A 57671-nucleotide genomic window follows, 5' to 3' on the forward strand; every position below is an offset into this window, starting at 1 on the left:
GGACTGCCGACAGGTGGACGAACTGCTTCAGGCGGTGTTTGCCGCACTGGATGCCGTCACACCGAGTGATATTCACGGCTGGTTCAAACATGTTCATCCATCAGTGTCTTTATGACAAATGCTCTAATAACGCCTGTCAAAACCTCAGGTTAGGGGCGCAGGGTGAAGCATGTCCACGTCAGTGTTCAGTAACGAGCTGTGGCGGCTGACCCCTACGCTGCTCCCACCTGACGTCCCGAAGATCAAAGGCGGCCGATCCAGGATACTGGAGTGAGGGGCTCTGGACGGCATCCTATACATGCTGACGACGCAAATTGGCTGGGAGTATGGCCGTCATGAGTTGGGATGTGGCAGCGGAATGACCTGCAGGCAACAACGATCCGATGGGCATGAAGAGGGGGTACTCAACCGATTTCACGAGGTGTTCCTCGACTAGATAGCTCGGGTGAATCCACTCGAATCACCCCGCGCATGTGTGGGCCGCCTGCCGGCTGGGCAGACAATGTCATGGAGCGTAGGCGTCCTGGGAAGATCACTGGCAGTGCTAATCTTGCTGGCCAACGGGTAGGACAGCATGCTGTTTGGACCCTGACTGGGTGCCGCACGTTCGCAACGTGCGGCATAGTCGTCCCCGCTGACGCCTGGACCGAAGGTATGCGGACAAGGTGCACGCTATTCCCCAGTACCGCCGGGCGTGTCGTCATCGCGGCATCAAGTGTGGATTGCGCACCGGGGTCAGGAGTCCAGAGAACGATGGGGAAGATACCGCAGGTTGACGGAGCGGACGTGAGGGTGGTTCAGCCGATACCCTCAGCTGCGGGTGCGGCACGAGGTGATGGCAGACATCCAACTGGCGTTCACGCCTGCTGCCTGATCACGTTCAAGCACCAACGCTTTTGTGAGGCGCTCTAAGTAGCAGCAGCGGGTTACATGTCCCAGTGGTAATTTAGGCCGATGGACGCACCAGACTCAAATGACCTGCTGACCGCGCCCACCAACACAACTGCGGAAATCGGCGGCTCGTCCGACCCGTTCAACACTGAGCGCGAACTGGACGCGCACGCTAATGTGAGTGCGGAAGATGCTGCCTGGGCAGATGCTCAGGTTGATCCAGAGTACGAGGCTTACCTGCAGGAAAGAGCTGCTGAGGCAGACGCCCTCCTGCAGGCCGACAGCCATACCAAGCCTTACCTGGCATTCGTGACTGAGCTCTTCACGAACGTCAAGTCGCTTGAGTTCACGCATAGCTCCTATTTGCTCCGACGCAAGCAACTTAGTGACCGAGCCAAGAAGATTGAAGCCCGAATATCTGCATCCCCGCCAGAAGAGGCTTACCTCCACCTCCATGAGCTTGAGTTGGAGCGAGATGCTATCCGAGATCTTGATGGTGCCTTTGTCCACGTAATGCAGTCACAGCGTCAACTGTACTATGCGAATCTGATCAACATCCTGGAAAACTACGTCATTGACGTGTGCAAGCTGATGCTGGTTCTCTACCCTACCGAGGTCAGCAAGAAACTCAACAAAAATTTGGCACACGAGTTTACCTATGGGGACCTATTGCCGCATCTTGGTAATCCTGCTCAGCTGGCTGACCACTTGTTGAACACGCTCATTGAGAGCTCCGAACGAGCGTTCACCCTGGACCATGTCCTTGGCATTTTGCTGAATTGGCACCAATTCACGCTATTAGATGATGAGCGCTTGGCACTCAAGCGAGCCGCGCAGGTCCGGCACAAAATCACGCATCGTTATGGCAAGGTCGACGGCAAGTTCATCAGTGACATAAAGAGCATGCAGCTAAAAAGCGGAAGCGCCACTGCATATTCACTGGTAGGGATGATGCCCATTAAGGCTGGAGACACGTACCGAGTGTCAGTTGATGAATTCACGCAGGCGCGGACGCTCGTGGAGAAGGTTGCTGCTGCGCTTGAGCATACGGTCGTCGGCCATTACCCAAGGCTCATTGCCTACGATCCGTTCGACTGGAACTTTCACATGGAGGACCTTGAACGGGGCATCGCGGACTGGGTGAAGCTGATCTAACCTCCTACCTGGTGGGGCGTGCTTTAGTCACTTCCGCTCTCGGTGACGCTCTCATCGTCGCCGTCCTGAAAGTCATGGTCGTAGTCGGGGATGTAGTCCTTCACAACGTGCGCGAAGGACATGGGTGCGGGGAGCTTCGTCCAGCCGTCGTAGTGCGCGTAGCGGCGGCGCAGCTTGGACAATAGATGCACCACGGCTTCCTCAGGCAAGTGTCCAGGCGCGAGGACGTTCACCTCCAGTGGATCAGGGGTGGCATACGTCTTCACCCACGGTTCGAGGGCGGTGACCTTGTCCTTGCCGTGTTTGTGCACGGCTAGATGGCCGGACATGCCACGAACCGTTTGGTTGTTGTTAGCCCCTACGTTCAGGTAGGTGGGTGCCCCGCCACCGATCAGACGGAAGGTCTCGCTCTCGCTCCAACGCGGCGTAGGGAAGCGCACGCCGAGGACCTCTACCTCCCGCTCCCCAAGGGTGAGCACTTTCGGCGAGCGGTCGGATGCAGCCCGTAGGCGTACGAGGGTCAGGTCGCCCCAGCCGAGCTGCAGGCGGCTGCGGGCGGGTTCGCCCGGCTCAAAGCGCAGGTCGTCGAGCTTTAGGTGCTTGTCGTACAGGCCGGGCCATGCGGGGCACACGGTATCGCCGTCGATCACGACCACTTCGGGCGAACGGCTAGACACTCGGCCGTTTAAATCGTCGAGAACGCTCTGGAAGAAGTCCTGCGTCGCCCGGCGATCTGCGGCGTCCTTGCGGTCGTCAAAGTTCATCTTGCGGGTGTTACCGAGGAGGCGCGTGGTCGCGTCACGTAGATTTAGCCAGCCACTCGAACCGTCAGCAAGCAGCAGATTAGCCTCAGTGCGCTGGGTGGCGAGGTCGAGACGCAACGCGCAAGGCACCGTACTGGACTTGTTTTTGCGCTTCTTGCTTTTGTTAACGCTCACCACCGTCAGGGCCGTGACGAATCCACGGTCGGCGTCTCCGAGCGCAGAGGAGAGCCGGCCACTGTCGTCCTCAACCGGGTCGAGCATGCCGATCGCTTCCCAGGCGAGGTCCTGGAAGGCGCGTGTGGCACGGCGCACGAAGTCGAAGCGGCGCTTACGGTCGCGCTGCGCGCGCTTATCGACTTCGCCGTCCACACGCTCGTCCGCGGCCTCCATGGGGCGTAGGTACTGGGCGTGCACGCCGAGCGCGCGTAGTATGGCCACCTTCGACGCTCGTTTGTTTACCGGGTCATTGGCGGTATCGCCGTCGCCCTTGGGCACCACAAGCATGACGCCGTCGCACGCCGGGCGTGGGCGCCGCAGGAAGTCCGTCCACGCGGCCACACGAAGTTCCGCGCGCGGCGCGGGCATCAACGTATTCCCTGGTAGTTGGGCGCGGGGACCGCTGGTGTGTTCGGGCATCACTTCGCGGTGTACCTCTACGTGGTCTTGCAGGATGGTTTCGAGGATGTGCTGCGCCTCGCGGGCGTCGTTATCATGGCCGGGCGCGTGGAGCAACAGTAAGCGGTAGCGCCCGCCATAGTGCGCATCGATGCGGGCGCGCTCCTGGGCTGCCCACGCCTCTGCCTCTTGACGCTTCTCGACAATCTTCTTTGCACCCGTGCCCGTGGCGAGTTGCTTCCTGGTGGGTTCGAAGTCCGCGAACAGGTATTTGAAGGGTTCTTCGATCTCCTGGCCTTCTTTGCGGCCTGGTTCCTTCACGCGTGCCAGTCCCCGCCATGGCACGAGACCGCGCGCTTCGAGCGCGAGGCTAGCGGTAGCGAACGCAACCAGGCGGTCCACTTCGAGAGCTCCAGTGGCGCCACCCTGCACGCCGCGCCCCTGGCGCACGAGTGCAAGCACCGGGCAGGGGGTGTGACTCACCACGCGTGGGTCGAGGCGCTTGTCTACGAACGGCTGTTCGGGCAGCGTGCGGTACTGCTTGCGCAGGCCGAGATAGTCCCCACCAGCGGTGGCGGTACGCACCGCATGGGGGGTGGCTTCGAGTTGCACCACCGGCGGGCAGGGCCGCGCGGGCGTCGCCTGCGGGAAGGCGTGCAAGGTGACCTTGCCGTGGTAGGTGTTTACGTTGTCGGTCCACTGTCGGCGGGACAGTTCGAGCAGCAGCAGCGGTTGCGGGTGCCCGGGGTAGGTCTTGGTGCGTAGTCGCACGACATACGCTGCCGGCAACTCGCCTTTGCCGAGTGCGACGTAGGGGTCCGTGGTGAGTTCTGCCCGGCCGCTGGTCAGTTCCCGCGACACCACGCGGCGTATTGGGCCACGTCCGGGGAACAGCTCGAGTCCTTCCAGGGCGCGGGCGGCCATGTCGGCGAGATTGCGGTGGCCTTTGTTATCCCCATTCCAGCGCGCCGGGTGGAAGGTGTCGGTAACGGTGCGCAGAGGCATGCGGGACAACCGCTCGTACAGCGTGGTGCGGTCAGCCTCGTCGAGCCCAGGTACCCCCATGATCCAAGCGCCGAGCGCCTGCACGGCGTGGCGTACCGCCACATCTGGTGGTGCGGCGGTGACCAGTAACGGTACGGGCCACTCAGTGTTGGTCACCTTCCATAACTCCACTTCGGCGCGCAGCGCGTCGGCATCCTCCAGTTGCAACAGCAGGCGCAGCATCGCCACCGGTAGCGCGCCTGCGTCGCCAAGTTGCGATTTGCGGCGACCCTCTACCGCCCTCAGCGCGTCGGCGAGACCTCGGTTGAGGTACACCTCGGTGGCAGCGTGCGGCGGGATGCTCGCGTCCGCTTCGCTGAGTGTGAATGCCATGGGGAGACCGTCCGCAAGTCGCACGGCAAGCTCTTGCACGCGTTGGGCCACGCCCGGCGCGAGGGCTGCGTTCGGGTCGAACGGCCTGGTGAGGATAGGCGGGGACATTTTCTTGGGCTTGCGGTCCTTTGTGGCGGGAGTGCTCATGCTCCTCCTTTCGTGGGCGTCACGCCCAGTCCTCTTCATTGCCTTCGCCGTCGTGCCAGGGTTCTTCGCCGGGCTCGCCGTCGTCCGTGAAGGGGGTGAAGTCACTGGCATGATCCTCAAACGCGGCTTTATCGGTGCGCAGGCCTTCTACGCTGCGCAGCGCCTGCACGAGGTTGCCGTACAGTGCCTCGCTTACTTCGCGCGCGGCTGGGTCGTCGGCGCGCAGGTCGCGGTCGAGCAGCAGCTGCATGCCAACGAGCACGCTGGTGCGCGGGCGGTCCACCTTGCCGTCGGCGCTGTTGCCGGCCCAGGCGGCGTCGACGAAGTGGATCTCAGCGTCGGCGCCGCCGCGGATGGTGCGGCCGATGGTCTGCCATACCGGCACCACTAGGTTCGCGGTGAACGCCTCAAGCGCGTCGCCGGGCAGCTGGCTGGCCTGCTGCGGGCGTTCGAGCAGTTCGCGGATGGTGCGGTAGAGGCGTGCGCGTTCACGCCGGTGTTGGGCGCGAGCGTCCGCGAGGGTGACGTTGCCGAGACGATGCTGGTCAAAGCGTTCGGTGGCGCGGTTTACCAGCGAGTGCAGCAGCGTGGTGTCACCAACGGTGGGATGTGGCCGCACAAGAAAGTACATAACGCCGATTGCGGCGAGATCCTTTTCTTCTCCTGAGCCGCCCAGCACCATATTCACGCCGCGTCCGATCGCGCCCATGGGGAATACCAGCACAGACAGGTCGTCACGCTGGGCGGCCGCCTCAATCTCAGCGCGCAGTACCAGGTCGTTACGGCCGGGCACACGCGCACGAGTCAGGCCGACAGCGCGCGCGTGCAGGTTGGGGTTATGCACCTTAAGCGCGTCAAGCACCACCAGCACCTGGTCGTAGGAGTTCACGACTAGGGCGGCCTTGCGGGGGCGTCCGACAGGACTAAGGTTCGCGGCGACGTGCGCGAGGTCACGCTCGAGTTGCGAGCCGAGCGGGTTCACGGGGTTTTGACGGCGGGCCATCTCGCGGATCACCAGGCGCAGGCGCTCGTCGCGCTCGCCGCCGGCGCCGCTCACGCGGATCGCGCGTCCGTCGGTGTGTTCACGCGGCGTAAATCGCAGGGTGAGCTTCGCGTCGCGACCCTCACGCTGCGGCAGCAGCAGGTAGTCGGGCGGGGCGTGCAGGTGGTAGCTGCTGCTGGACGGCAGGTATGAGGTGGCGCTGGTGAGCAGCACGTTCACACCGGCACGCGCGAGACGTTCGGGTAGTAGGCGCGTGGCGCGTCCGAGGATGATCTGCTCAATCTGAATGCGGTCTGTTTTTAGGTAGCTGAGCGCCGCGAAATTTCCGAGCAAACTGGTGGGCGCGAAGTGGCCGAGCCCGCGCGCACCGTCGTCGGGCAGGTAGGTGTGTTTGAACGAGAGGTCTACGCCCACGGCGAGGGTACGCAATTTCTTGAACGACGCCACGACGAGCGAGACCATCACCAGCAGCTTGTGGTCCCATCGGGTGTGGCCGTCGTCAGGCACGCCTAACAGCTCCGCAAGTCCCTGGCGCAGCGGCGCGAGCGCCGCGTCAGAGTCCTCCTGGTCGCGGTAGCGGCGCAGGCCTTCGCGCAAATTGTTCTTCGCGCGCTGCAACTCGGTCTCGCCTAGACCGAGTTGCAGCGCGAGGCGAGGGGCATCTACTGGCAGCGTGTCTCTCCCAAAGATCATGTCGTGCACGGCGGTCTCCCATACCTGCGCGAAGGCGTTGCGCGCCTCGGTGGTGAGGGTGACGTCCGCCTGCCCTGCGAGGTGGTCCACGAAGGCGCGGGTGGTGAGCAGCTTGCCAGCGAGTTCCACGGACTGCGGCGCTCGAATCAGGTCGACGATGCCTTGCACGTGTCCTTCGAGTTCAAGCGCGGCGCCCATATAGCGGGTGGTGGCGCGCGGCGCGTGCACCGCGGGCAGATACACAGCGCTGAGCAGCTGGTTGGCGCGGTGTAGGCCGCCCTTGCCGAACAGCGGCGTCTTCACCATTGCTTGCCGGTCGAGGCTGGCCTGGGCATCGTCGGCCTCGTCAACGATCACAAGATCCACAGCGTCGGGCAGTAGCTCTGCATAGCTAAGGCGGCGTGCGCTAGTGTGCGCGGGCACGCTGGCGGTGCTGCTGATTACGTGCCCCAGCCACACCCTGGCGGTGACGAGCTGCGCGTGGTTGTGCACGCGCCCGCAGCGGGACCACAGTGGGCACAGGTGTACCACGTCGCGCGTGCGGCCACCCTCACTGGTGACCCGTCGCAGCACGTTCTCACAGGGTGGACGCTGCGCAGGGCCCCAGCGCTGCCAAGTAGTCTCTTCGTCGGTGGTGGCATATGCGCGCAGCGCGCAACCGCGTGCGAAGCGGTCCACGCCGGCCACGGTCAATCCGAAACCGCCGAGGTCCGCGTCCTGCGCGGCGACTACCTGTGCGACGCGGTCGGCGTGCTCGGCATGGGTGTCCTGGCCGCGCCCGGCGAGCAGTGCCACGTCCGCTGGGTCGAGGTAGCGTTCGAGTACCTCCAATTGCTGGCGAGCCACCTCAATAGCGGGCACGAACACCGCAACGCGCCGGTCATGCCGTGCGAGGTACACGCACAATACCTGCACTAGGGTGGTCTTGCCGGCGCCGGGCAGGCCGATGAGGTGCCGCAGTCCGCCGAGGTCCAGTACCCGGTCGTCGGTGAAGCCGGCGTCGCCGCGCACCCGTAGCCGCAGCTTGCGGATGGTGCCGGCCCAGTCGCGGTCTGGGCGCCCAGCGTGCGCGTCGGCGACGTCCATACTCGTGCCAGTAGCGACTAAGTCGTCAATCGTAAAGCGCAGCGGGGCGCGCTCACGGCAGAGTTCATGGTGCGCAGGCGGTGGCGGCAGCTCGTTGGCTGGGATGCGTAGGTGTACCTCACCCTGGTCTTCAAAGCGAACGAAGAGCTCTTCGTTCGCAGGCGCTAGGGTAAGGCCGTGCGTTTCCGCTGGCCAGGGGCGCGCGAGCTGCTCAGCGCGGTGCGCGAGGGTCGCCATATGTGTCTCTCTGCGGGCGAAGGTGAGGTCCCCCGCGTTGATCTCGTACGCAAGCTCGTACTCACCGCTCACCTCAGCTCGCAGCGCTTGCTGCACAGCCACCGAGACGCTCTCCCTACTGCGCAGCTTGCGCAGCCGAGGCAGCGAGCGCAGGTTACGCAGCGCAGTCTGCTGCTCCGCGAGTTGCGGTAGGTCATCCACTGCGGCGAAGGCACTCATTACTAGTGGTAGGTGCTCTAGTGAGCGCTCGCCGACCTGCTCCAGTAGCAGGCACGCCCACTGCAGTTCCATAGGGCCGCTCCAGGTGCCGTTCACTGGCGCCCCGTGCGCGCACGGTACCCGAAGGCGTCGACAGCTTGGTGAACCGTCATCACCTCGATGCCGAGCTCGCGTTCATCGAGCAGCTCCTGCAGTTGGCGGCGGCGAGCAAGGCCACGCGCGCGGGTACCGCGGTCGGTCACGACAACTATCTTGCGGCGGTATAGCGCGAGGTCACCGGCGCCTTGGTCGAAACGCCGTGCGAGCTGCGGGATCAGGGTGTAGTCCTTTACGTCGATGCCGACGTCACGGCCCTCGCCGACACTCACATCCACCTCGTCTTGGCGAGGGTAGAGTTCCACGTCGTCACGCTGGGCGCGCAGCGCGTCAAATAGCGCGATCTCCACCTGGCCGGGTTCAGCCCAGAACAGCAGCAGTTCACGCTTCAGCAACCATGCTTCCTCCACGGTTAGGACGTCGCGCACGCTCAGAACCGGGGCACGCTCACGGCAGCGCTCCGAAGCGCAGCGAGGCTCGCCGCCGCGCACCTCAACACGGCTGCCGCAGGCAGCGCAGCGTTCCAGCAGACGGCCGTGCTCACCAGCGTGCGCAGGCGTGTACATCTCGGCGAGCAGTGGCCCCAGGGTTGCCCCAAGGGTGAGGTCGTCGAGCGCGGAGACAGCCGCGTCGAGTTCGGCCTGGCGGGCCAATGCGTGCGTGACGACAAAGCGCCGCAGGGTGCGGTATGCCTCGTCACGCACGCGTTCGAGTGGGATGCGCTTCAGTTCTTCGCGCACCTTCGCGTGCCATACGTTCTCACGTAGGTCGTCGACGTTGCCGCCTTCCTCGGCGAGGCCGCGACACTCCAGGGTGGGCACGCGCAACTCCGGGTCGATAAGTCGCAGGTCGCGCCAGGCGCCATCCACGCCTAACAGAAGCGCTGGGGCCCATTCGCCCAGGGGCAACATGCAGTTCGCTACAAGTCGGTGAAGGCTGTCCGCGCTCGCGAGCTGCCCAGAAGCGATTTGCAGGCGTGAGATGCGCGCCTGCGCCATCAGCAGCGCGAGCGGGGTTAGGGTGCGCTCGTTCGCGCCACGAGCATCTAAGACCTCGGCTTTGACGCACGCGCGGTGCTGCCGGACGAGGCCGGCGGCCAGGAGCTTGAGGGTCTCCTCGCCGTCAATGTGAGTGGAAGCGGCATTCACACCGGCAGCTTACACTACGTTCATAACATTGGTGTGCACATATATTCTTCACTGAACAGATTAATCCGTTTGATGTAATGACGTATGGCTTGTAGTACAAGGTTAGGTGCGATGTGGTTGCGGAAAAATGCCACCACAATCAAGTCACTTACGTGTTCTCGTCCGGAGCGGTGAGCTGCCCTTGAAGTAGGCATCAAAGAGTTGTTGGGTGATGGCCTTGGTCGGGGCTGCCTATTCTCGGCAAGCCGCATCAAGTGCCGTGGTGTGCAGAGAGGTCATGAGGCTACTTGAACGAAAGGGCCGACCACATGCAACCGCAAATACCTGACCACCACCCACTCAAAGATTTTTCGGAAGGTCTCAGTGTAATGCCTGTCTAATGGCCACAGCGTGTGGCGAGGGCTCACGCGTCCATGTTACGAATGTGCCTCAACCAGCTTACCGTAAACGGCATGCCGTTTCGGCCCAGGTGGACATAGACCTGCTCCACGCGTACTTAACGCCAAACCCCTTAGCTCATAAGGTAGAGCAGCTTACGGCATACGGGATCCCGTATGCCGTTGCCCGTTCGTAGATTGTCAAATTTAATGTGTCCACAATGTGCGAAGCAGCGCCGCAGCATCTGAGTGGGTCAATGCCTACCGCTAAAACTCATTGAGGATTCCAGCCTGGGTCCTGTTCGCTCACCTGCAGAACTCCTCGCTCGGCGCGTGTTCTGTACGCATTAACCAGGTATCGAATTCGGCTGACCGAGCCGTAAAACGCGCGTAATCCCGTGCACTGTCATCCGCGTACACCACCCCATCCGTCAGTTCCGCGAGGGCAGAAGCGAGGTAGCCATACAGCACATTCACTATGGCTCGCTGCCCGTTGACCGCCAGAAATACCACTAGCGTCCGCTTAGCCTAGTGGCCGCAAACACGGCTGGGTCATTGAACTGCGCCAGGTTGAATGGGAGACCGTGCGTTCCCGGTTCAACCTCCCATTCTGTGTCCAAGATTTGGCAGTGGGCACTCGTGCCGCCTGGGATGCCATGCACCGTGAACCACATGGAATGGTCATTGGGCTAGGCGAACCGCACACGCAGTACGAGGTGCTGTACCGAGCACTTCAGGAGAAAAGTGCCTAGGCTTAGATCATGTATATGGATGATTGAAAGGCCCTTCTCTGGCAAATGCTGTCCAGCGTGAAGTTCTGCAAGATGGTGGGGAAGGCAGACCTAAAGGTCTGGCTCTTCGCTGTAGGGGCATTGTTTGCCGTTGGGCTCCCAGGAGTCAGCAGAATCACAGCGTATATCTGGCGAATCCAGCGGGTGTGCGCCATGACGGGGATGGTCAAAAAGTAGGTGTGTGGGGATGAGCCATGGGGTTAGCTCCTGGAATGGACCATTGACCATCCCTACGCCCATCATCCCCAGGTTGACCAGTCGCCTGGAACGCGCCATGAATAATCCCCGAGGGTCGGGTGGCTGGTGGGGATAGGGGGTAGGGGATAGGGTGGGAGGCTATCCCCTGGGGATAGATATACGTTTCCTTCAGAGGATGGGGCAGACGCGCGAGTTGGTGAGGTCGAGTTAACGACTGCCAGGTGGTCAGGCTCGCCCGTATGGATCACTACTTGAGGAAAAAGCAACAACAAAGAGCCGCGCGTGATGCCATAAGCTCAGGCCGGTGCCAGCGCGGCGTGCTAAAGCCTCTCCCATTTGGACAAGGCTGCCGTGGGAGAGGTTCGTGGCGAGTTTGGAAAGACGGAGGATATTGAGCAGGTGATCTCCTGTGGTGGCCCCTTCATGGCCGTCATGTGTGGCGGGAGGCGCTGAACCGTTGGGCGGACGAACAGCAAGGCGGGTGAAGGGAACGGCTGGACCCCTCTGCCCGTCCATTCCTGGTGGGCTCCGGGCCCGAGGCGGAACCGGAGCGTGCTTTACCTGAGGCAAGGGCGAACAGACCGGGAGACCCAGCAACGTTGCTCTTTGCAGACAGGTTGGGGCTTGTGGCCCTTGTGTTTGTGCTGGGTCTAGCACTGCGCCTGGTGCTGGCGCGGTGTGCTGCGGCGCTTCCCACAGGTTGCGCGGGATGTTCTGACGCCAGCGACTGCGGGGCAGGCGTCCGAGGCGCATCCGGCCCTCCAGGTACATCTCTGCGGCGTCCAGACGCTGCGCCTGTAATGCCTCACGGGTGTATCGCAGGGCCGCTGATCGATTGGGGCGCGCGGCTCGTTCATCCGCTGGGCGGGACAGGTACCGGGCCAGGTTCTCCAGGTGGCTCACCTTCCGTACAGCCACGGCATGCAGACGGCCGAACGTCCCTGTCGTTGGCAGGGACGTTCTTTCTGGAAGTGCCACCAGGGCATGAATGTGAATCAGCCCGCTGCGCCCGTAGGCCACTTGGGCCAGGGTTGGGGCATGGGGGAACAGGTGCTTTATTTCGGCCCGGCCTGCAGTGTGCGCCTCTGCATAGAAGTCCAGGGTGCCGGGTAGGGGCAGTACGACATGAAACAACTGGTGCCCCGGCAATGTCCATAAGCGAGGCAGGACCCCGGCGCCGTCCCCCAGCAGGGCCGCCGCTTTGCGGGTGCGTTTGGCCGTGGTATCCGTGACCGCGTCTGGTAGCCAGCCATGCACCCGGCGCAGGGGCCGGGCGATCTGGAACCCGTAGGTCCAAGGATGGGTGGCGTATTCAGCCAGCAGGGTCACGGAGCACTCCAAGCGGCAGCACGCCACCTGCCACGCGCCAGAAGGGGCGGGTGGAGCCGTGCGGAAGATGGGTTAAAGAGAAGACCGACGTGGTCGTCGGTCTCTACGGGGCAGGTGGGTTCAGGTCAGGATTGAGGGATGCCTGCCAGGAACTGCTGGACGGCGTCCAGTGGAATCAGGTACCGCCGACCCACACGGACGCTGCGTAGCCGCCCCGAACGCAGTAGGGCGTTGATGGTGTTCTTAGAGAGTTGCAGCATGGGCTCGAGTTCTTTGGGGCTGTAGACGAGCTTCTCCTGGGTGAATTCAGTCATGGCGACGCTCCTTGTGGCCCATAGCGTCCCACATCAGCGTGTAATGGTCACCCATTTCGTAGACCATTACACGGTAGGTTCTGGCCCATGTCAGAGTCCGTGCAGATGTTTTGTCACTGGAGCGCAGAGTTCGCGGTCGAGTACGTGGAGGCCGCGCATGCGAGTGGAAAGGGGCTTCTCCGCTTCGCGCCCGTGCACCGGGAGGAGCGGTTGGTGGCCCGTGAATGGTTCGCCCGGTGGCACCGTCAGGCGCTGACGGGTAAGCCGTTACCGGCCGTCCTGAACACCCTGCTACCCCTGAGCGGTCTTGATCCTCGCTCTGACGGGTTTAAACACACCGTGGTACGGGTGGCAGAGGAACTGGGCCCGTTGTTTACTTCGCTGCCCTGGCACGGGTTGGCATCCAACGCGTTCTACGAGGAGTCCGTAGAGATGTGGCACGCCGCCGCAGTGCAACTGGCTGACCTGGGGCGTGCCATGGGTCGCCTCTCGTCCACATCGCGTGACGGTTCAGAGGAGGCGCAGCTGCAACGGGCTGAGGAAGCTGCTGAAAGTGAGCATGGACGGGAGTTGCTCGACACGGTCCCAGCGCAGCTGCGGGCAGAAATCATTCGCGGCTTTCTGGCTTCGCCCGGTATTTCCCCCATGGACAATCTGGAAACGGCAATCTCGATTCAGATGGACAGGCTCTGGATCGTTCCCATGCGAAATGCTGGTGAAAGTGACGCGACCCTGGCATTGCCGCGGTTGCGGCTGTCACCGGAGGACCACACCCTGCAGCTTAATCTGCCATTCGGAATTCAGGCGCTCCTAGTCATGATGGTTCATGACAAGCGGTTAGGGCGTTCGGTGCTGCTGCGTGATTGCGCTCGGCAGGATTGCCGTGTGGTGCGGTTCATGCAGCCCTCTCAGAGGTTCTGTTCCGAGCAGTGCCAGAAGCTTGATGCAGTTAGGCGGCACCGCGCGAGAGCACGGGAAGCCAGCTCACTTGCCGACATTAGTCATATTGACTAACATAGGTTTATGGACACTGACGAACTCATTCGCCAGCGGATTCGGGTGCGAATGCAAGAGCGCGGCCTGACCCAAGCAGAACTGGCACGGCAGCTGGGCATCAAGCCCCCCTCACTGGCGCAGATCCTGAGTGGTCGTCGCGGGCGGGTGCCCGAAAGTCTACTGAACGTGCTACAGGCTCTCGACCTGCAGCTGGATGCCCTCTCTGCTCAGGAGAAACGGAATGGCTAAGCGGGCTAACGGCGAAGGCACTATAAGCCGTCGTAAAGACAGCAACGGCAAGACCAAAGGGTGGCGCGTCGGAGTCACTATCGGTAAAAAAGAGGACGGCTCACAGAAACGTCGGTGGATCAGTGGGAAGACCCAAGGCGAAATGCAGGAGAAGCTGCGGGCCCTGCAATCAGACCTGCACCAGGGCACCCTCGCGGACACCGACCGGATGACCGTGGCCGACTTCCTGAACCAGTGGGTGGCGCACAAGGAACGCGAGGGCATCAAGCCAAACACGGTGCAGAGCTACCGGGACACGGTGAACCGCTACATCACGCCAAAGATAGGGCGCGTGAAACTGGAAAAACTGCGCCCACTGGATATCGAGCACATGCTGACGAGTTTGCGCGGCGACGATAAGAGCGCGTCGCTGCTGGCGTACACGCTGCGGGTCCTGAAGATGGCGCTGCAGCAGGCGGTGCGTTGGCAGATGCTGCCGCGAAACGTCGCGGATTCCGTGAGGGCACCGAAAATTGAACGCAAGGAGATGGAAGTCTGGGACCGGGTACAGGTGGCGCACTTCCTGAAGGTGACGGAACCTCATCCTCTGCACGCCGCTTTTTACCTGGCGCTGATGACCGGGATGCGGCGCGGTGAACTCGTTGGCCTGAAATGGGAGGACGTGGATCTGGACCGCGCCCGCCTGACAGTAAAGAACAACCTCGTGGAGGTTATCGGTGCGCCGGTTGAGGGCAAGACCCGCCTCAAGAAGGCGACTATGTCGTCGGTTCGCCTAGAGGTCTCCACGCCCAAGAGCAAGGCGTCCCGCCGCACCATCGTGCTGTCCAAGGGGACGGTGCAGAAACTCCGCGAGCAGCAGGCGCGGCAGGAGGCATGGCGCCAGCATGCAGGCGAAGCCTGGACGGAACGGGGATTCGTGTTCACCACGGTCACGGGTGATTTGGTCTGGCCAAGCGCGCTCGCCAAGGCTTACACCAGTCTGGTGAAGGAGGCGGGCGTGCCGCCCATCCGGTTCCACGACATGCGTCACACGGCGGCGTCTCTGATGATCAGCGTGGGCATCCCGCCGAAGACCGTCAGTGAGCGCTTGGGGCACAGTGACGTGGCATTCACATTGAGGACCTACACGCACTTGTACGACGCCCAGCGGGAGGAGGCGGCGTTTGATATCGCAGATCTGGTCTGAGTGGGGCAGAGTGGGGAGCCTTTTTCCCGTAGTGACACGGTAGTGACAATCGATCTTTTGTGCTGCTTTCCGGGCACCACCAGAAATGAAAAAAGCCCGCGCTGGGCGGGTCTTTTCCTTGGAGCCGAGGGTCGGATTCGAACCGACGACCTACTGATTACGAATCAGTTGCTCTACCCCTGAGCTACATCGGCCAACACGGAAGGGGCTTCCGGGGAAGCTCAAAGAGTATAGGAAGGGCGCCTGGGGGTGTCAAGGCGCGGGCCGGGCGGCCTATGCTGGCAGGCGTGAGCCTGCCGCCCGCCCCCTTCCAGACCATTTTTGGCGCCGCGCAGCCGCTGGACTGGCTGTGCCTCGCCCCCCATCCCGACGACGCCGAGATTGGTGCGGGCGGCACCCTGATTCGGCTGGCCCGGCAGGGGCGGGCCGTGGGCATTCTGGAACTTTCGCGCGGGGAGCGCGGCACCCAGGGCACCCCGGAGGCGCGGGTGGCCGAGTGCGTGCAGGCCGCCGCCATCATGGGGCTGGTGTGGCGCGGCCAACTGGGGCTGCCGGACGGCGAACTGCGCGACACGCTGCCCGGCGCCCACGCCCTGGCCGCCGCGCTGCGGGCCGTGCGCCCCCGCGTGCTGGTGGTGCCGCACCACCATGACCGCCACCCGGACCACTTCGGCACCTACCAGCTGGCCAAGCGGGCGGTGCATCTGGCACAGCTGAGAAAAGCCGACCTGAGCGGCGAACCGCACCGGGTCGCGCGCGTGCTGCTGTACCAGGGCAACTCGGACATCCGGCCCACGCTGCTGGTGGATGTGGCAGCGGTGCAGGATACCTGGGCCCAGGCGGTGCTGGCCCACGAGAGCCAGTTCGGGGGCGAGTCTGTGTCCGAAACCGTCACACCCGAAATCGTGGAGCGCCGCCGCGCCCGCCTGACCTACTGGGGCACCCTGGCCCGCGCCCGCTACGCCGAGGCCTTTGAAGCCGAGGACCCCCTGCTGGTGGACCCGCTGGCGCTGTAGGGGCTCAGTTCTCGCTCTGGGTGAGGCTGCTCAGCCACGTGCCAAAGGGGCTGGCGGGGCCCTTCACCTGCCCGCGCAGGCGGTCTTCCAGTTCGTCGGCAAGGTCCAAGCCGTACTTGTAGGCCGCCTGCCCGCCCACCACGTTGCCGCCGTATTTGTCGCGGTAGGTGGCCGCCGGGCGGTCGTGGCTCATGGCTTCCGCCATCGCGTTGGTCTGGGGCAGGCGGGTGTCGAAGATGGGCGGGGTGGGCTCGCCTGTGCCCTCAAAGGCGCGCGCCAGATCGCCGGGCAGCCGCGAGAGGCCCTGGCGGTGCTGGGTGCTGCTGCCCTGATACTTGGTGATTAGCACGCCCAGGCAGGTCAGGCGCAGGCCCCGGGCCCGGCGCAATTCGGCAATGCGCCCGGCAATCTGGCCAATGCCGTAGGTGCTCAGGCGGTCGGGAATGGTGGGAATCAGGTAGTGGTCGCTGACCTCCAGTCCGTTTTGCGTGACAAACCCCAGGTTGGGCGGGCAGTCAATGAGGACGTAGTCGTAGCCGGCAAAGTGCGGCGCCACGTAGCGCTTCACCGCCTCCATGGGATTGACCGCGTAATGGGTGCGCGCGGCAATGTCCTGCATGCGGTCTTGCACGTCAATCAGGCGGATGGAACTGGGCAGCAGGTCCACCCGGCCGTAGCGGCTGCCCTCGGGCAGGTGCGCCATCACCTCGGCGGGCACACGGTTGAGATTGCTGGCCCCGCGCACAATCGCCTGTGCCGGATCAAAGGACTGGGTGCCGCGCAGCAGGTCCAGAAACAGGTGGGCCAGCGTCTGCCCGGCCTCGTCCGCCTGGGCCCAGCGCTCCTCGCCGATCAGGGCCAGGGTGGCGTTCGTCTGGGGGTCCAGGTCCAGCACCAGCACCCGTTTCTGCTTCAAAAAGGCCAGGGTGTCGGCCAGCTGCACGGTGGCGGTGGTCTTGGCCACGCCGCCCTTGAGGTTGATAAACGACAGAACGGTGGGGCTCATGGCTACAGCTCGCGCAGTTTGGCCAGCACCAGCTCGGGGCGCACCGTGTAGGCCCCGGTGGTGTCCTCGACATGCTGGTAGCGCACAGTCCCCGCCCGGTCAATCAGAAAGACCGCCCGCCCGCTGATGCCGCGCTCGTCAATGGCCACGCCGTAGAGCCGCGCCGCCGCCAGGGTCATGTCGGCCAGCAGGGGCACCTCGATGCCGTATTCGGCGGCCCACGCCTTGTGGGCATGCACCGAATCGCGGTTGATACCCAGGACCACGGCGCCAGCATCGGCAAAGTCGTCCTGGCGCCCGGAGTATTCGGGCAGCTGCATGGAGCACACCGGGCTGAAGTCCAGGGGGTAGAACACCAGCACCACATGCTGGTGGCCCCGGTAGCTGCTGAGGGTGATCTGCTCGCCCGTCGAGGCCGGCAGGGTGAAGTCGGGGGCAGGCTGTCCCACAAGGCTCATGCCCGGCAGTCTAGAGCAGGGCTGCGGCGGATGACGTGCAGAAAAGGACGGCTGACGGGGCCCCCCCGGTGGGCTGGACCCGCGTCTGCGGCCAGAGCTGACCGCCGACTGAAGAAACGCTTCAGCTTGAACTGCGTCCCGCTTCACGCCGGCCGGGGCCCAGGGGGCCTACCCTGGGTGGGTACCGTCCCCCGCGTGTGTCTGTTCTGGCCCGCTGTCGGGGCGCGGCCCCCTGAGGAGGAACGCCCATGGCCGATGTGATGCCCCCCAACATGCTGAATGAGCGTCCGCGCACCCCCACCGGACTGCTGAGCAACGCCGAAAAAGACCGCCTGATCGAACGTGGCTTTCTGGGCCTGTACCGCTGGTACACCGCCCGCAGCCAGGAAACCCGCAACTGGAACCCCGACCGCTCCTTCGAGTGGCGCGAGCTGCGCCAGGACATGCCACCCGAACTGATTACCGTGTTGCAGGGCTTTTTTGCCGTGGAGCAGTACGCGCCGGACTTCACCAGCAACCTCGTGCATCTGGTCCGGCGCAGCCACGGCCGCTCGCACTTTCAGCTGCGCTGGGGCAGTGAGGAAGAGAAGCACGCCGACGCCTGGGAAAACGCCGTGCTGTTCAGCGGCCAGCGCAGCCCCAAGTGGATCGAGGAATACAAGGAGCGCCTGAAGTCCCAGACCTGGGAATTGCCCTTCCCCGACGCCATTCATAACCTCGTGTACACCGTGTTTCAGGAGCGCGCCACCCAGCTGAATTACCTGAACATGATGAAAATTGCCCAGGGCAGGAGCGAAAAGCCGCACCTGCAGGGCTTCGCGGACCCGGTGCTGGCCAAGGTGGCCCAGACCATCGCCGTGGACGAGGCCGCGCACTATAACTTCTTCCTGGAAGGCGTGCGCATGTACCTGTACTACTACCCCGAGCGCACCCTGAACGCCATCAAGAACGTGATTGGCCAGTTCTCTATGCCCGCCGCCACCCTGGTGCCGGACTGGGAGCAGTTCTTTGAGACCGTGTACCGCGCCGGCATCTACGGCCCGCGCGACTTCCAGCGCGACGTGATGCAGGTGGCCTTCCGCAATATGGGCATCGAGAGCCGCAAGGCCCTGGAAGAAGGCATCCGCAAGACGCGCGAGGTCCCGGATTTCGACGGCGGCACCTTCAAGACCACCGCCATCTTCGAGACCTTCGACTACGGCGCCGTGGAAGGGGATGTCAAACGCCTGCACGTGAAGATTCAGGACTACGAGAAGGAAATCGGCTTTGACCTGTACGACCCCACCGAGTTCGTGGTGAACCCGGAAGTGCCCGTGCAGGACACGCCGGCGGCCGACGACTGAGACGGAAACCTAAAACGCGCTCTGTTCTGAGTTGAACAGAGCGCGTTTTACTTGGGGTGTTCAGTTCATGGAGGTACGGGCAGCCATACCACTGGGGACAAGCCGCAGATCAGCGCTATTCAGGCGTACCGAGTCCTGAATCTGGGTGCCAGCGTATTGATCGCCCGAGTCTTTCATCAAATTCCAGCCAGCCACAAAGTCAAGGTTGACCTTAACGACAAAGGTGGCCTCATTCACCGCGCACCTCGCATCTACACTGAGTTTCACAGGTCGGTCAGCATAGATCAGCTGCAGGGGGGTTGTGTCGCTCTCCGAGGTCTGGAGGCGGAGATTAATCCGGTTGGAAATCGTGACACCCCGGGCGTCAATTTCGAAGAAATCGGGATCATTGAGATCGGTGATCTGAGCGTTGGGATCGCTTAAGTTGAAGGTGCCGGTGCAGTTGCTGGGCAGGCCCTGGCCCACGTAGGTACTGATGGGCTTCAGAGCCCCAGCAATCTGCGCGGCGCCCGGCAGCATCATGGACCAGTTCAGGTTGTTGTCCACTGTGGTGGGCAGATCCTGCAGAGTTGTGCCGTTCTTATAGAAGAAATGCACGGTCTTGCCTTTGGCGAAGTCATCTGGACCCTGATAGGGGGGGCGGCCCAGCGACATCCGCACCTTGCCGCCCACACTGGTCACGGCAGCGGGCGCGTAGGCCAGGGTCACGCTCTGGTTGCCGGTCACGTTGACGGTCTGGGCCGTAGGCGTCGTATAGCCGGCCACAGCCTGCCCTTCAATCTTGACCAGGGTGTTGGCCTTCAGACCGGCAATCGCCTTGCTGCCAGCCAGGGGCCCTTCGAACAGCACGGTGCCCGTGGCCACCTCGGTGACCTTGACGGGGGCGCTTGTCACACCGCTTACCGCCACCGTGAGGGTGTAGGTGGGCGTGGCCTTGTAGGCCACCGTGACCGTCTTGCTGCTGTCCAGCGTGACGGTTTGCGCAGCCGGCGTGTCGTAGCCGTTGGCCGGCTGGCCTTCGATCTTCAGCACCGAGTTCGCCGCGATGCCGCTGAGCGTTTTGGTGCCAGTGACGCTTTCATTCAGCAGCACAGCGCCCGTCGAGACATTCGTGACCTTCACAGGAGCGGAGGCCAGCCCATCTAGCTGCAGGGTCAGGTCGTAGTTCACCACAGGCGGGGTGGGGTCTGGGCAGGCGGTCAGCAGCGCGGTCAGCGACAGCAGGGGAAGGGCAAGCTTTTTCATCGGAAGACAGAGTATCTCCGTCTCCCTTTCAGCTGTCCTACATGTGCCCGGCTTTGGGCATCTGAGGGACGGCTGGGTCTATGCGGGCTGGCCGTGCCATCCTGAGCAGGTTCCGCTCCCCCTTTCTCTCCCGCGCGTTCAAGGACGGTTCCCATGCTCCCCAATCCGGCACTGCTGAAGCTGGGCCACGCGCCCCAGGACCGGGTGGTGGTGTTTCACGCCGACGACCTGGGCATGTGCGAGGCCACCGTTTCGGGCTGCGCGGACCTGTTCGCGGCGGGCACCCTGCGCTCGGCGGCCATCATGATGCCCTGTGCCTGGGCCCCGGCCGCAGCCCGGCTGGCCCAGGAGTGGCCCGAGGTAGACCTGGGCGTGCACCTGACCCTGACCAGCGAGTGGGCGGCGGCCCGCTGGCGCCCGCTGACCCCGGGCGGCGGCCTGAGTGACGCGCAGGGCTACTTTCATGCCACCTCGGAAGCGGTGTGGGCACAGGCGAAGCCGGCCTCGGCCGGGCGCGAGATGGCCGCGCAGCTGAACCGGGCCCTGGCGTGGGGGCTGAACATCTCGCACGCCGACGGGCATATGGGCACCGCCGCGCACCCGGCGCTGCTGCCGCACGCGGTGGGCGCGGCCCTCAGGCGCGGGGTGCTGCCCATTCTGCCCCGGCTGGACGCGGCGGGCTGGCGCGCGCACGGGCTGGGGCCCGCCCAGGCGCAGGCGGTCACGCTGGCGCTGCGGGCCCTGGAACGCCGGGGGGTGCCGCTGGTGGACCACATCGTGATGCTGCCGCTGGACCGGGGCGGCGATCAGGTGCCGCTGATCGAGGACCTGCTGGCCACTCTGGGCCCCGGGCTCACCCACTTCATCCTGCACCCGGCGCGCGACACGCCCGAACTGCGCGCGGTGGCGGGCGACTGGGCCGGGCGGGTGGCCAACTACGAGGCGTTTCTGGACCCGCGCCTGCCAGGCATCATTGCGCGCAGCGGCGTGAAGGTCACCACCTACCGCCCCCTGCGCGCCCTGCTGGGCCGCCGATGAGCGCCGAAACCTCGTCCGCCGTGCGCTGGCGCTACTCGGTCATGAACTTCGGCCTGACCATTCCGGCGCAGGCAGGCAGCTTCCTGCTGCTGTACTACGTGGACGACCGCAAGCTGGACCCCGGCTGGGCCGCCACCGCCATGACCGTTTTCGCGCTGTACAACGCGGCGAACAATCCGCTGATCGGGTACCTGTCGGACCGCACCCATAGCCGCTGGGGGCGGCGCATTCCCTACGTGCGCTTTGGCTGGCTGCCAGCCCTGATCTGCTTTGCCCTGCTGTTCATGACCCCCTTTAACGGTGTGGACAGCCCCGTGGCCCTGCTGACCTACCTGGTGGTGGTGTGGGCCCTGTGGGAAACCTTCGGCACCGCCGTGGGCACCGGCTACCTGTCGCTGCTGCCGGAAATGTTCCGCACCTACGCCGAGCGTACGGCTGTGGCGTGGCGCATGAATCTGGTGCAGACCCTGGGGCTGCTGTTCGGGCTGGCGCTGCCGCCGCTGCTGGCGGGCTGGCTGGGCTGGGGCGGCATGGGGGTGCTGTTCGCCCTGCTGTCGGCCGGGGCAATTCTGTTCGGGCTGGGCGCACTGTTCGAGCGCCCCGGGCCGGCCCAGTCGCCGCTGGGGTTCGGCGCGGCGCTGCGGGCCACTTTCAGCCACCGCGCGTTTCTGGTGGTCGTGGCGGCCCAGACGCTGCGGTTCTTTGCCACCGGCACCCTGGCTACCGGCATGGGCTTTTTTGTTCGCTACAGCCTGGGCCAGGAGGGCGGCGCGGTGACCACAGGGCTGCTGGCCGCCGCCTTTGTCACAGCGGGGCTGGCCCTGTGGCCGTGGCGCGCCCTGCTGGCGCCGCGCCTGGGCCCACGCGGCACCCTGATGCTGGCGTTTGGCCTGAGCGGCGCGGCCCTGCTGCCGCTGGCGCTGGCGCTGGTGCAGACCGTCGCCGGCGCGCTGCTGTCCACCGTGCTGTTCGGCGCCGCCCTGGCCGGCATGATCCTGATGGGCGACGTGATCCTGGCCGATGTGATTGACGAGGACGAGCTGCGCAGCGGCCAGCGTCGCGAGGGCATGTACTTCGGCATGTCCGGCCTGATCACCACCCTCAGCGGCGCCCTGACCTCGCAGGTGTTTGGCGCCGTCACCCGGGCCAGCGGCTATGACCCCAGGTTGACCACGCAGCCCGACGGCGTGGCCGAGGGCTTCCGCTTCTTCATGACAGTGCCGCCCATTGCGGGCGCGCTGCTGGCAGTGGGGGTGCTGCTGTTCTACCCACTGCACGGCGATCGGCTGGGGGCCATGCGGGCGGCCCTGGCGCAGAGAAGGGAGAGTGAGGGGCCAGTGGGGGGTGGTCAGTGGTGAGTGGTGGGGTGCGGGAGAGGCCCCGGGGTCAGGGGCCACGCCGGGCCAGCACAAAGCGTTCGCGCGCAGCGAGGTCTGGGGCAGTAGCGGCGTGCCAGCCCAGCGCCCTTAACTCGGCGGCAAAGGGGGCGGCGTTGCGGGGGTCGAGTTCCAGCAGCAGCTGACCGCCCGGGGCCAGGGCCGCCCCCGCTTGCTCGGCCAGTCGCCGGGCCACCGCCAGACCATCGGGCCCGGCATACAGCGCCAGGGGCGGATCAAAAGCCACCTCGGGCTGGGCGCCGGTGGCGTCGGCCTCGGGCAGGTAGGGCGGGTTGCTCACAATCACGTCAAAGGGGCCGGGCAGACCCGAGAGCAGGTCGCCCGCCACGAAGGTCACCGCCAGCGTGTTCAGCGCGGCGTTCTCGCGCGCCAAGCCCAGGGCGCCCCCGCTCAGATCGGTGGCCCAGACCTGCGCGTCCGCTCGGGCGGCCTTCAGCCCCAGGGCCAGCGCCCCGGTGCCGGTGCCCACGTCCAGCACACGCGGCGCGCCCTGGCCAGCCAGCGCCTGCAGGGTCAGGTGCAGCAGCCACTCGGTTTCCGGGCGCGGCACCAGGGCGCGGGCGTCGGTGCGCAGCCGCACGCCGCCCCAGTCCACCTCGCCCAGCAGGTGCTGCAGGGGCACGCGGGCGGCGCGCTGGGCCAGCAGCGCCTCGTAGCGGGCCAGCCCTTCTGGCGGCGCGGCCTCGTGGCCCCGGGTCAGCAGCGCGGTGGGCGAGAGGTTCAGGGCCAGCGTCAGCAGCGCGCGGGCGTCCACCTCCGGAGAGGGAACGCCCGCGGCCTGCAGCTGCGCCGCGCCCTGCCGCCACAGGTCGCGCAGCGCGGCCATTAACCGTGCCGGGGTTTGATGATCAGGCGCCGCGCCGCGCCCTCGCCCACCGATTCGCTCATGACGTCGGGGTGCTCCTTGAGGGCAATGTGAATCACGCGCCGCTCGGCGGCGGGCATGGGCTGCAGCTCGTGGGGTTCGCCGCTTTTGGCCACCTGCACGGCGAGGCGCTCGGCCAGCTTGGTCAGCGTGTCGGCCTGGCGCTTGCGGTAACCGCCGATGTCCACCCGCACACGCAGGTGGGTGCGGCCCTCATGCTTGGCCAGCACGGTGTAGGCCAGCACCTCGATGGCCCCCAGGGTGCGGCCGTCGCGCCCGGCCAGCTTGGCCGCGTTCTCGCCGGTGATCTCGGCTTCCAGGGCGTCTTCCACTTCACGCACGCTCACCTGCAGCTCGGGGTCAATGCGGCTCATCAGGCCGCGCAGAAACCGCTCCAGGGTGGCCAGTGGCGCCTCTGGCGCCGCCTCCAGCGCTGGCGGCGCGCTGGGGGCGGCATCGGGCGCGGGCGGCGGCAGCTCGCTCTCGTCCGCGTCGCTGATGCCCAGCCCCGCGAGGTAGTCGTCCAGATTCGTGCGGTTATCCATGCGCCTCAGTCTAGCGCGCCGCTCCTCACCCTTTTCCCACACTCCGCGCGGCAGGCCACACGCCGCCCCGGTCCCCTCCGGGCTGCCACTGGGGGAGAGCAGCTCAACCCGCATCCCGTTTTTCCCTCTGGCCTGCGTGGCCGTAGACCATCCGCCGCACCAGGGCCTCCACCGGGCCCTGGCGGAAGTGCGAGAGCCACCACGCGCTCAGCGGCAGCTGACAGAAGCCCACGATGAGGGCCAGCAGCAGCGCCCCCGCCGCGCCCCAGCTGACGCCCCCACCAGAGACCAGCGCCGGGTCCTGACCCACCCAGCCAAAGCCCTGCGCACCGCCGTAGGGGTAGAAAAACGTGGTCATCAGCAGGCTCTGCGACAGGTAGTTGGTCATGGCCATGCGGCCGCTGGCGGCAAAGTGAAGCAGCGGCCGCAGTCGCCCCGAGGCCGCCAGCAGCCCGATCACGCCCACGTACCCCAGCGCGCCCGCCAGCCCGCCGCCCATGCGCACCGGCACCGCCAGAAAGCCGGCCGCCTGATCGCCGCGCGTGTTCAGGTAGGCCAGGACCGCGCCCAGCACCAGCCCCAGGGGCAGCCCAACCACGGCGAGGCGCCGCAGCAGCGGGCGGTGGTCCTGCGGGCGGGTGAGCAGGCCGGTGCGCTGGGCGGCGGCCCCCAGGCAGAACAGCGCCAGCAGCCACGGCCCGTTGAGCAGGTTCCCGCTGAGCAGCAGCGGCCAGAAATCGCCTGCGCGGTCAGCCACGTTGCCCAGATAGGTGGGGTCCAGCGCAGGCAGGTTGGTGAAACGGGGACCAGTACGCCCGGCGGCGGCCAGGGCCTCAAGGAGCCCTAGCCCCAGCCACCATGCGCTCAGCACGCCCGAGAGGGCCACCAGCGCGCGGGCACTCAGGGCGGCCGTGAGCAGCAGCGCCAGCGCCAGCGTGGCGTAGTTGCTGATGATGTCGCCGTGCCACACCAGCACGTAGTGGGCCCACCCCACCGCCAGCAGCACGAGGTGGCGGCGCATAAACACCCCTGCGCCGTGCCGCGCCAGCAGCCCGGCGGCGCCCCAGCCGAACAGCATGGCGAAGATCGAGATAAAGCGGCCATTGGCCACCACATCGGTCAGCACCTGCGCCGTGCGGTCCAGGCCGCGTTGCTGCCATTCCAGCAGGCCGGCGAACGCCTGCATGTTCACGATCAGGATGCCCAGCAGCGCCACGCCGCGCAGCACGTCGGGCAGCGGGGAGCGCACCTGCACCGGCCCCCGCTGGGGGACGCGTGCGGCGTCGGGGGGCGGCGACTCGGTCATGCCCGGCAGGCTAGCGCGCAGCGGTGAGGAGCACGCGCAGATATGGGGGCCCGCTTGTGTCTGTCTGTCGGCCTTCCCTGCAGGTGTGCGGTGGTCAGTCGCGCACGTACACCTTGACCTGCTTCAGGGCGCCGCTCACGTCATAACTGCTCCACTTCAGGGTCACGCTGCTGGCTTCCACGTTGCCCGGTTCTAGGCCCAGTTTCAGCGGCACCCGGCGGCCATCGGGCGTGGTGGCCACGGCCGTCAGGGTATACACGCCCAGCGGAAGGTCATTGAAATCGAAGCTGTGGTAGGGCCAGCCCTGACCCAGGGTGGTGCGCCCGCCGCCGTTGGGGTCGGTGTAGGGGTAGCCGCCGGGAGGGGCCAGCGGGGCCACCTTGAAGGTCATCACCACCGGTTTGCCGGCCGTGCCGTCAATCAGTTGGCCCTGCGGGGTAAAGGTCAGCGTGACGGTGCTGCCTTCCGGCGCCGCCGTGGGCACCCCGGCGCTGTAGCGCTCGTCGCAGTACGCTTTGGCGGGCAGGCCGCAGTAACTGAAGTCCAGACTGGCACCGTAAAAGTCGTCCCAGTCCCTGCCGCCGCCGGGCTTGGCGCCGCTCAGCCGCCAGCGGAAATTGAGGTTGCCGCCCTCGCTGGAATCGACCTCGGTATTCAGGGAGCCGGATTCGGGGTGCAGGGGCAGCACGAAGGTGGCCCCGCCCAGGTTCCGCTTGACGCTGGCCCGCGCCGAGTAGCGGCCGTCCGGCACGCGCAGGCTGTAGGTGCCGTTGGCCTGCGTGACGGCCGTGAAGCTGGTGCGCTGCCCCTGGTTGAAGGTGGTGCCCACGATAAAGACTTCTGCGCCGGCCAGGGGGCGGCCCTGGGTGTCCAGCACCAGGCCGGTGACATAGCCCTTTTTGGGGGCCGGTGGTTTGACCATGGGCGCTGGGGCCGCCGGCGCGGGCGTGCGGGTGGCGGCCGGGGCCGGGGTGGCCGGTCTGGGGGCCGGAGCGGCGGGGGCCGCCGGCGTGAGGGCGGCGGGGGGCCTGGCGGCGGCGGCCAGCTTCAGGCTGCACCAGCCCAGCAGCGTGGTGCCTTCGCTGTCGGCCCAGATGCCCGCCAGGGCGGCCCCGCCCTTGGTCGCCTTGAACGACACAAAGCGGCCGTCGTCATTGCTGGCGCCCAGTTCGGTCCAGCTGTAGCCCAGCGAGCCCAGCACCTGCCGGAAACTGCCCTCCAGACCGGCCACCGAGTCCCAGACCACGTATTCACTCTTGACGCAACTGCCCCCGGCCTTGGTGGCGACGGTGCGCAGGGCCCCGGCGAAGTCCGCCAGTTCGGGGGCGCCGTTCACCAGCTGGGCGCCGTCAATGAAGGTGGCGTCCACCAGGGCGCTGCGGGGCCCGGCGGCCAGGGCAGCGCTGCAAAGGGCCAGGGACAACAGGGCGGTCAGGCGGCGAACAGGCTGAGACATGCAGACTCCTGGGGCAGGGGGGCCCAGAGCTGGGCTGGGACAGGGGGAGGCTGGGGCTTGAGTCCTCAGCATAGGCGGGTGCGCCTCACGTCACCTTCATGGTGTGGGGGCGCCGGTCACTACCAGCGGCCCGCGTGGGCCCAGGGTCAGACCAGGGTGTGGAGCGGGGTCCCCGCCCACCCGGCGCAGCGGGGGCAGGGCCGCCAGGGTGTCCAGAATCAGCAGCTGCGCGAGGTGCATGCCCAGGCACAGCCGCTCGCCGCCGCCAAAAGGCAGGTAGGCCCAGGCCGGGGGCTTGTGGGCCCAGCGGCCCGGATCAAACGTCTGTGGCTGCGCCCACAGCCCCGGATCACGCCCGGAGAGGTAGGGCGAATACAGCGCCAGCGCGCCCCGGGGCAGCCGCACGCCGTTCCAGATCAGCTCCCGGCCCAGGCGGCGGCTGCCCATCCAGCCGGGCGGGTGCAGGCGCAGGGTTTCTTTCAGGGCGGCCGGGTGGTGTTCTGGCGCGTGCCACTGTGGGTGCCCGGCCAGATGCCAGATCGCGTAGGCCAGCGCGTGCGTGGTGGTGTCGTGGGCCGCGGCGAGGCTGACGCGCGTTTCTTCCAGGCCGCCCGGCAGCGGCGCCAGCACCGAGAGCAGGTCGTCGCCCCCCCGGGTCAGGCGGGCGTGGGCCAGGCGGCGCACCTCGCGGTCCACGCGCCAGAACAGGCGGGGCCGGGGCAGGGCCGGCACCGGAAAGGGGCGGCGCAGCGGGGCCAGAAAGGCGTGCAGCAACTCTGGGTCGAATTCGCTGCTGAAATACGCGGCGTTCAGCAGCGCCAGTACCGCGTGGTCCGCCCAGGCCAGGGCGTCAAACTCGCCCGCTGGCACGCCGGGCCGGGCGGCGCAGAGGCGCGCCTGCAGGGCCAGCAGGTGCGCGCGGCCAAACCCCGGGTTCATCAACTGGCGCCGCCCGGCGTGGCCCGGGGCGTCGGTCAGGATCACGCCGCCAGACAGGTACGGCACCACCCCCGAAAAACTGCCTGCGCTGCGGAAGGTGCCCAGGTCTGTCAGCAGCGCGCGGTTCCAGGCGGGGCTGAAGCCCACCACCGCCGGCAGCCCCAGCCGCAGCCGGAACAGGTCGCCCCCGGCGGCGCGGGCCCGCTCGGCGCCCGTTTCGATCAGGGGCAGCGGCGCCAGGGCCCAGTCCTGCAGGTGGCCGTTGCCGGGGCGGGTGGGGGGCTCGGGCAGATCTCTTAAAGAAAGGGCCACAGGTCCTCGTTTGCGGGGGTCTGCCGCCCGTCCAGGTCGTCGTAGCCCAGGCCCAGCAGGTGCCCGGCCCCGTTCCAGCCGCTCAGCAGCGAGAGCGGCACCCCGCCCCCCGGGTGCACGGTGCCGCCCACCTGCACCAGATTCCGGGTGTGGGCCAGCCCCCAGCCCGGGCGCAGGCTGCCGGTCAGGCCGTGGGGGGCGCGGCCGTACAGGGCGCCGGCCTTGGCGGTGCGGGCGTAGTCGGCCGGGGAAAGCGCGCGCCACTCGGTCACCGGCAGCGGCCCGCCCGGCGTGGCCCGCAGCCGCGCCTGCAGGGCCGACAGCAGCGCCGCGCCGTCGGCCTGCGGGTCCAGGCTCAGGCCTGGGTCGGGGGGGGCATTCACCAGCAGGAAGGCCCGGGGGCCGTCCAGATGCAGGTACAGCGTGGGGTCGTGCGGCAATCGCCCGGCGCGAATGTCGCGCCACTCGCGGGCGTAGTCGGCCGGCCAGAAGATGTGGTGGGCGGCAGGGCGGTCTTCCGACAGGCGCAGCTGCAGCGCAAAGCCGCTGACCCCGCGCGGGGTGGGTTTTTCGGCCACGCCCAGCCACGACAGGGTCAGCGCCCGGTCGGCGGCGCTGACCCAGGCGTCGGCAGCAAAGGCGCCCTGGCTGGTGTGCGCCCCCAGCACCTGCCCCCCGTGGCTGCTCAGGCTGGTCACGCGCGTGCCGAACTCGAAACGCACGCCCAGTGCCTCGGCCTGGGCGTGCAGGGCCTGGGCCAGCGCCAGCAGGCCGCCGGGCAGGTGCCACACACCCTGCCCCAGCTCCACCCAGGCGATGTTGTGCAGCACGGCGGGCGCGCGGTAGGGATCGGCGCCCAGGTAGGTGGCAAACCGCAGCCAGAAGGGCGTCATGAAGGGCCCCGAGCGCACCAGACGGCGCAGCGGGGTCAGCGGCGCGGCGCGCCCGCCCCGGGTCAGGGCGTAGCGGGCCAGCCCCAGCCGGCCGGGCGGCGGCGCGAACAGAAAGGTGTCCTGGGCGTCCTCGTACAGGCGCCGCGCCCGCCCCAGCAGGGCCGCGTAGCGCTGCCCCTCGGCGCGTGAGAGCTGCGCCAGCGTGGGCTCCAGGCTGCCCGCCACATGCAGGGCCTCGGGGGCGAAGGTGCGCCCGCCCGGGGCGTGGTAGGTGGTGGTGGGCCGCGCCGGGCTCAGGGCGGGCACCGGCAGGCCCACCCGCGCGTGCAGGGCCCGGAACACGTGGGGCATGGTGACCACGGTGGGGCCGCTGGAAAAGTCCGCCAGCCCCAGCGCCGCCTTGCCGCCGGGGCCGTCCAGGGCGTCCAGCACCGTCACCCGCGCGCCCGCCTGGGCCAGCCGCAGGGCCGCCGCCAGCCCCGCAAAGCCCGCGCCAATCACGGCCACGTGGCGGGGCGCGCGCCGGGAGCCGGTCATTGCCGGTACTCCCGGCCCTTCCAGGTCACGCGGCGTTTCACGGCCCGAAGATACACGGGCAGGGCCAGCAGCGGCGTGACTGGCCCCAGCAGGCCCTCGGCCAGATCGGCGGGGCCGCACCGCCCCGCAATCAGGTTCACGCTCAGGCGCTCCAGCACACTCGCGGCGCGCAGCACCCGCGCGCCCGGCACCGGCCACAGCCAGGGCAGGGTGTGCCCGGCCACGTGCAGGGCCATGCTGAGGGTCATCAGCGCGCGCGAATTCAGGTGAATGGGCAGCGCGTTCTTGCCAAAGCCCGCCACCGATTCGGGGTAGGAGCGGTACATGCGCACGCTGATACAGTCGCGCCCCATGGCCGTGGAGACGATCAGGCCCAGGGCGCCCAGCTGCCGGGCCATCACCGTGTCTTCCAGCACCTGGGCGCGCACGGCGGCGTAGCCCCCCACGCGCAGCAGCGCCGCGCGGCGGTAGGCCATCACCTGCCCGTTGGCAATGGTGGCCAGCGGGTGCGGCGGGCGCAGGCGCAGCAGCGGGTAGGGAAAGTATGACAGCACGGCGGCGTCCACCAGCGGGGTCAGCAGCCGCTCGCCGGGGCGGCGGTTGTCCTGCCGGGGCTGAATGCTCAGGAGGTCGGCCCCCGAACGGTCCAGTTCGCGCAGCAGCCCGCCCAGGGCGCCCCGGTGCCAGCTCACGTCGGCGTCGGTGAAAATGAGGAGGTCGCCGGACGCCGCGCGCAGCAACTGCTGGCAGGCCCAGGGCTTGCCGTGCCAGCCGGCCGGGCGGGGCAGCCCCGCAATGACATGCGCGCCCAGGGCCCGCGCCACTTCGGCCGTGCCGTCGGTGCTGCCGTCGTCCAGCACCAGCACCTCGTGGGCGCCCTGGGCCAGCACGCCGGGCAGGGTGTGCGGCAGGGTGCGGGCCTCGTCGCGCGCGGGAATCAGGATGGACACGCGCGGCCCGCCCCGGGGCGTGGGCGCCGGGCGCAGCCGGGGAAAGGTGAGGGCATTGACCGCCAGGGTCAGCGCCTTGGCGGTCAGCCACACGCCCATGGCCTGCGCGTACAGGCGCCCGGCCTTCACGCCCGGTCCCCCGTGATGAAGGTCAGCAGCCGCGAGGGCAGGTCCACGCGCGCCGAGCGGCTCTGGCGCCCCGGCACGGCGCGCAGGTAACCCGCCAGGGGCCGCTCGGGGTCGCTGGCCAGGAGTTCGGCGTCCAGGGCGGCCAGTTCATGCTGGATGGCCGCCGGGAGATCGGCGGCGGACACGGGCGGGCCAAAGCGCACGTGGGCCTCGGGCCACTGGGCGCCGCGCAGGGTCACGCGCAGGGCCACTGGCACCAGGGGCACCCCGGCGGCCCGCGCGGTCCAGCCGGCCCCCGGGGCCGCCCCCCGCAGCGGCCCGGCCGGTTGCAGCGCGCCTTCGGGAAACACGACCAGCCAGCCTGACTTCGCCCGGCGCACGCCGGCCCGCACCTCGCCGGCCCGCAGGGCGCCCAGGCGGCGCAGGAAGGGGAAGCGCGTCAGCTGCCCCGCCGTCATCAGCACCGAGAAGTCGGCTCCGGCCCACAGCGCCACCTCGCGCAGCACGTAGCCGTCCCACCAGGAATGGTGGTTGGGTGCCAGCACCGCGCCGCCCGGGGGCAGGGCCCCGCGCACCCACACGCCGCCCAGCCCCCGCCGCACGCTGCCGCGCACGCTGCGCGACAGCAGGGCCGTGGCCCAGCGGTGGGTTTCGGGGCGATCAGCGGTCATGCCGGGTCACCCGCCGGGCCAGCGCCAGCCCCAGGCCCATGGCGGCCAGGGTCACGGCCGCTTCCAGATAGCGGCCCACCAGCACCAGCCCGCCCGGCAGGAAGAAGGCTTCGGTGGGGTAGGCCACCCGGAAATCCGGCTCGCGGCGCGGCCTGCCGGGCAGCAGGCTCAGCTGCGGGGTGCGGCTTTCGGGGTAGGCGCGTGCCCACCAGGGCAGCGCCCAGGCCCATTCCAGGCGGCGCAGCCCAAAAAGGCGTGGGGCAAGGCCAGTAAACACCCACGCAATCCCCAAGCCCACCGCCCACCAGCCCAGAAAGTTCTGCACCGGGGCGCCCGCCCACAGGCCCAGCGGATCGTGCCACAGCCAGTAGCGCTGCGCGGTCATCAGCGGTTCCAGGCCAATGTCCCACAGCATCATCAGCAGGCCTGCCAGCCAGGGCCGCCCGCCAGACAGGCAGGTGGCGGTCAGGGTCAGGGCAAACCAGCCCAGCGGCACAATCAGCGGCACGCCCAGCAGCGTGGGGGCCGGGGCCGTGTCGTAGGAGTAGACGCCGAATGGAAAGCCGGTGCGGCTGCCCAGCACCTCCACCCCCAGCCCGGCGCCGAATGACACCGCCATCATGAGGCCGGCGCGCACCCAGCCGGCGCGCTCCCAGACAAAGGCCAGCGCCGCCAGAAACAGGGCCACGGTGCTGGCCAGCCCCAGCACCGGAAAGCCCTCGGGCCACAGCGGCACCGGGATCTTCAGCGCGGCGTACAGGGCCAGCAGCGCCATCCAGGGGCGGGTCTGGGCCAGCAGGTCGGCCAGCCGCCGGGTCAAGACCCCGACAAACTGCGGCCCCAGCGCGTCCCCCGCCAGTGCCAGCACCCCGCACAGGGGTAGGCCCAGCGCAATCAGGCCCCAGCCCACCGCCGTGTCCGCCATCACCAGCAGCGCCCCGGCAAAGGCCACCCCCAGCGCCGCAAACGCCAGCCCGAACCGCAGCAGGGTGGGGGAGAGGCGGGCAGTCAAGAGGCCGACCTCAACGCGCCGAAGTAAGCCTGGGTGGCTTCGGAGGCCTCACCCGGCAGCGCGTCCAGCGGCCACCAGCGCGCCTCGGCGGCGTCGTCCTGCGCCCGGGGGTCGCCGCCTGCGAACTCGGCCGTAAAGAGATGGGTGTCCCAGTCCACCACGTTGCCGTCCGGGTACGTGTGCCGGTGGGCAAAGACCCCCAGCGGGGTCAGGGGGCCGGCGCTCAGCCCGGTTTCCTCCCGCAACTCCCGCCGCGCGGCCGTTTCCGGGGCCTCGTTCCGCTGCGCGCCCCCGCCGGGTACGTCCCAGAGGCCGTTGTCTCCGCGCCGGATCAGCAGGACGTCGCGGCCTCGCAGGACGGCCACCCCGGCCCCTACGCGGCGCTGACGCCCAGCCAGAAGATTTTTTCCCACACTCCACAACCCACGCTCCACACCCCTCATCTCCAGCGCCGCCGCGTCAGGTCCCGCACCAGCACGTGTGCCGCGTTGCGCCCGCTGGCCCCCATGATGCCGCCGCCGGGGTGGGTGCTGGCGCCGGTCAGGTAGAGCCCTGTCACGCCCGGCCAGCGGTAGCCACTGGCTTTCATCCACGGGCGGAACGAGAACATCTGGTCAAAGCTCATCTCCAGGTGCATCACGTTGCCCCGGTGCAGGCCCAGGTTGGTTTCCAGCCACTGCGGCGTCTGCACCAGTTCGCCCACAATCGTGTCGCGCGTGCCCGGCGCGTAGTGCTCAAAGGCCCGCAGAATGTTCTCGCGCGCCTCGGCGGTGCGGGTCTCCCAGGAACCGCTGCTCAGTTCATAGGGGTAATACTGCGCCCACAGCCACAGTGCCTCGCCGCCGGGGGGGGCCAGCGAGTCGTCCACCGCCGAAAAACTCATGGCGATCAGGGGCGGGTCGGTGGTGGGCTCGCCCGCCAGATATTCGCCGTAGCCTTTCATCAGCTGCGCCTCGTTTTTAATCAGCAGGCCCAGGCCCACGCGGCTGTCGGGTTCGGTGTGGCAGCGGTATTTCACCTTCTCACTCAGGGCCAGGCGCAACACCATGCCAAAGCCATTGCCCACGCGCACCTGCCGGGCCGAGGCCGGCACATATTCATCCGGCAGCGCGCCCGCCGTGGTCAGCACGTGGGCGCCCGACACCACCGCACGGGCCGTGTAGGTGTCGCCGTTCTCTAACCGGATGCCCTGGGCTTTGCCGCCCTTCACCAGAATGTCCTTCACCGGCGCATTCACGAACACCTGCCCGCCGTCCGCTTCAATGGCGCGTTTGAGGGCTTTGGTCAGGCCCCCCGAGCCGCCTTTGGGCCGCGCCACGCCGCCCTCGTGGTACAGCGGGTGCCACAGCAGAAAGGGCGCACTCAGGGGGTCGCTGGGTGGGGGGCCGCTCTGGGCCGCCATCCAGACCAGCGGCGCGCGCACCCGCTCGTCCGAGAAATATTCTCTGGCCACGTCGCCGTAGGGGCGCAGAATACGCGGCAGCTGTTCCATCCAATCTTTGCCCTTGCCGCTGCTGACCACCATCTTGCCCATGTCCAGTGGGCCGGGCGCGCTGTTAAACAGGTCGGCCACCGAGCGCGCAAAGGGTGTCCAGTCGTTCAGAAAGCGGGTGTACGCCTCGCCCTGGCCGGGGAACTGGGCCTCCAGTTCGCGGGCGGTGCGCCCTGCGTCGCGGTGAATAAACCAGGGGGTCTCGCCGTCCGAGCAGTGGAACATGGGGTCCACATCCAGGTAATGCAGGCCGTGGCGGGTCAGTTCCAGTTCGCGCACCACCGGCGTCAGGCGAATCAGGATGTGGGCGCTGCCGCCGTAGTCAAAGCGGTAGCCGGGCACCAGTTCTTCAGTGCTGACGGCCCCACCGACGATGTGCCGCCGCTCGAAGACGCCCACCTTCAGGCCCGCTTTGGCCGCGTAAGCCGCCGTCACCAGGGCATTGTGGCCCGCGCCCATCACGATCACATCGAAATCCGGCATGTGGCGTCAGTCTGGCACGAGCTGAGAAGCCAAGAAGGTCAGGGAGGGGACAGAGCGCCGGGACACTGCGTCTGGCCTCAAACCTGGTCAGAGGCGCTGCTCGGCGCTTCGGCTGCCGGCACAGTTCGTGGTTTCCGGGGAGGCTGATCGGGATTGAAATCCATCAGCAAGTGTAGTGCGGTGCCCCGCAGCTCATACAGGCAGCCCTGGGCCGCCAGCACAAGTCGCCGCTGCTGGTCGTATTCCGCCCAGGTGGCGCTTTCCAGCAGGGGAATCGGCCCAGCGCCGTGCCAGAGATACCGAACAGATCGCTTGAATGTGGACGAGCAGATCAGCTGCAGTTCAAGCGCCCGCTTCTGAAAAATGATCGGGTGGGCCTCGCCCATTCCGCGCCACCGCTCGGGCCACGCCTTCAAGCGCCAGCCGGTCCGGTTCAGTGTGGTCAGGAAAACGTCCACCTGTTCCCGGCCCTGAGTGCCCCGCACGGTAAAACCAACGGGCTCCTGCAGGGCTTCAGGCTCTAAGCCAGGGTGGTTGAGGTGCAGCGCGTGATTGGAGGTAAAGACGCCGCCGCCACTGGTTCCGTCTGACGCGTCCCACAGCCCCAGTGCCCGCACCTGCGGCGGGCGGCACAGCGCGGTCCAGGTCCACATCTCCCTTCCAGGGAACCTCTGGGCTGCCGCCTGCACCCGGCGTCTGGATTCGTTGTGGGCCATGTAGAGCAGATGTCGGCCATCGGGAGAAAGGTCACTCAGCCATTCGTACAGGCGGCCATGAAACCAGGAGCCCGGTGTGATGTGGTCGGTGCGCGTGTCCCAGAGATACAGGCGTGTCCAGCGGCTGGGGCCCCGGCGGAAGAGAACAGCTGTGCTGGCGTCGCGGGCCATCAGGCCCCAGATTCGCGCGGGGGCCGGCGGCGTGCCTGTCGGTCCTTTTGGTCTGTTCATACGGGTTCCGAAAAATTCCGTAACACGTTACGGAATTTTTTCGACCAGAGGGAGAAGGAAAAATACGGAGTTCCGGGAATTGGGCTGGAACAGCGCCGAAGGCGGGGAACATCCGGCGCTGTCCCGGATGTTACGGAAATGGACGGCAGTCCGTATCACACGGTTCTCCGGCCCTCTTGGCAGGCTGGCTAGGGCAGGCTGACCGTGCGCCCGCTGTGAAAGGTCACCGAGACGCTGGGGACAGCGCCGCTGCTGTTGGTGAGGGTGCAGGAAGCAATTTGTTCGCGGTAGGCGTCCGGCAACCCTTCGAGCGGACAGGGGCCGTCTTGCACCCTCTGGTCCAGCTGTGCTGTCACGGCCTGCAGCTGCGCGGCGCGGGCCACAGCCATCTCGCCCGTCTGCTGGGCCCGGGTGCGGGCCGCGAGCAGGTTGGGAATCAGCACCGCCGCCAGGATGCCCACCAGCACGAAGCCGATGAAGAAGTGCCCCAGAATCAGCACCAGTTTGACGGCCAGTTCCAGCGGCGGCTGGAAGTGGCGGGCCCGCTGCTCGGCGTACACGCGGCCAAAGTGGACCAGCATGGCAATAAAGCCAACGAAGGGCAAAGCCAGGGGCAGCAGCGTGCCTGTCGCGCCGCTCAGAATGGACGCCACCAGATACAGCCCCACCTGAATGCCAAACCATCCCAGGTGCCAACCCCAGCGGTTAATGAGGGTAAAGCCCGCGCCGGGCAGCAGGACATTCAGCAGGTAGCCCAGGGCGGCGCTGGGGGCTCTGGTCGCCGCAGGAGCGGGGGCTTGCCGGGTCGCATCTTCGGGCCAGGACATTGCACCTACGCTAGCGGGGCCTGAAAAGAGGCGAGATCGCATCTGCGCCGCCCCCACTGGGGGCATGATGGGTCTATGCCCCTCTTCACTATCCGCCGCCTGGGCCCTGGCGATGAAGCCGCCCTGGCTGGGCTGTCCGCCGACGAGACGGATTTCACCGGCGAGGACCCCACCCCGCCCCTGCCCCCAGACGCCGCCCGCGCCTACCTCTCTGACCCCCTGCTGTGGCACTGGCATGCCGAGGACGACCACGGCCAGCCCGTGGGCTTTCTGATGGCCTATGTTCACCGCCGCCGGCACGGTGAGGCGCTGGACGTGATGTTTGAAGAAATTGGTGTGCGCGAAAGCTGGCGCCGCTTCGGCGTGGGCCGCGCCCTGGTGGCCGCCCTGCACGAGCAGATGCGCGCAGGGGGCATCCGGGGTGTCTGGGTGGCGGCCGACAACGAGGACGCCCAGGCGTTTTACCTGGCCTGCGGCTACGAGGTGGACGAGTTGCAGGGCGTCATTCTGAGCCGCTGTGTGTAGGCACGCGCCCCCGGCATACGCTAGAGTGTGGGGCTGAACCGGCGGGCGCCGCAGGGCGCAGCGGCCGGATGGAGGTGGGCTTATGGCAGAACGGGATATTGACAAGCTGTTGTCGCTGACGGACAGCAAATACCGCCTTTCGGTGGTGACGGCCAAGCGCGCCCTGCAACTGCGTTCGGGGGCGCCCAGCGTGCTGCCCGTGGAGCAGCGCGTGCGCACCCGCAACCTGGTAACCCAGGCCATGCGCGAACTGGCCACCGGCAAGCTGACGGTGGGCACCAACATGATGGACGAGGGCCGCTTTCAGCAGGACTACGTGCGCCAGCGCCAGGCCCAGTTACAGGCCCAGCTGAACGCCGAACGCGAACGCGAACGGGACTAAGAGAGCCATGGGCCGTGGGCCATGAGCCATGGGGGAAACCCCGGGGCTCATGGCCTTGCTGCTGTGCTTACTTCCCCTGGCCCACCGGCCTGCACTGCCACCGTGCCTGCCTCATGGCCCATGACCCAGAGCCCCAGACCTCTATTGTGTTCCCCATGCTAAGTGCCTTTGCCGTCCTGCTGTGCGTCACGGCGCTGCTGGCTTACCTCAATGAGCGTTTCGTGCGCCTGCCCACCACGGTGGGGGTCACGCTGGCCGGAGCGCTGGCCAGTATCGTCCTGATTGCCCTGGACAGTCTGGGTCTGCCCGGCCTTCGTGGCTGGGCGGCCAACCTGCTCGAAACACTGGATTTCACCACCTTTGTCCTGAACGGCATCCTCAGCGTGCTGCTGTTTGCCGGGGCGCTGAGCCTGGACACGCGGCAGATGCTGCGCCAGCGCGGCAGCATCCTGACCCTGGCGTTTCTGAGCACCCTCATCAGCACGGCCCTGATTGGGTTCGGGGCGTACGGGGTGTTCCAGCTGGTGGGTCTGGAGGTGCCGCTGATGTGGGCGCTGCTGTTCGGGGCCCTCATCAGCCCCACCGACCCCGTGGCTGTGCTGGACCTGCTCAAGCGAGCGAAGGTACCTGCCAAGATCGAAACCTTGATTGCGGGCGAGAGCCTCTTTAACGACGGGGTGGGCGTGGTGGTGTTTCTGGCCCTGGCCAGTGCTGCCGGGCTGGGCGGGCACGGCCACGGCGAGGCCAGTGCGGCGGGCGTGCTGGGCCTGTTTGCGCAGGAGGCGCTGGGTGGGCTGCTGTTCGGGGCGCTGCTGGGGGGCCTGGGGTACCTGCTGGTGCGGTCTATCGAGCAGCACGCCGTCGAGGTGCTGATTACCCTGGCGCTGGTGGTGGGGGGCTATGTGGCGGCCTCAGCGCTGGGCGTCAGCGGGCCGCTGGCGATGGTGGTGGCGGGCCTGATGCTCTCTCTGTGGCGCGATCAGATCTTTGGAGAACACACGCGCGAGCACGTTCTGGGCTTCTGGGAAACGATGGATCAGGTGCTGAACATCCTGCTGTTCGCCTTCATTGGCCTGGACGTGTTGCTCACCGATGTCAGCGGGCCACTGCTGCTGGCCAGTGCCCTGCTGATCGCGCTGTCGCTGGGGGCACGGTGGATCAGTGTGGCGCTGCCCTTTGCGCTGGTGCGCGCACGCGAGGGCTACGGCGCCTACACGGTGCGGCTGCTGACCTGGGGTGGGCTGCGCGGCGGCATCGCCATCAGTCTGGCCCTCAGCCTGCCCGAAAGCCCGTACCGCGCGCCGGTGGTCACGGCTACCTACGCCGTGGTGCTGTTTTCCATTGCGGTGCAGGGCCTGACGGTCATGCCTGTGGTGAAAAAGGCGACGGCCGCGCTGGAAGAGAAGCCGACCCAGAGCTGAAAGAGGGGTTATACGGATTCCGAAAAATTCCCTAACACGTTACGGAATTTTTCCGACCAGAGGGACTCGAAGAGCTGCGGAGCAGAGAAGGAAAAATACGGAGTTCCGGGAATTGGACCTGAAAGGCTCCGTAGGAGCGGAACATCCGGCTCTTTCCCAGATGGTACGGAAATGGACGGCAGTCCGTATTAAGGGGTCAGGCGGCGGTATGGGTCACCCCGTGCCGCTGCCTGACGTGTGTGCCCGCTACAGCGTGCCGTCTTCTGCTTCTGCCGGGCCGCTTTCCGGCAGGCTGTCGGCGCCGGGCTCAATCACGGTCAGCGAGCGCAGGGTGGCGCCCTGATGCCAGCCGTACTGGGGCTCTTTCAGGCCCAGGGCCGCCGCAATCGCCTCGGCCGCGCCGCGCTCGGGTTCGCCGTCCAGGCAGAACAGCAGGAACTTGCGCCCGCCCGGGGCAATGCGGATAAACAGGTCCTCGCCAATTTCCAGTTGCTGGGTGCGGCCCAGCCGCTCCGCGCGGCCCTGGGCGTAGCGAATCGCCTCGCGGATGGGCACGGTGACGGTGGGGTGGCTCATGGGGTGGCCGCCGGGGCCGCCCGCAGGCCCGAAAGCAGCATCTCGGCAAACTGCTCGGCCACGTCTCTGGGGCCCAGTGCGCCGCCGGGGCGGTACCACGTATACGCCCAGTTCACCGCCGAGAGCACCAGATACGCCGTCATCTTGATATCCAGCCCCGGCCGGAACACGCCCTCACGCACGCCCTGTTCAATCAGCTCGCGGTAAAAGGCGTCAATGGTGTCGCGCCAGCCGGTCACGCGGGCATACGCCTCGGGGGACAGGTGTTTCCATTCATGGAAGAACACGGTGGCGCTGTCCATGTTGTCGGCCACCACGCGAATGTGGCGGAACATAGCCTCTTTCAGCTTGGCGTCGGCGGGCAGGGGCTCGCCGCGCAGGGTAAACAGCGCCTCGTCAAACTGCCGCGACGCCTGATTCACGATGTCAATCAGCAACTCTTCCTTGCTGGAAATATGGGCGTACAGGCTGCCGCCCTGCATGCCCAGTTCACCGGCCAGGTCGCGCATGCTGGTGGCGTGGTAGCCGCGCTCGGAAAACAGGCGGCTGGCCGAGTCGAGAATCTGCTCGCGGCGGGGTTTGGCAGGTTCAGTCATGGTGGGGGCGTGCAGGCGCCGGGGCGCGCGCTTGCCTGTCAGCGTAGCACGCCGCCCCAAACGGGCGTTTGGGCGGGCGCCGGCGCTGCCAGGTGCGGCCCCGGGGCCGCGCCCGGGTTTGCCATGGGCGGACGGCCGGGGGGGCAGGGGTGGTACAACGGACCCCATGACCACCCAGACTCCGGTTGCCGGGGTGCGTGCGGCGGTGCGGCGCGTGCCGGCCTATCCGTTTACCCCCACCAACGAGCCCATCAAGCTCGACCAGAACGAGAACCCTTACGATTTTCCCGCAGAACTGAAAACAGAGGCCCTGTCGCGTATGGCTGCCCGCGAATGGAACCGGTACCCCGATCTGCACGCCGACGAACTGCGCCGCCGCATCGGGGCCTTTGAAGGCTGGCCCGAAGCGGGCGTGGTGGTCACGCCCGGCAGCAACGTCCTGATCAAGTTGCTGACCGAGCTGGCGGGCATTGGGCAGACCGTGCTGACCGTCAGCCCCACCTTCAGTGTGTATACCCTGGAAGCGCAACTGCTGGGCGCGCGCCTGGTAGAGGTGCCCCTGAATGCCGACTTCAGCCTGCCTGTGGAGGCCCTGAAGGCCGAGCTGGGGCGCCACGAGCCGGGCGTGCTGTACATCACCCAGCCGCACGCGCCGACCGGCGTGGTGGACAGCCTGGCCGCCGTGCGCGACCTCACCGAGGCGGCCGGCGACTGGGTGGTGGTGCTGGACGAGGCCTATCACCAGTACAGCGGCACCGACTACCGCGACCTCGTGCGCGCGGGCGAGGGCCGCCTGAGCCTGCGCACCTTCAGCAAGGCGTGGGGGCTGGCGGGCCTGCGCCTGGGCTACGCCCTGACCAGCCCTGAACTGGCCACCCAGCTGCAGAAACTGGTGCCCGCCTTCAACGTGAACACCCTGACCCAGGCGGCCCTGGAAGTGGCCCTGGAGCAGCCCGGGTACGTGCAGGCCCGGGTGCAGGAAGGCGTGCAGGAGCGCGGGCGGGTGCTGGCGGCCCTGGCAGATCACCCCACCTGCCGCGCGCTGCCCAGCCAGGCCAACTTCTTTCTGCTGCGCACGCCGGACGCGGCGGCGGCCTACGCCCACCTGCGCGCACGCGGTATTGTCACGCGGCGCCAGGACAGCTTTCCGGGGCTCGCCGGTTGCCTGCGAATCGGCATTGGCACCCCCGCCGAGAACGACGCCCTGATCGCGGCGGTGACCGAGCTGCGGTGAAGGGCGCCGGCCCCCACCTGAGCCCCGAGGCTCGGGCCCGCTTCACCCCGCCGCCCGGAGGGGCCCCGCGCAGCGTGCTGGTGACCGCCTGCACCGCCTGCGGGGCCTGCTGCGCCGCGCCCGACATTCACGCCCTGAGCAAACCCCTGGGCGTGCCCTGCGTTCACCTGGGCCCGGATGCCGGGCAGGGGTGTCTGTGCGCCATTTATACCGCCCGCCCCAGCGTGTGCCGGAGCTACCAGCCCGACTGGGTGTGCGGCGAGGTGGCGCCCCTGCCCACCCTGGAGGCCCGCGTGGCCCGCTTCCTGGCGATCTATGGACTGGAAGGTGATGAAGGTTGATGGTTGAAAGTTGATGGAGGAGCGGCGGGAAAGGCAAGGGCGTGGAAAGGCCGGGTGGCTGGGGGTGACTGGCCCCGCCACGGCTTCTTCCCGCTCACCGCGCCCCGCCGCCTGCGCCCAGATGAGACAATGCCCTCCATGAGTCAAGCGGCCCCCACCCCCACTCCCGCCCCCCCAGCCAAGGCGCGCGTGCCCAAAACGGTCTGGGACCTCGTCTTTACCCTGCTCATCCCCATCGCCATCCTCAGCCCCAACATTCTGGGCAGCGGCATCAGCGTGGCCGATCAGGTGTTTGGCGGCGGCACAGCCGGCAACATCCGCGCTTATCTGCTGGCGGCGCTGATTCCGGTGGCCTACGTGCTGTGGGACCTGCTGGTCAACCGTAACGTCAGCCCGGTGGCGCTGCTGGGCGGCGCAGGGGCCATCTTCAGCGGCGCGCTGGCGTTCTGGTACGTGGACGGCTTCTGGTACGCCATCAAGGACAGCGCCCGCTCGTACCTGATGGGCCTGCTGTTCCTGCTCAGCGCGGCCACCTCGGTGCCGCTGTTCCGGGTGTTTCTGGATGCCAGTTCCATTGGCGAGAGCCCCGAGCACCGCGCCGCCACCCAGAGCGCCATGCGCGACCCCCAGGTGCACCGGGGCCTGGTGGCCGGCACCGTGGTGTTCGCCGTGGTGGACCTGATTGGCGGGGTGGTGAACAGCGTGGTCAATTACCTGCGCGTGACCGCCAGGTTCGGCACCGACGCCTTTAACGCCCAGGTGGCCGAGGTGAACGCCCTGATGCGCATTCCGGGGCTGGTCATCAGCCTCGCGGGGGTGTTTGCGGCGATCTGGCTGGTGCAGCGCGCGGTCAGGGCCCGCTACGGCCAGGAGGCCAGTCTGTTCGAGCCGGCCAAGCTGCTCTCGGCCATGCGCCAGCGCGGCGAGGCCCCGGGAACAGCGGCGGGCAGTTGACAGTTTCCGGCTTCACCGTTAAAGTAAGCGAGCCCTGAAACGCGCCCCAGCGCGGGCGCCCCCACCAAACAGCGTGCCGAGGTGGCGGAATTGGTAGACGCACTAGTTTCAGGGACTAGCGCCGCGAGGTGTGTGGGTTCAAATCCCATCCTCGGCACCAGAAGGACCCCCAGTGAATGCTGGGGGTTTTTTCGTTGGCCCAGCCGTACTTGGCTCAGACGAACTTGGCCCAGACGGATGCCGGCCCTGCCCGGTGTGCCAGTGGTTCGGGCCGAGTGAACAGGCGCGGCGCCGCAGTGCAGGCAGGCGGGAGGCGCCCGCCCGGGAATGGTGACAAGACCTGGGTACAGTGCCAAGGTCCAAGGTGGTGGCGGAACGCATGGCCGTCCGTTCCAGGGCCCCGCAAGCGGGAGGAGCAGCGCCCCGCGCAGTGCGCCCCGGACCCCACCGGCCCAGCACAAACCCCCTGGTGCAGAGACCAGGGGGCGTTTGGGGGTTCAGAGCGGCGTTACTCTTCGTCGCGGCGGTTGGTCCAGCCCCGGTCCGCGCGGGCGCGGGGGCGGAACTCGCCGGGCTGCTCCTCGCGGGGGCGGAAGGCGGGACGGTCGCCGCCGCCCTGGAAGCCACCACGGTCGCCGCCGCGATCCTCGCGGGGACGGAAGCCGCCCCGGTCGCCGCCGCCCTGGAAGCCACCACGGTCGCCGCCGCGGTCATCGCGGGGACGGAAGCCGCCCCGGTCGCCGCCGCCCTGGGCGCCGCCACGGAAGCCGCCCTGACCCTGGCTCTCGCGCAGTTCGCGCATTTCACGGCGCAGGCCGCGCAGTTCCTTGGCCTGGGCTTCCAGCATTTCTTTCAGCTCGGCCAGCACGCCCAGCAACTCGTCGGCGTCAATGTACTCGTCTTCCTCGCCCTCGGCGCCGTCGGCACTCAGGCCGGCTTCCTCGTCTGCTTCCTGGGCGTCCAGCACGGGGTCCTCGTCGGGCTCGCCCTGCAGCTGGGGAATGATGTCACGCAGTTCTTCTGGCGTCTGCTCCGGGTCGGTGGGACGCAGTTCGTTGTTGTCGGTCATGTGGGTCTCCTTTGTTCGGCACGGCGGGGGCAGCACTTCAAAGCTGACACGCAGCCGCGTGCGGCGTACCCCCGAGTGTAGCACCCGGGGCTGCGCGCGCCCCCCCGGGCGCGTACTATGAAGCCATGTTCGGTCGCCGCGTGCCGCCCCACATCGTGTTTTTGCTGAGCCTGCTGCTGGCCGCGCTGTGCGGCTGGGCCGCCTACGCCGCCCTGACGGGGGGCCGCACGGTCTGGGGGGTGGTGGCGGCCCTGTTTGCCGTGTGGTTTGTGGTGGACGCGGTGCGCTCCTACAGCTGGGCACAGAACAGGAAGCAGCTGGAAGCAGAGAAAGCGGCGCAGAGCCGGAAGTAAGGGGCTGAGGTCAGGCGGGTGAGAGAGGCCCGGTCTCGACCCCCTGCGGGCCTCAATCCCTCCCCTCAGCCGCCCCGCACCCAGAACCTCATAAGGTGCTCGGTCTCGCCGCCCTGGCCCACTTCCGGCCAGGAGAGGTGGGTGGTCAGCTCCGGGCGTTCCTGATAGCCGCGCGCAGTCCAGAAGGCGTTCAGCGGGCGGTAGGCCGCCGGACGGGCTGGGTGGTCGTCCGGGCGCACCACGGCGCAAAAGGCGGTGAACGCCAGCCCCAGGCGCCGGGCGTGGGCCTCGCGCTCGTCGAAAAAGGCGTGGCCCAGCCCCCGGCCCCGGGAGTCGGGCGGCACCACGCTTTCGCCCAGGTACAGCACGGTGGCCGGGTCGGGCCCGCTGCGCTGGAAGGGGGCCAGCATCCCGGGGTCCTCCTGGCTCAGCGGCAGGGCGCTGCTGGCCCCCACCACCCGCTCGCCGTCGTGCGCCAGCACCAGCAGCAGGTCCGGCGCGGCGAGGTAGCGGCGCAGGTACGCCTCTTCATAGTCGGGGTGCCCGTCGTACAGGTAGGGGTAATCGCGGAACACCTGGGTGCGCAGCCGGGCCAGTTCCCCGATCAGCGCCAGTGCCTCTGGGCCCTGCACGGCGCTCACCGTCAGGCTCAAGTGTTCACCTGCCGGGTCCAGTCGGCCAGGTTGTAATGGTTGGTCACGCGGGTGATCTGCCCGCTCTGCACCTCGAAAAAGGCCCCCACCGGCAGGGTGTAGGTCTGCCCCCGGGCCTCGGGCAGACCGGTGTCGGTGCGCAGGTAGGTGCCCTGAATAATGAATTCGGCCGCCGCGCGTGTGCCGTCGGGGGTGGTCATGACCACGAGGTCCTGCACCTGCTCGCGGTAGTGGGCGTTCATCCGGTCCAGAAAGGCGGCAAACGCCTCCACGCCGCGCTGGGTGTCGCCCTCGTTGATGTCGTGGCGCACGTCGGGGGCCAGCAGGGTCAGCATGCCGGGCCAGTCGGCGGCGTTGAAGGCGGCGTAATAACGGCGGATCAGGGCCTCGGTGGCGGCGTGCATGGGGGCAGGATAGGGCCTGTGTGCGGCCCTGGCCCACGGCCGGGCGGAGTTTTGCGCCGCGTGCTGGCGTCAAAGTCTGCTACTTTAGGAAAAATTTATTCTGCTGTGTTGTCGTGGCCCTGTCCGCTCCGGGGGAGAGGGGAGACGGAAGGCCGCAACGGAGGAACCCACGCGTGAAAGCAATGCGCTATGTCATCACCCGCCCCTGCCTGCAAGAGGGCAGCCTGCGTCTTCTGAAATACCTCAGCGCCACGTTTCCTTCGGCCGGGCCCGTCACGCTGGTAGATGACCGTGGTCAGGAACACACGGCGCAGGTGGACCCGGCGCGGCAGCGGGTCTGGGGCCTGGGCAGCCTGTATCACGCGGGCAATCTGGGCGTGAACGACGTGCTGATGATCACGCCGCTGGTGCCCGGCCGCTTTCAGGTAGAAGGCATTGTCAAGCCCCACGCGCCGGCGCCGGCCCCCCGGCGAGAAGCCCCCGCCAAGCCCGAGACCCGGCGCGTGGTGGTCAGCGCCACTCCCCATGTGCGCGAGGTGCGCGTGCAGGAGGTGCGCGAACCGGGCGCCCCGGCCCGCACCCCCGAGCCCGAGCCGGGCCTGACCCGCCGCGAGCCGGCCCCGCAGCCCAGCGCCGCGCCGATCGCTGCTTCCTCTGCGTCAGGTGCCCCGGCGTCTGTTCCCGCCGTCGCCCCGTCGGCCATGCGTGAACCGCGTCCGGCCCCGGAAGCCAGTGCCTCCCTGCGCCCCCCAGCCCCGGTGGCCACGCCGGTGCGGCCCCTGGATGTGCGCTTTCCCGCCGCCCCGGCGCACAGCGTGCCAGGTCCCGAAGCGCAGCTGGCCGAACTGGCCCGCCTGAGCGGCTATCAGCTGGAAACCCTGGGCCCCGGCGTTCTGCGCCTGAGCGCCGATCTGGGGGCCCACGGTTACACGGTGCGGGTGGCCACAGACGAGGGCGCGCTGCACACCCCTGCCTGGAAGGAAGCCGCCGACTACAGCGTGCTCCTCACGGGTGAGGAGGAGCGGCCCAGCGGCACCCCCCGCCTGACCCGCGAGGCCCTGAGCGCCCTGATTGACCACGCGCACCTCGCGCCGCTGTCGGCCGTGGATCTGCGCGGGTACTGGAAGGCGGGCTCTGTTGACCTGGAATCGGCGGCCAGTGTGGCAGAACTGGTGGGCGCCCACCTCGCGCAGCGCGGGGCCTTTAGCGCGGTGCTGCTGAGCCTGTCGCAGCACCCGGCCCATTCGGTGGTCAGCGTGCAGCGCCTCGCCGAGCGGCTGGGCAGCGGCGTCAGCTCGGCCGAGCTGAACACCATTCTGGACACCCTGACCCGCGCGCCCTTCCTGGCCCTGAGCCCGCTGCCCGGCGGGGGCTACCTGCTGCGCGGCGGAGTGCCCGAACTGCTGAGCGAACTGGCCGACTACGCCGAGGGCGTGCGCCGCCGCCTGCGGCCTCTTTCCCGCGAGCGCGAGGCCGTGCGGGCCTGAGCCGGCCCCCAGGCCCGACCCTGCCCGGCACCACGGTGCCCCCATCACCGCGCCCCTAGACTGGCGCGGTGTCGTCTTTGCCGCTTCCGCCGCTGCGCGCCGCACTGCTGGCCTGGTTTGACCGCGAGGGCCGCGACCTGCCCTGGCGCCGTGGCCCGGAAGGCGCGCGCGATCCCTACCGCGCCTGGGTGGCAGAAATCCTGCTGCAGCAGACCCAGGTGGCGCGCGGCCTGGGGTACTACGAGCGCTTTCTGGCGGCCTTTCCCACCGTGCAGGCCCTGGCGGCGGCCCCTGTTGAGGATGTGCTGAAAGCCTGGGAGGGCTGCGGCTACTACGCCCGCGCCCGCAACCTGCACCGCGCGGCGGCTCTGGTGAGCGCCCAGGGGGCTTTTCCCCAGAGCTACGGGGCGTGGCTGGCCCTGCCCGGGGTGGGCCCCTATACCGCCGCCGCCCTGAGCAGCTTCACGCTGAACGCCCCGCAGGCGGTCAGTGACGGCAACGTGCGCCGGGTGATGGCCCGCTTCCGCGGCGAGCGCACGCCCAGCCCCGCCTGGGTGCAGGCCCAGGCCGACGCCCTGCTGGACCCAGCGCGGCCGGGGGCCTGGAACGAGGCGGTGATGGATCTGGGTGCCACCGTCTGCACCCCCAAAGCGCCGCGCTGCGCGTCGTGTCCCCTGGCCCCGTGGTGCGCGGCGCGGGCGTCCGGCGCGCCCGCGAACTTTCCTGCCCCCAAGGTGCGCGCCCCGGTCCAGGCCGTTCAGGCGGTGGCGCTGCTGATTGGCACAGCCGGGCACGCCTATCTGGAGCGCCGCGAGGGCCCGCTGCTGGGCGGGCTGATGGGCCTGCCCGCTGAACCCCTGCAGCCTGGCGAGGCGCCCGAAGCGGCCCTGGCGCGGCTGTGTGGGCGCCTGGGCGCGGTGGCCGGGCCGCTGCTGGGTCAGGTGCAGCACGGCATGACCCACCGCCACCTGACGCTGCAGGTGTACCGGGGACAGGCTGACCTGCCGCTGCAGGAGGTGCGCCGCGCGGCCCTGGCCCGGCTGGACCAGAAAGCCCTGGCCCTGGAAGAAGCGCGGCAGGCGGGCCTGTTTCCGGTGTAGGCCACAGGTGGGCGGCGGCAAAGGGCGCGCCCCGCTTTGAGGGCATAGGGCGCAACGGACCGCCGCTGTCAGAGTTCTGTCAGTCGTGGCCTGGGCGGCGGCTGCGCAGGAGCACACGCTGTCTGAACCGGCGCATGGGCCCACCGGCACGCCCCTTCTGAGCAGCCCCGGTTCCCCTCTTTCAAAACTCTGACAACGCCTGAAAGTGCTGTGGTGGACGAAGTGAGGCCACGGGCGTGAATGACCGGCAGCCGGCCAGCGTGCCCTCTGCCTCTTCTGGAGGATGCCGCCGCAGGGAGGCGGGCGCTACACTGGGCGGCGTTATGTCGTCCGAGCCCGTGAAACTCGCCCTCCGCGCCCTTCAGCAGGCCAGAAATGCGGCGCGCGGCGCGCTGGTCTGGGGCTACGAGCAGCGGCTGGCGCGCGAGGTGGGGGCGCACGGCCGCCTGCCCCGGCACCTGGGCCTGATTCTGGATGGCAACCGCCGCTTTGCCCGCGCCAGCGGCCTGCAGCGGGAAATGGGGCATTCCTTCGGCGCCGACAAGGCCCACGAGGTGCTGCAGTGGTGCCTGGAACTGGGCATTCCCACCGTGACCATCTGGGTGCTGTCCACAGATAACACCAGCCGCGACCCGGGCGAACTGGCCCACATTCTGAGCCTGCTGGAGCGCGAGGCGCGCAATCTGGCCCAGGACGCCCGGATTCATGCCAACCGGGTGCGGGTACGGGCCATTGGCCAGCATGAGGGCTTTCCCGAGACGGTGCTCAATGCCCTGAGCGAACTGGAGGCCAGAACAGCCCACTACGACGGCATGCGGCTGAACATTGCCGTGGGCTACGGGGGCCGTGAGGAGATCGTGGACGCGGTCAAGCGCCACCTGGTGCGGCAGGCCGACGCGGGCCTGACCCTGGAAGAAGCGGCCCGCACCCTCGCCCCAGAGGATATTGGCGCGCACCTGTACGCCGCCGACGTGCCCGATCCTGACTTTATTATCCGCACCAGTGGGGAAATCCGGCTCTCGGGCTTTCTGCTGTGGCAGAGCGTGTATTCCGAATACTACTTCTGCGATGTGTACTGGCCGGGCTTCCGGCGCGTGGACTTTCTGCGCGCCCTGCGCGAGTTTCAGGGCCGCGAGCGCCGGTTCGGCCGCTAGGCCAGAAGACGCACACGGAGACGGACCCGGAGAGCGGCTTCGCAGCGCGAGCAGGAGCAGATGCCGACTGCCGCGAGATGCAAGCGCAGACGGTGCCGTTCCGGCCGCGCGGCAATGAACCGGCAGTCCATATGAGACACACTGCCGTCCAGTTGCGCAACATCCGCGACAGAACGCGATGTTCCGCTCCTGTGGCGCCTTGTACGTCCACTTTCCGGGCATCCATTCCTGTCCCTGCGCCTTAGCTGCCGCGCAGCTCTGCGAGTCTCCCCTCAAGGCACAGAGGCCAAAAAGCCTGAGCCACACGGCAGTTGCTTGGTCAGAGCTGAAAATTAAGTACGTTGCCCCTCACGTTACGACTTTGCAGGAGAGCACCGCAAAGTCTCCACTCCCGGTGCAACGTACTTTTTTCGATACTCGCTCCGCTCGGTTGATCTAAAGATCAACAGCGAGCTACTTAAGTACGTCGCATCCCATGGTGCGACTGTTCAGGAGAGCACCGAACAGGCTCCACGCCCGGTGCAACGTCCTTTTTTCGAGACTCGCGCTGCGGCGCCGCTGTCCCAGCCCGCTCGGTTGATCGGAGGCTTGGCAGCGAACGACTTAACCGGACTCTTGATCACCGCAGCGCCTGTCCTGAGTCAGTTGCTGGGCGGTTGTGTCTGCACGCGCCGGGCATGATTCAGCAGACAGAAACGCATAACCGGCGGTGGCGGCGCGGCCCCGCCCCAGCTGCTGCGCCGCATGAGTCCTGAGTGGTCGGTGACAAGTCCTGCGCAACAGCGCCTTTCAAGGGGGGCATACCCCTGGCCCCCAATGGGGGGACGGTCCCGGCAGCCCAAGGACACTCAGGCCCTCCTGTTCGGTGAAAACCACATGAAGAGGCAGTTGAGGTGGAGGTATACCCCTGAATGACCTCAGGTCATCTTCATCTTACAGAAAGCGTGTAAGTCGGGCGTAAGAGGGCTGAATCTAGCCTCTGAACAGTGCTGGCGCCGGTCGAAGGGTGTCCAGACTGCCCGCAAGGCCCCGGCCATCCACTCGACGCTGAATGAAGGAGACCTCATGAAACGCCCCCTGCTCACCACGCTCCTGTCCCTGACCGGGCTGACCCTGGCGCAAAGCGCGGGCCCGGTTCAGCTGGACCTGACGCTGAACCTGGTGCGCAGCGTGAAGGTGGACGGCAAGCCCACCGAGCAGCTGACCCCCAACCCCGGCGCTGTGCTGCCTGGTCAGGTGCTGAGCCAGGTGGTCACGGCCCGCAACACGGGGACCACGGCCCTGAAGAATGTGCCCATTACGCTGCCTGTGCCCAGGAACACCTTCTACCTGGCCCCCGAACAGGGCCTGAGCGGCGCCCGCGCCGAGTACTCCTTTGACGGCGGCAAGACCTTTGGAACTGCGCCCCTGAAGAAGACCGTGACGGTGACCGAGAACGGCAAGGCCGTGCGCAAAGAGATTGAAGTCAAGCCCAGCGAGTACACCACGGTGCGCTGGACGGTGGCTGAACTGGCGGCAGGAAAGACCCTGAAGCTCGGCTACCGCGTTCAGGTCAAGTAGACCCCCACTCCGGAGGAATCCCATGAAGAAAAGCACCACTCTGCTCGCCCTGATGTCCGCTCTGGCTGTTGGCAGCGCCAGCGCCGCCGGCACCCTGTCGGGCACCACCATCCAGAACACCGCCACCGCCAGCTTCCAGGACCCCGCCAACCCCACGGCCACCATCAGCAGCACCTCCAACACCGTGTCCACCGTCGTGCTGCCCAAGCCCGGCTTTGACATCGTGTTCACGGGCGGCACCGCCGACGCGGGCACCCAGAACGACCTGAGCACCACCACCGTGGTGATCACCGGCGCCGTCCCCGGGCAGCGCATCGTGACCGGCTACTCGGTCGTGAACAACGGCAACGTGGCCCTGACCGTGAACCTCAGCGCTGATACCACGGGCGCCGACAGTGGCCAGACTGTGCAGTACTTCCTGGACACCGACGGCAACGGTGTGGCCGACAACAACACCCCCCTGACCTCGGTGACGGTGAACGCCGACGATCCCGCCACCACCGGCGTGGACGAGGGCGTGGTGAAGATCGTCCAGGTAATCACCCTGCCCACCAGCCCCGCGCAGATCAACTCCACCAGCGTGTTTGGCGCTTCGCCGGAAGGCTCGGTCACGGGCACGGCGGGCAATGACCCCTTGATCACCCCCGGCAACGGCTACGCCAACGGCACCACTGTCTACGAAGAAGGCAAGGCGGTGGACACCGACCGCCAGTTCACGCGCGTGAACGTGTTCGTGCCCTCGCTGGACAACACCCCCAACATTCCGCCTTCGAACCCCGTGGACACCACCGGCACGCCCATCACGGACCTGACCAAGGTCCCGCCCGTGACCCCGGTGGACGTGCCCACCGAAACGACCGGCAAGCCCAACGACCCCACCCCCGTGGTGAGCGTGCCCGGCTACCGCAATCCCACCCCCACCCCCGGCGATCCCACCCCCGGCGGCACGCCCATCGCCCCGAACGTGGCGGGCGACGCCCAGATCGCCTACCCCACCGCCGACGCCAACAACGCGCCGGACGCCGTGACCTTTACCAACAACCTGACCAACCGCAGCGGCGCGACCGACGTGGTGCAGCTGTTCCCGGCCCTGGCCAACGGCACAGTGGACCCGGCCTACACCTTTAACCCCACCACGGGCGTCTTCACCAACACCACCACGGGCGTGAGCATCCGCTTCCTGGATCCGATTACGGGTAACCCCATTGCGGTCTCCACTGACCCCAATAACCCCACGGTGGCGCAGTACCCCACGGTGACGGTGCCCAACAACACCTCCGTGGTGTACCGCACGGAAGTCACCTTCCCTGACCCCGACGACACCTCAGTCACGCCGGCCGTGACGGTGCTCATCGGCGCTGACTCGCTGAAAGACGCCGATCTGGTGTCCAACAGCAACACCACCGACACCATTCTGCCGCCCGCCATGCAGTTCGGGGACGCGACTGTGGCGCAGGGTGCAGTGGCCAGCCCCGCCCCCGTGGAAGTGGTGGTGCCCGGCGGCACCCAGAGCGGCATTGCCAGCCCCAACAACACCGACGGCACCGCCGTGTTTCCCATGGACGTGGCCAACAACGGGCAGTACAACGACTCTTACACCCTATCGGGCAGCGTGACCTTCACGGACGCCGTGACGGGTAACCCGGTCGTGGTGCCGGTGCTGTACTACGCCGCTGACGGCTCGCTGCTGCCGCGCCTGAACACCAACCCCACCAGCCCCGACTACAACAAGTTCGTGACCCCGGTGGTGGCCCCCGGCACCGAGTTCAAGGCCTTCGCTGTGGTGCAGACCCCGGCTGGCGTGCGTACTGGCGACTACACGGTCAGCCAGACGGCCCTGGCCAACTACAGCACCATCACCCTGACCGACACCAACAACGTGATCCGCGTTTCGCCCAACGGCAGCGTGGCGGTGGCCAAGTTCGTGGCCAAGACTGGCGTAACCGCTGGCAGCAACCCCGCCAACGGCATCAACAACCCGGCGAACTACACGGCCACCGGGGCCAACGGTGCTCGCCCCGGCGACACCATCAGCTACCGGATCATCGGGAAGAACAACTACAACCAGACGGTGAGCGGCTTCTTCCTGAGCGACACCGTGCCGGCCAACACCACCTTCGCCAGCGTGGCCCTGACGCCTGCACCCACCCGGACCATCTACCGCGTGAACGGCGGTGCCTGGAGCACCACGGCCCCTACTGCGGGCCTAGCCGCCGGCACCGTGATTGACGTGGCGCTGGACGCCGACAGCAACAACCTGCCCGACAGTCTGGCGGCCAGCGCCGAGCTGAGCGCCGACTTTGTGGTGACCGTCCGCTGATGCGGCGGCAGGGGCCCCTGGTGCGCATGTCACCGGGGGCCCCTGTTCTGTGTGTCCAGGGCCCCATTTTTCCCGTAACACCCCTGTCAGAACACGAGACCTATTTTTGTTCAGAAGCACATTTCTGTGCGCCTGCCTTCCCTCACCTCCAAGGAGATCCCTGCCTGTGAAGCGCTCCCCTGTTCTTTCTGCCACGCTGGCCCTGACGGGGCTGCTGTGCGCCAGCTCCGCGTGGGCGGCCGGCACCCCCGCCGGCACCGAGATCATCAACCAGGCCACCGCCGAATTCGAGCCGCCGGTGCCCACCGACCCCGGGCGCGTGACCTCCAACGCGGTGCGCACGGTGGTGCAGGCCGTGTGCGCGGTGAGCGTCACGCCGGACGGCACCCTGGCCCAGCCCGCATTCACGGCGGCCCTGCTGCCCGGTGAGCGGGCGGTGTTTGCCTACACAGTGGTCAACACGGGCAACACCTCGGGCGAGTTTCCGGTGGCGGCCCGCACCGAGGCCGGCAGTACCCTGACCCCGCCTGTGCGCGCGGTGCGTGACCTGAACGGCAACGGCCAGCCCGACGCGGGTGAACCGGCCGTGAGCAGCCTGACCCTGGCCCCCGATGAGCGCGTGCCTGTGCTGCTGGTGGTCGAGACCAGCAGCGCCGACAGTGCCCAGGGCGACGCCTACGTGAATCTGGTGGCCAGCTGTGCGGGCGGCGAGAACCCCGACAGCAACAACGTGAGCCTGGTGCGCGTGGGGCCGCCCCCGGTGCTGGGCGTGGCCAAGACCTTCAGCCCGGCGCTGGTGCGCCCCGGCAGCGAAACCACCGTGACCGTGACCACCCGCAACAGCGGCCAGGGCGAGAGCCGCGAGGTGGTGCTGACGGACCTGCTGGACGCGCAACTGGCGCAGGGGCTGGTGTTTGTGCCGGGCAGCGCCCGCACGACGGCCGGCACCCTGGAATACACCACCGACGGCGTGACCTGGAGCGCGCAGGAAACGGCCCCGGTGCGCGGCGTGCGCGTGCGCGTGGCCAGCCTTGCGCCAAGCGCCGCCCTGACCCTGACCTTCCGCATGCTGGCCACCCCCCAGGCCGAGGGCCGTGTGATTCCCAACACCGCCACCGCCCGCACGGGTGGGCGCGAGGCCTCAGGCACGGCCAGCGCCGACGTGCGCTATCTGCCGGCGGTGGCGATTGGGCCCGTGGGCAACCCCGAGGCCCCCGAGGGCTCGGCCGCCGACACCCAGCAGAAGCCCTTTGCCGTGGTGGGCCAGCAGGTGTGCTTTGATCACACCGCCAAGAACACCGGCGACGTGCGCGACACCTTCCGCCTGACGGTCACCTATCCGCAGGGTGCGGCCCGCGCACAGTTCCTGACGGCCACCGGGCAGCCGCTGACGCAGCCCCTGGTCCTGGACCCCGGCCAGACCGCCTTCGTGCGGGTGTGCTACGACATCCAGGCCGGGCCGCTGGACGCGCTGATCACCATCACTGGTGACCGGGGCACCAGCAACGCCACCCGCGATCAGGTGGCGGCTGTGGAAGGCGGCCTGCCCGAACTGCGCAAGAGCTACGCGGCCACCACCCAGGGTTCCGGCGGCGCAGTTGTGCCGGTCCCGGCCGGCGGCACCGTGGCAGCGGGCGACACGGTCACCTACACCCTGAGCGTGCGCAACCCCTATACCCAGCCGCTGACGGGCGCGGTGGTCACCGACGCCCTGCCCGCGCACGTGGATTTCCGCTCGGCCTCGGCGGGCGGTGTGGTGAGTGGGCAGCCTGGCGCCCAGACCGTAACCTGGAACCTGGGCACGCTGGCGCCGGGGGAAACCCGCACGCTGACCGTGGTCACGCAGGTGTCGACCCGCGCGGTGGACGGCGAGGCGCTGCGCAACATCTTTAACCTGGTCACCACTGAACTGCCCAGCCCCCTGCCCAGCAACGAGGTGGCCACGCCGGTGTGGACCGCGCAGCTGCTGATCCGCAAGGACGTGAGTGCTCCAGAAGCCACCTTTGGCGACCGCCTGACCTACACCCTGAACATCACCAATGCCTCGGCCACCACGGCCATCGTGAACGCGACGGTGACCGATACCCCGGCGCGGGGCCTGGAGTACATTCCCGGTACCAGCCTCCTGGGCGGCCAGCCGATGCCTGACCCTGCGATCGAGGGCGGCGTGCTGCGCTGGACCCTGGCCGAGATTCCGGCGGGCGCCACCGTGAGCATCACCTACCAGACCCGCGTGACCCCGGAAGCGACTGGGCAGCTGGTGAACACCGTGATGGTCAGCGGCACCGGGGCCGGCGGTGTGGCGCGGGCCATTGCCAGCAACCGCGCCACCGCTACCACCAAACTCAACCCCCTGAAGTTCGCGCCGCTGGCCGATCTGGTGGGCACGGTGTTTGTGGACCGCAACCGCAACGGCCTGTTTGATCCGCTGCTGGACACCCCGGTGCCCGGCGCCCGGGTGCTGCTGGCTGGCGGGCGGCAGGTGCTGACCGACCCGGCCGGGCGCTACTCGTTCCCCAACGTGCCCCTGGGCACGCACGCCCTGCGCCTGGACCCGGCCTCGGCACCCTTCCCGCCGCTGCAGGTGCCGCAAGGCGGCGGCCTGAGCGGCACCCAGACCGTCTACGTGCGCGGCCTGACCAGCGTGGACTTTCCCCTGGCGCCCCTGGGCGGCGACATTGACGCCCTGCGCCGCACGGTGCTGGTGGTGGGCGACGTGCGCGTGGAGAAAGCGGTGTACGCGGTGAACGGCGGCTATGTGGTGGTTCTGCGCGTGCTGAGCCCCCGGGCGCTGGACGACGTGAACCTGACCGACCCCCTGCCAGACGGCGCCGTGCTGAAAGACGGCCGCAATACTTACAGCGGTAGCCTGGGCGCAGGTGAAAAAGTCCTCACCTACCGCTTCGACTGGACAGGTGAGCCCCGCGCGGCCACCACCGATCCGTCGCTGAGCTGGAGGTACTAATCGTGAACGCAACCAAGTGCCTCGCCACCGTTCTGACGGCCCTGCTGGCGGCCGGAACAGGGGCCGCACAAGAGATCAGCACCAGCCTGCCCCTGACCAGCGTGGGTGACCGCCTGATGTGGACGGTGGGCGACCAGAACCTGAACCTGGACGTGCCCCTGAGTGGCCGCGTGCGCCTGGAACTGTACAGCCCCCGGGTGGACCAGGGCGACTACCGCAGCGACACCTACTACGGCGACGAACAGTACGACGGGGGCCGCAGCGACGTCACCACGACCTTTACGCTGGTGGACGCAGGCGGCAAGGCCCTTCTGAGCCGCACCTTCACCCCCGGCGAGCACGCCTGGGAAACCCTGCTGGACCAGGAGCTGCCCGCCGGGCGCTACCGCCTGCAGGCCGTGACCAGCGGCAACGGCAAGAACACCTTCGCCGTGCGCCTGGCCGGCATCAGCGCGGCCATCAGCGCCGAGCGCCTGAGCGTGAACGTGCATTCGCGCGACTGGGTGCCCGCCCTGAACGTGCGCGTGGACGGCGAGGGCCACGTGCTGCGCCTGTACGACGGCGACGGCCCGGCCGAACTGGAAGCCCGGCTGCGCGACGAGCAGGGCAACACCCTGCCCCTCCAGGTGAGCGCCGACCTGAGCTTCAGCGACCTGCCGCTGCCCGCGCGGGCCGGCAACTACACCGTGGAGCTGCGCCAGCCGGCCACCGCCCGGCAGTTCAGCAACACGGTGGGCTTCTCGCTGAGCCGCGCGGGCCAGGGCGTGCCCCTGGGCGTGGCCCGGGTGGACCAGACTGGCTTGCTGCGCGTGACGGCCGAACTGCTGCTGCCCGGGGGCCCTCAGCCCACCCAGCTGAGCGCCTTGGTGGGTCAGACTTCTGTGACAGTGGACGGCACCCTGGAGCAGCGCGTGCCGGCCGGCACCTACGCCGTGACCCCCGACCCGGTGCCCGGCGCCGAGGTCAGCGTGGCCACGCCCCGCGTGACCGTGCCGCGCGGCGGCAGCGGCGAGACCCGCATTCAGGTGCGCCCCCAGGTGGCCCTGAGCCTGACAGCCGACAAGCAGGAGGTCTGCGTGGGCGACACCGTGACCTTCACGGCGCGGGCCCAGACCGCCTACGCGGGCGACCTGCCCCTGAACCTGAGTGTGGCGGCCCCGGGCCTGGCCCTGCAGGGCGAGCCCACCCTGGGCGGCACCCTGACGGCCGCGCGCCCAGGCGAACTGCGCCTGAGTGCCACCGCCACCCAGCCCGGTCCCGTGACCGTGACCGCGCGCCTGGCCCCCTGGGATCAGGCCCGCACCGTGACCCTGAATGTGCGCGCCGACGCCACCCCGCTGCAGCTGAGCCGCGAGCCGCTGGCCGACGTGGCCCCTGGCAGCGAGGTCACCGTGACCCTGCGCGTGCGCAACACGGCCACCTACGCGGTGCCCTTCTTGCTGACCGACACGAACGCGGGCGGCCTGGACGCTCTGGAGAGCCCCACCTTCAGCGGCACCCTGGCGGCGAGCGAGGCGCGCACCCTGCGCTACCGCGCCCGCGTGACCGGCGGGGGCGCCGTGACCTTCACGGGCGCCCTGCGCAGCCCCGAGTGCGCCGCCACCCAGACGGTGGGCGGCACGCTGGCAGTGGCGGCCCCCGCGTTGCCCACCCCGGCGCAGCCTGCTGCCCCCGAGCCCGCCCCGGCCCCCGAGGCCCGGCGCGCCAGCACGGTCAGTCTGCCGTTTGACGCCCCGGTGCAGGCCCGCGAGCTGGTCGTGGCTCACCGCCTCCCTGAGGGCGCCGAGTTTGTGGCCGGCAGCAGCCGCCTGAATGGGCAGGCCCTGCCCGACCCCCTGCGCGGGCCCAGCGGCGCCCTGTACTGGGTGCTGCCCCGCACAGCCTTTGTCCAGGGCGAGGCCGCGAAGCGCGGCACCGTGACCTATGAGCTGGCCCACACGGGCGCGCTGGGGGCGCTGGACCGCCCAGCCCTGCTGGCCCGCTACGCCGGCGAGCGCCGCGAAGTTCTGGAAGGCCAGCTGGACGAGGCCGATCTGGCCGCCGCCCAGCCGCTGAGCGCGCCTGCCGCCCTCACCGAGAACCCCGGCGCCATCAAGTTTCCGCTGCAGGGCAGCCTGATTCGCATCCGGGACCGCATCAATGTGATTGTGAACGTGCCTGCCGGGCAGGAACCCGCCCTGAGCGTGAACGGGCAGCCGGTGGCCGAGGAGCGCATTGGTCAGGTCACCACCAACGAGGACGGCAGCCGCCTCGTGACCTTTGTGGGCGTGCTGCTGCAGCCTGGAGCCAATACCCTGCAGGCCGGCGCCGACACCGTGAACGTGCAGCTGGTGGGGGCCACGGCCCGCATTGAACTGACCCCGGTGTCGCTGGTGGCCGACGGCAGCACGCCGCTGCGCCTGAAGGTGCGTGCCCTGGACGCCCGGGGCAACCTGACCGACCAGGACACCGTGACCCTGAACGCCAGCCTGGAGCCCCGCACCGGCGACGCCGACCCGGCCACCCCCGGCTATCAGGTGCGCCTGAAGGGCGGCGAGGGCGAACTGGTGCTGCAACCCCAGGCCACCCCCACCACCCTGAGCGTGGCTGTGGCCCTGGGCCAGACGGTGACCACTGCGCGCTACGACGTGCGCCCCGACGCCAGCCGCGTGGGTGTGGGGATGGTCAGCGCCACCCTGGGCCTGGACGGCAGCCTGAACCTGAATGAAGACCTGACCTGGCAGGCGCGCGCTTCCTACGAAGGGCCGCTGGGCGCGGGCAAGCTGTATGTGGCCGCCGACAAGGACGGCCTGCCCACCGACCAGGACACCCTGAAACGCTTCTCGCTGTACGGCGACAG

The 57671-nt window shown here is 68.0% G+C and carries 47 protein-coding genes and 2 tRNA genes (1 of these 49 running past the window's edge); 23 read left to right on the plus strand and 26 right to left on the minus strand.

Annotated elements, in window-relative coordinates; all coding sequences use genetic code 11:
• Nucleotides 1-954: 954 nt before the first annotated feature.
• Nucleotides 955-2046: a hypothetical protein gene (locus C8263_RS12430; RefSeq protein ID WP_107138455.1), complete on the plus strand. Its 1092-nt coding sequence runs from the start codon at nucleotides 955-957 to the stop codon at nucleotides 2044-2046.
• A gap of 23 nt (nucleotides 2047-2069) precedes the next feature.
• Here the strand turns inward: C8263_RS12430 and C8263_RS12435 are convergent, their stop codons facing one another.
• The 4 genes from C8263_RS12435 to C8263_RS12450 form a co-directional block, all read right to left on the minus strand.
• Nucleotides 2070-4949 (minus strand): RNaseH domain-containing protein, encoded by a 2880-nt coding sequence (locus C8263_RS12435; RefSeq protein ID WP_158263795.1) that lies wholly within the window; start codon nucleotides 4947-4949, stop codon nucleotides 2070-2072.
• Between the two features lie 19 nt (nucleotides 4950-4968).
• Nucleotides 4969-8283 (minus strand): pPIWI_RE_Z domain-containing protein, encoded by a 3315-nt coding sequence (locus tag C8263_RS12440; RefSeq protein WP_408608060.1) that lies wholly within the window; start codon nucleotides 8281-8283, stop codon nucleotides 4969-4971.
• A complete protein-coding gene (locus C8263_RS12445; protein WP_107138458.1) occupies nucleotides 8280-9431 on the minus strand; it encodes a restriction endonuclease-related protein in 1152 nt (383 codons plus the stop codon). The genes C8263_RS12440 and C8263_RS12445 overlap by 4 nt, the downstream gene beginning before the upstream one ends.
• A 2820-nt stretch (nucleotides 9432-12251) precedes the next feature.
• Nucleotides 12252-12440 (minus strand): helix-turn-helix domain-containing protein, encoded by a 189-nt coding sequence (locus tag C8263_RS12450; protein ID WP_107138459.1) that lies wholly within the window; start codon nucleotides 12438-12440, stop codon nucleotides 12252-12254.
• A gap of 87 nt (nucleotides 12441-12527) precedes the next feature.
• On the opposite strand from C8263_RS12450, the gene C8263_RS12455 reads away from it, so the two are divergent.
• Genes C8263_RS12455 through C8263_RS12465 form a run of 3 tightly spaced genes read left to right on the plus strand, consistent with a single transcriptional unit; the run spans nucleotide 12528 to nucleotide 14871 of the window.
• The gene (locus C8263_RS12455; RefSeq protein WP_107138460.1) at nucleotides 12528-13454 is read left to right on the plus strand and encodes a hypothetical protein; all 927 of its coding nucleotides are present in this window, start codon (nucleotides 12528-12530) and stop codon (nucleotides 13452-13454) included.
• A gap of 9 nt (nucleotides 13455-13463) precedes the next feature.
• The gene (locus C8263_RS12460) at nucleotides 13464-13685 is read left to right on the plus strand and encodes a helix-turn-helix domain-containing protein (protein ID WP_107138461.1); all 222 of its coding nucleotides are present in this window, start codon (nucleotides 13464-13466) and stop codon (nucleotides 13683-13685) included.
• Nucleotides 13678-14871 carry a tyrosine-type recombinase/integrase gene (locus C8263_RS12465; RefSeq protein ID WP_158263796.1) on the plus strand — a complete coding sequence of 398 codons (1194 nt, stop codon included), beginning with the start codon at nucleotides 13678-13680 and terminating at the stop codon, nucleotides 14869-14871. The genes C8263_RS12460 and C8263_RS12465 overlap by 8 nt, the downstream gene beginning before the upstream one ends.
• Before the next feature lie 119 nt (nucleotides 14872-14990).
• Here the strand turns inward: C8263_RS12465 and C8263_RS12470 are convergent.
• Nucleotides 14991-15065 (minus strand) — tRNA-Thr (locus C8263_RS12470).
• Nucleotides 15066-15158: 93 nt separating this feature from the next.
• Here C8263_RS12470 and bshB1 point away from each other — a divergent pair.
• Nucleotides 15159-15887 (plus strand): bacillithiol biosynthesis deacetylase BshB1, encoded by a 729-nt coding sequence (gene bshB1, locus C8263_RS12475; RefSeq protein ID WP_158263797.1) that lies wholly within the window; start codon nucleotides 15159-15161, stop codon nucleotides 15885-15887.
• Nucleotides 15888-15891: 4 nt separating this feature from the next.
• On the opposite strand, the gene C8263_RS12480 is transcribed toward bshB1, so the two are convergent.
• Both C8263_RS12480 and C8263_RS12485 read right to left on the minus strand, forming a co-directional pair.
• Complete coding sequence (locus tag C8263_RS12480; protein ID WP_107138464.1) at nucleotides 15892-16893, minus strand: ParA family protein; 1002 nt, start codon at nucleotides 16891-16893, stop codon at nucleotides 15892-15894.
• A gap of 2 nt (nucleotides 16894-16895) precedes the next feature.
• Nucleotides 16896-17351, minus strand: coding sequence for a peroxiredoxin (locus tag C8263_RS12485; protein WP_107138465.1), 456 nt, complete (start codon nucleotides 17349-17351; stop codon nucleotides 16896-16898).
• A gap of 248 nt (nucleotides 17352-17599) precedes the next feature.
• On the opposite strand from C8263_RS12485, the gene C8263_RS12490 reads away from it, so the two are divergent.
• On the plus strand, nucleotides 17600-18694 hold the full coding sequence (locus C8263_RS12490) for an acyl-ACP desaturase (protein WP_107138466.1): 1095 nt from the start codon (nucleotides 17600-17602) through the stop codon (nucleotides 18692-18694).
• A 60-nt stretch (nucleotides 18695-18754) separates the two neighbouring features.
• On the opposite strand, the gene C8263_RS12495 is transcribed toward C8263_RS12490, so the two are convergent.
• Nucleotides 18755-19939: a hypothetical protein gene (locus C8263_RS12495; RefSeq protein WP_107138467.1), complete on the minus strand. Its 1185-nt coding sequence runs from the start codon at nucleotides 19937-19939 to the stop codon at nucleotides 18755-18757.
• A gap of 153 nt (nucleotides 19940-20092) precedes the next feature.
• On the opposite strand from C8263_RS12495, the gene C8263_RS12500 reads away from it, so the two are divergent.
• Together C8263_RS12500 and C8263_RS12505 are read left to right on the plus strand one after the other, a co-directional pair.
• Nucleotides 20093-20977, plus strand: a complete 885-nt coding sequence (locus C8263_RS12500; RefSeq protein WP_107138468.1) for a ChbG/HpnK family deacetylase — start codon at nucleotides 20093-20095, stop codon at nucleotides 20975-20977.
• Nucleotides 20974-22335 (plus strand): MFS transporter, encoded by a 1362-nt coding sequence (locus C8263_RS12505; protein WP_107138469.1) that lies wholly within the window; start codon nucleotides 20974-20976, stop codon nucleotides 22333-22335. Before C8263_RS12500 ends, C8263_RS12505 begins: the two co-directional genes overlap by 4 nt.
• A 28-nt stretch (nucleotides 22336-22363) precedes the next feature.
• Here the strand turns inward: C8263_RS12505 and prmC are convergent, their stop codons facing one another.
• From prmC to C8263_RS12570, 13 genes are all read right to left on the minus strand, one after another.
• Nucleotides 22364-23200 (minus strand): peptide chain release factor N(5)-glutamine methyltransferase, encoded by an 837-nt coding sequence (prmC, locus tag C8263_RS12510; protein ID WP_107138470.1) that lies wholly within the window; start codon nucleotides 23198-23200, stop codon nucleotides 22364-22366.
• Nucleotides 23200-23784 (minus strand): Jag family protein, encoded by a 585-nt coding sequence (locus C8263_RS12515; RefSeq protein WP_107138471.1) that lies wholly within the window; start codon nucleotides 23782-23784, stop codon nucleotides 23200-23202. The genes prmC and C8263_RS12515 overlap by 1 nt, the downstream gene beginning before the upstream one ends.
• 103 nt (nucleotides 23785-23887) lie before the next feature.
• Nucleotides 23888-25090 (minus strand): DUF418 domain-containing protein, encoded by a 1203-nt coding sequence (locus C8263_RS12520; protein ID WP_107138472.1) that lies wholly within the window; start codon nucleotides 25088-25090, stop codon nucleotides 23888-23890.
• Nucleotides 25091-25184: 94 nt separating this feature from the next.
• Nucleotides 25185-26546, minus strand: coding sequence for a carboxypeptidase-like regulatory domain-containing protein (locus C8263_RS12525; RefSeq protein WP_199188395.1), 1362 nt, complete (start codon nucleotides 26544-26546; stop codon nucleotides 25185-25187).
• 96 nt (nucleotides 26547-26642) lie between these two features.
• Nucleotides 26643-27797 (minus strand): cytochrome P450, encoded by a 1155-nt coding sequence (locus C8263_RS12530; protein WP_107138474.1) that lies wholly within the window; start codon nucleotides 27795-27797, stop codon nucleotides 26643-26645.
• Nucleotides 27782-29227 carry a phytoene desaturase family protein gene (locus C8263_RS12535; protein ID WP_107138475.1) on the minus strand — a complete coding sequence of 482 codons (1446 nt, stop codon included), beginning with the start codon at nucleotides 29225-29227 and terminating at the stop codon, nucleotides 27782-27784. Before C8263_RS12535 ends, C8263_RS12530 begins: the two co-directional genes overlap by 16 nt.
• Nucleotides 29224-30306, minus strand: coding sequence for a glycosyltransferase family 2 protein (locus C8263_RS12540; RefSeq protein WP_332888945.1), 1083 nt, complete (start codon nucleotides 30304-30306; stop codon nucleotides 29224-29226). Before C8263_RS12540 ends, C8263_RS12535 begins: the two co-directional genes overlap by 4 nt.
• Nucleotides 30303-30977, minus strand: coding sequence for a lysophospholipid acyltransferase family protein (locus tag C8263_RS12545; RefSeq protein ID WP_107138476.1), 675 nt, complete (start codon nucleotides 30975-30977; stop codon nucleotides 30303-30305). Before C8263_RS12545 ends, C8263_RS12540 begins: the two co-directional genes overlap by 4 nt.
• Nucleotides 30967-31989, minus strand: coding sequence for a carotenoid biosynthesis protein (locus tag C8263_RS12550; protein ID WP_233218797.1), 1023 nt, complete (start codon nucleotides 31987-31989; stop codon nucleotides 30967-30969). Before C8263_RS12550 ends, C8263_RS12545 begins: the two co-directional genes overlap by 11 nt.
• On the minus strand, nucleotides 31986-32423 hold the full coding sequence (locus tag C8263_RS12555; protein ID WP_408608062.1) for an NUDIX domain-containing protein: 438 nt from the start codon (nucleotides 32421-32423) through the stop codon (nucleotides 31986-31988). The genes C8263_RS12550 and C8263_RS12555 overlap by 4 nt, the downstream gene beginning before the upstream one ends.
• A gap of 5 nt (nucleotides 32424-32428) precedes the next feature.
• The gene (locus C8263_RS12560) at nucleotides 32429-33964 is read right to left on the minus strand and encodes a phytoene desaturase family protein (protein WP_107138478.1); all 1536 of its coding nucleotides are present in this window, start codon (nucleotides 33962-33964) and stop codon (nucleotides 32429-32431) included.
• A gap of 77 nt (nucleotides 33965-34041) precedes the next feature.
• Entirely contained in the window at nucleotides 34042-34911 is an 870-nt protein-coding gene (locus C8263_RS12565; RefSeq protein WP_158263798.1) for a hypothetical protein, read from the minus strand.
• 188 nt (nucleotides 34912-35099) lie between these two features.
• Complete coding sequence (locus C8263_RS12570; protein ID WP_107138480.1) at nucleotides 35100-35738, minus strand: hypothetical protein; 639 nt, start codon at nucleotides 35736-35738, stop codon at nucleotides 35100-35102.
• A gap of 75 nt (nucleotides 35739-35813) precedes the next feature.
• Here C8263_RS12570 and C8263_RS12575 point away from each other — a divergent pair, with 75 nt between their 5' ends.
• The 3 genes from C8263_RS12575 (at nucleotide 35814) to C8263_RS12585 (ending at nucleotide 38066) form a co-directional block, all read left to right on the plus strand.
• Entirely contained in the window at nucleotides 35814-36263 is a 450-nt protein-coding gene (locus C8263_RS12575; RefSeq protein ID WP_107138481.1) for a GNAT family N-acetyltransferase, read from the plus strand.
• An 82-nt stretch (nucleotides 36264-36345) separates the two neighbouring features.
• The gene (gene rpoZ, locus C8263_RS12580; protein WP_107138482.1) at nucleotides 36346-36645 is read left to right on the plus strand and encodes a DNA-directed RNA polymerase subunit omega; all 300 of its coding nucleotides are present in this window, start codon (nucleotides 36346-36348) and stop codon (nucleotides 36643-36645) included.
• 155 nt (nucleotides 36646-36800) lie between these two features.
• The gene (locus tag C8263_RS12585; protein ID WP_107138572.1) at nucleotides 36801-38066 is read left to right on the plus strand and encodes a cation:proton antiporter; all 1266 of its coding nucleotides are present in this window, start codon (nucleotides 36801-36803) and stop codon (nucleotides 38064-38066) included.
• 246 nt (nucleotides 38067-38312) lie between these two features.
• On the opposite strand, the gene C8263_RS12590 is transcribed toward C8263_RS12585, so the two are convergent.
• Nucleotides 38313-38642 (minus strand): hypothetical protein, encoded by a 330-nt coding sequence (locus C8263_RS12590; protein WP_107138483.1) that lies wholly within the window; start codon nucleotides 38640-38642, stop codon nucleotides 38313-38315.
• Nucleotides 38639-39238, minus strand: coding sequence for a TetR/AcrR family transcriptional regulator (locus C8263_RS12595; protein ID WP_107138484.1), 600 nt, complete (start codon nucleotides 39236-39238; stop codon nucleotides 38639-38641). Before C8263_RS12595 ends, C8263_RS12590 begins: the two co-directional genes overlap by 4 nt.
• Nucleotides 39239-39404: 166 nt before the next feature.
• Here C8263_RS12595 and C8263_RS12600 point away from each other — a divergent pair, with 166 nt between their 5' ends.
• From C8263_RS12600 to C8263_RS12615, 4 genes are all read left to right on the plus strand, one after another.
• Entirely contained in the window at nucleotides 39405-40472 is a 1068-nt protein-coding gene (locus tag C8263_RS12600; RefSeq protein ID WP_107138485.1) for a pyridoxal phosphate-dependent aminotransferase, read from the plus strand.
• A 17-nt stretch (nucleotides 40473-40489) separates the two neighbouring features.
• A complete protein-coding gene (locus C8263_RS12605; protein ID WP_408608064.1) occupies nucleotides 40490-40813 on the plus strand; it encodes a YkgJ family cysteine cluster protein in 324 nt (107 codons plus the stop codon).
• 138 nt (nucleotides 40814-40951) lie between these two features.
• On the plus strand, nucleotides 40952-41767 hold the full coding sequence (locus C8263_RS12610; RefSeq protein ID WP_107138486.1) for a VC0807 family protein: 816 nt from the start codon (nucleotides 40952-40954) through the stop codon (nucleotides 41765-41767).
• A gap of 75 nt (nucleotides 41768-41842) precedes the next feature.
• Nucleotides 41843-41927 (plus strand) — tRNA-Leu (locus tag C8263_RS12615).
• A gap of 348 nt (nucleotides 41928-42275) precedes the next feature.
• Here the strand turns inward: C8263_RS12615 and C8263_RS12620 are convergent.
• Nucleotides 42276-42836, minus strand: a complete 561-nt coding sequence (locus C8263_RS12620; protein WP_107138487.1) for a hypothetical protein — start codon at nucleotides 42834-42836, stop codon at nucleotides 42276-42278.
• Between the two features lie 125 nt (nucleotides 42837-42961).
• Here C8263_RS12620 and C8263_RS12625 point away from each other — a divergent pair, with 125 nt between their 5' ends.
• Nucleotides 42962-43189 (plus strand): hypothetical protein, encoded by a 228-nt coding sequence (locus tag C8263_RS12625; RefSeq protein WP_107138488.1) that lies wholly within the window; start codon nucleotides 42962-42964, stop codon nucleotides 43187-43189.
• A gap of 65 nt (nucleotides 43190-43254) precedes the next feature.
• Here the strand turns inward: C8263_RS12625 and C8263_RS12630 are convergent, their stop codons facing one another.
• Nucleotides 43255-43842 (minus strand): GNAT family N-acetyltransferase, encoded by a 588-nt coding sequence (locus tag C8263_RS12630; protein ID WP_107138489.1) that lies wholly within the window; start codon nucleotides 43840-43842, stop codon nucleotides 43255-43257.
• Entirely contained in the window at nucleotides 43839-44246 is a 408-nt protein-coding gene (locus C8263_RS12635) for a ketosteroid isomerase-related protein (RefSeq protein WP_107138490.1), read from the minus strand. The genes C8263_RS12630 and C8263_RS12635 overlap by 4 nt, the downstream gene beginning before the upstream one ends.
• 182 nt (nucleotides 44247-44428) lie before the next feature.
• Here C8263_RS12635 and C8263_RS12640 point away from each other — a divergent pair, with 182 nt between their 5' ends.
• From C8263_RS12640 to C8263_RS12670, 7 genes are all read left to right on the plus strand, one after another.
• Nucleotides 44429-45733 (plus strand): hypothetical protein, encoded by a 1305-nt coding sequence (locus tag C8263_RS12640; RefSeq protein WP_107138491.1) that lies wholly within the window; start codon nucleotides 44429-44431, stop codon nucleotides 45731-45733.
• A gap of 68 nt (nucleotides 45734-45801) precedes the next feature.
• Complete coding sequence (mutY, locus tag C8263_RS12645; RefSeq protein WP_107138492.1) at nucleotides 45802-46833, plus strand: A/G-specific adenine glycosylase; 1032 nt, start codon at nucleotides 45802-45804, stop codon at nucleotides 46831-46833.
• Nucleotides 46834-47156: 323 nt separating this feature from the next.
• Complete coding sequence (locus tag C8263_RS12650) at nucleotides 47157-47987, plus strand: isoprenyl transferase (protein ID WP_199188396.1); 831 nt, start codon at nucleotides 47157-47159, stop codon at nucleotides 47985-47987.
• A 1065-nt stretch (nucleotides 47988-49052) separates the two neighbouring features.
• Nucleotides 49053-49547, plus strand: coding sequence for a hypothetical protein (locus C8263_RS12655; protein ID WP_107138494.1), 495 nt, complete (start codon nucleotides 49053-49055; stop codon nucleotides 49545-49547).
• Between the two features lie 22 nt (nucleotides 49548-49569).
• Nucleotides 49570-51867, plus strand: a complete 2298-nt coding sequence (locus C8263_RS12660; RefSeq protein WP_107138495.1) for a DUF11 domain-containing protein — start codon at nucleotides 49570-49572, stop codon at nucleotides 51865-51867.
• A 166-nt stretch (nucleotides 51868-52033) separates the two neighbouring features.
• Nucleotides 52034-54832 carry a DUF11 domain-containing protein gene (locus C8263_RS12665; protein ID WP_107138496.1) on the plus strand — a complete coding sequence of 933 codons (2799 nt, stop codon included), beginning with the start codon at nucleotides 52034-52036 and terminating at the stop codon, nucleotides 54830-54832.
• 2 nt (nucleotides 54833-54834) lie between these two features.
• Nucleotides 54835-57671, plus strand: the 5' portion of a protein-coding gene (locus tag C8263_RS12670) for a DUF11 domain-containing protein (protein ID WP_107138497.1). The gene runs 1927 nt beyond the window's last position; 2837 of the gene's 4764 nt are visible here — the first part of the coding sequence; its start codon is at nucleotides 54835-54837; its stop codon lies beyond the right edge, outside the window.

This window comes from Deinococcus arcticus, assembly GCF_003028415.1.
In the GTDB taxonomy this organism is placed as follows: Bacteria; Deinococcota; Deinococci; order Deinococcales; family Deinococcaceae; genus Deinococcus; species Deinococcus arcticus.

Bases quoted from the DNA above. Each gene is read 5' to 3' on its own strand.
- C8263_RS12565 (WP_158263798.1), bottom strand. From the start codon at position 34,911: ATGAACAGACCAAAAGGACCGACAGGCACGCCGCCGGCCCCCGCGCGA.
- C8263_RS12570 (WP_107138480.1), bottom strand. From the start codon at position 35,738: ATGTCCTGGCCCGAAGATGCGACCCGGCAAGCCCCCGCTCCTGCGGCG.
- C8263_RS12650 (WP_199188396.1), top strand. From the start codon at position 47,157: ATGTCGTCCGAGCCCGTGAAACTCGCCCTCCGCGCCCTTCAGCAGGCC.
- C8263_RS12590 (WP_107138483.1), bottom strand. From the start codon at position 38,642: ATGAGCCACCCCACCGTCACCGTGCCCATCCGCGAGGCGATTCGCTAC.
- C8263_RS12525 (WP_199188395.1), bottom strand. From the start codon at position 26,546: ATGTCTCAGCCTGTTCGCCGCCTGACCGCCCTGTTGTCCCTGGCCCTT.
- C8263_RS12435 (WP_158263795.1), bottom strand. From the start codon at position 4,949: ATGAGCACTCCCGCCACAAAGGACCGCAAGCCCAAGAAAATGTCCCCG.
- prmC (WP_107138470.1), bottom strand. From the start codon at position 23,200: ATGGCCGCGCTGCGCGACCTGTGGCGGCAGGGCGCGGCGCAGCTGCAG.
- C8263_RS12495 (WP_107138467.1), bottom strand. From the start codon at position 19,939: ATGAAAAAGCTTGCCCTTCCCCTGCTGTCGCTGACCGCGCTGCTGACC.
- C8263_RS12640 (WP_107138491.1), top strand. From the start codon at position 44,429: ATGCGCTATGTCATCACCCGCCCCTGCCTGCAAGAGGGCAGCCTGCGT.
- C8263_RS12520 (WP_107138472.1), bottom strand. From the start codon at position 25,090: ATGACCGAGTCGCCGCCCCCCGACGCCGCACGCGTCCCCCAGCGGGGG.
- C8263_RS12505 (WP_107138469.1), top strand. From the start codon at position 20,974: ATGAGCGCCGAAACCTCGTCCGCCGTGCGCTGGCGCTACTCGGTCATG.
- C8263_RS12560 (WP_107138478.1), bottom strand. From the start codon at position 33,964: ATGCCGGATTTCGATGTGATCGTGATGGGCGCGGGCCACAATGCCCTG.
- C8263_RS12465 (WP_158263796.1), top strand. From the start codon at position 13,678: ATGGCTAAGCGGGCTAACGGCGAAGGCACTATAAGCCGTCGTAAAGAC.
- rpoZ (WP_107138482.1), top strand. From the start codon at position 36,346: ATGGCAGAACGGGATATTGACAAGCTGTTGTCGCTGACGGACAGCAAA.
- C8263_RS12620 (WP_107138487.1), bottom strand. From the start codon at position 42,836: ATGACCGACAACAACGAACTGCGTCCCACCGACCCGGAGCAGACGCCA.
- C8263_RS12515 (WP_107138471.1), bottom strand. From the start codon at position 23,784: ATGGATAACCGCACGAATCTGGACGACTACCTCGCGGGGCTGGGCATC.
- C8263_RS12535 (WP_107138475.1), bottom strand. From the start codon at position 29,227: ATGACCGGCTCCCGGCGCGCGCCCCGCCACGTGGCCGTGATTGGCGCG.
- C8263_RS12500 (WP_107138468.1), top strand. From the start codon at position 20,093: ATGCTCCCCAATCCGGCACTGCTGAAGCTGGGCCACGCGCCCCAGGAC.
- C8263_RS12480 (WP_107138464.1), bottom strand. From the start codon at position 16,893: ATGAGCCCCACCGTTCTGTCGTTTATCAACCTCAAGGGCGGCGTGGCC.
- C8263_RS12655 (WP_107138494.1), top strand. From the start codon at position 49,053: ATGAAACGCCCCCTGCTCACCACGCTCCTGTCCCTGACCGGGCTGACC.
- C8263_RS12600 (WP_107138485.1), top strand. From the start codon at position 39,405: ATGACCACCCAGACTCCGGTTGCCGGGGTGCGTGCGGCGGTGCGGCGC.
- C8263_RS12450 (WP_107138459.1), bottom strand. From the start codon at position 12,440: ATGACTGAATTCACCCAGGAGAAGCTCGTCTACAGCCCCAAAGAACTC.
- C8263_RS12610 (WP_107138486.1), top strand. From the start codon at position 40,952: ATGAGTCAAGCGGCCCCCACCCCCACTCCCGCCCCCCCAGCCAAGGCG.
- C8263_RS12660 (WP_107138495.1), top strand. From the start codon at position 49,570: ATGAAGAAAAGCACCACTCTGCTCGCCCTGATGTCCGCTCTGGCTGTT.
- C8263_RS12545 (WP_107138476.1), bottom strand. From the start codon at position 30,977: ATGACCGCTGATCGCCCCGAAACCCACCGCTGGGCCACGGCCCTGCTG.
- C8263_RS12625 (WP_107138488.1), top strand. From the start codon at position 42,962: ATGTTCGGTCGCCGCGTGCCGCCCCACATCGTGTTTTTGCTGAGCCTG.
- C8263_RS12455 (WP_107138460.1), top strand. From the start codon at position 12,528: ATGTCAGAGTCCGTGCAGATGTTTTGTCACTGGAGCGCAGAGTTCGCG.
- C8263_RS12430 (WP_107138455.1), top strand. From the start codon at position 955: ATGGACGCACCAGACTCAAATGACCTGCTGACCGCGCCCACCAACACA.
- C8263_RS12635 (WP_107138490.1), bottom strand. From the start codon at position 44,246: ATGCACGCCGCCACCGAGGCCCTGATCCGCCGTTATTACGCCGCCTTC.
- C8263_RS12460 (WP_107138461.1), top strand. From the start codon at position 13,464: ATGGACACTGACGAACTCATTCGCCAGCGGATTCGGGTGCGAATGCAA.
- C8263_RS12595 (WP_107138484.1), bottom strand. From the start codon at position 39,238: ATGACTGAACCTGCCAAACCCCGCCGCGAGCAGATTCTCGACTCGGCC.
- C8263_RS12490 (WP_107138466.1), top strand. From the start codon at position 17,600: ATGGCCGATGTGATGCCCCCCAACATGCTGAATGAGCGTCCGCGCACC.
- C8263_RS12585 (WP_107138572.1), top strand. From the start codon at position 36,801: ATGCTAAGTGCCTTTGCCGTCCTGCTGTGCGTCACGGCGCTGCTGGCT.
- C8263_RS12485 (WP_107138465.1), bottom strand. From the start codon at position 17,351: ATGAGCCTTGTGGGACAGCCTGCCCCCGACTTCACCCTGCCGGCCTCG.
- C8263_RS12575 (WP_107138481.1), top strand. From the start codon at position 35,814: ATGCCCCTCTTCACTATCCGCCGCCTGGGCCCTGGCGATGAAGCCGCC.